Annotated in this window: 51 protein-coding genes (1 of these 51 only partly in view); 26 read left to right on the top strand and 25 right to left on the bottom strand. The window is 69.5% G+C overall.

Going from position 1 to position 56460, the window contains the following annotated elements:
* From Ato02nite_RS37585 to Ato02nite_RS37565, 5 genes are all read left to right on the top strand, one after another.
* On the top strand, window positions 1–319 hold the final stretch of the coding sequence (locus Ato02nite_RS37585; RefSeq protein ID WP_213011456.1) for an SDR family oxidoreductase. The gene continues 458 nt to the left of window position 1, outside the view; only the last 319 of its 777 coding nucleotides appear in the window; its start codon lies beyond the left edge, outside the window; the stop codon is at window positions 317–319.
* Window positions 316–1308: a phosphotransferase family protein gene (locus Ato02nite_RS37580; protein ID WP_213011455.1), complete on the top strand. Its 993-nt coding sequence runs from the start codon at window positions 316–318 to the stop codon at window positions 1306–1308. The genes Ato02nite_RS37585 and Ato02nite_RS37580 overlap by 4 nt, the downstream gene beginning before the upstream one ends.
* Window positions 1308–2510 (top strand): acyl-CoA dehydrogenase family protein, encoded by a 1203-nt coding sequence (locus Ato02nite_RS37575; RefSeq protein ID WP_213011454.1) that lies wholly within the window; start codon window positions 1308–1310, stop codon window positions 2508–2510. The genes Ato02nite_RS37580 and Ato02nite_RS37575 overlap by 1 nt, the downstream gene beginning before the upstream one ends.
* Window positions 2511–2527: 17 nt before the next feature.
* Entirely contained in the window at window positions 2528–3091 is a 564-nt protein-coding gene (locus Ato02nite_RS37570) for a TetR/AcrR family transcriptional regulator (protein WP_213011466.1), read from the top strand.
* Window positions 3092–3707: 616 nt separating this feature from the next.
* Window positions 3708–3938 (top strand): hypothetical protein, encoded by a 231-nt coding sequence (locus tag Ato02nite_RS37565; RefSeq protein ID WP_213011453.1) that lies wholly within the window; start codon window positions 3708–3710, stop codon window positions 3936–3938.
* A gap of 291 nt (window positions 3939–4229) precedes the next feature.
* On the opposite strand, the gene Ato02nite_RS37560 is transcribed toward Ato02nite_RS37565, so the two are convergent.
* The 7 genes from Ato02nite_RS37560 to Ato02nite_RS37530 form a co-directional block, all read right to left on the bottom strand.
* The gene (locus Ato02nite_RS37560; protein ID WP_213011452.1) at window positions 4230–4526 is read right to left on the bottom strand and encodes a barstar family protein; all 297 of its coding nucleotides are present in this window, start codon (window positions 4524–4526) and stop codon (window positions 4230–4232) included.
* Window position 4527: 1 nt separating this feature from the next.
* Window positions 4528–10986, bottom strand: coding sequence for an RHS repeat-associated core domain-containing protein (locus Ato02nite_RS37555; RefSeq protein ID WP_213011451.1), 6459 nt, complete (start codon window positions 10984–10986; stop codon window positions 4528–4530).
* A 37-nt stretch (window positions 10987–11023) separates the two neighbouring features.
* Window positions 11024–15649, bottom strand: coding sequence for an NIDO-like domain-containing protein (locus Ato02nite_RS37550; RefSeq protein ID WP_213011450.1), 4626 nt, complete (start codon window positions 15647–15649; stop codon window positions 11024–11026).
* Window positions 15650–15771: 122 nt separating this feature from the next.
* Entirely contained in the window at window positions 15772–16344 is a 573-nt protein-coding gene (locus Ato02nite_RS37545) for a DUF6886 family protein (protein ID WP_213011449.1), read from the bottom strand.
* Window positions 16344–17432, bottom strand: coding sequence for an alcohol dehydrogenase catalytic domain-containing protein (locus tag Ato02nite_RS37540; protein WP_213011448.1), 1089 nt, complete (start codon window positions 17430–17432; stop codon window positions 16344–16346). The genes Ato02nite_RS37545 and Ato02nite_RS37540 overlap by 1 nt, the downstream gene beginning before the upstream one ends.
* Entirely contained in the window at window positions 17429–18838 is a 1410-nt protein-coding gene (locus Ato02nite_RS37535) for an aldehyde dehydrogenase family protein (RefSeq protein ID WP_213011447.1), read from the bottom strand. Before Ato02nite_RS37535 ends, Ato02nite_RS37540 begins: the two co-directional genes overlap by 4 nt.
* The gene (locus tag Ato02nite_RS37530; RefSeq protein ID WP_213011446.1) at window positions 18835–19461 is read right to left on the bottom strand and encodes a TetR/AcrR family transcriptional regulator; all 627 of its coding nucleotides are present in this window, start codon (window positions 19459–19461) and stop codon (window positions 18835–18837) included. Before Ato02nite_RS37530 ends, Ato02nite_RS37535 begins: the two co-directional genes overlap by 4 nt.
* A gap of 59 nt (window positions 19462–19520) precedes the next feature.
* On the opposite strand from Ato02nite_RS37530, the gene Ato02nite_RS37525 reads away from it, so the two are divergent.
* Together Ato02nite_RS37525 and Ato02nite_RS37520 are read left to right on the top strand one after the other, a co-directional pair.
* Window positions 19521–20693: an acyl-CoA dehydrogenase family protein gene (locus Ato02nite_RS37525; protein WP_213011445.1), complete on the top strand. Its 1173-nt coding sequence runs from the start codon at window positions 19521–19523 to the stop codon at window positions 20691–20693.
* Window positions 20690–22222: a long-chain-fatty-acid--CoA ligase gene (locus Ato02nite_RS37520; protein ID WP_213011444.1), complete on the top strand. Its 1533-nt coding sequence runs from the start codon at window positions 20690–20692 to the stop codon at window positions 22220–22222. The genes Ato02nite_RS37525 and Ato02nite_RS37520 overlap by 4 nt, the downstream gene beginning before the upstream one ends.
* On the opposite strand, the gene Ato02nite_RS37515 is transcribed toward Ato02nite_RS37520, so the two are convergent.
* Window positions 22211–22633: a (deoxy)nucleoside triphosphate pyrophosphohydrolase gene (locus Ato02nite_RS37515; RefSeq protein ID WP_213011465.1), complete on the bottom strand. Its 423-nt coding sequence runs from the start codon at window positions 22631–22633 to the stop codon at window positions 22211–22213. The genes Ato02nite_RS37520 and Ato02nite_RS37515 overlap by 12 nt on opposite strands.
* A 182-nt stretch (window positions 22634–22815) precedes the next feature.
* Here Ato02nite_RS37515 and Ato02nite_RS37510 point away from each other — a divergent pair, with 182 nt between their 5' ends.
* Window positions 22816–23130, top strand: a complete 315-nt coding sequence (locus Ato02nite_RS37510; RefSeq protein ID WP_213011443.1) for a pterin dehydratase — start codon at window positions 22816–22818, stop codon at window positions 23128–23130.
* 15 nt (window positions 23131–23145) lie between these two features.
* Window positions 23146–23508, top strand: a complete 363-nt coding sequence (locus tag Ato02nite_RS37505) for a PH domain-containing protein (protein WP_203812376.1) — start codon at window positions 23146–23148, stop codon at window positions 23506–23508.
* Between the two features lie 7 nt (window positions 23509–23515).
* Here Ato02nite_RS37505 and Ato02nite_RS37500 read toward each other — a convergent pair whose 3' ends face one another.
* The 3 genes from Ato02nite_RS37500 to Ato02nite_RS37490 are packed head-to-tail and all read right to left on the bottom strand — an operon-like array spanning window position 23516 to window position 25966.
* Window positions 23516–24244 carry a Type 1 glutamine amidotransferase-like domain-containing protein gene (locus tag Ato02nite_RS37500; RefSeq protein ID WP_438873100.1) on the bottom strand — a complete coding sequence of 243 codons (729 nt, stop codon included), beginning with the start codon at window positions 24242–24244 and terminating at the stop codon, window positions 23516–23518.
* A gap of 2 nt (window positions 24245–24246) precedes the next feature.
* The gene (locus tag Ato02nite_RS37495; protein ID WP_213011441.1) at window positions 24247–25080 is read right to left on the bottom strand and encodes a nucleotidyltransferase domain-containing protein; all 834 of its coding nucleotides are present in this window, start codon (window positions 25078–25080) and stop codon (window positions 24247–24249) included.
* A gap of 49 nt (window positions 25081–25129) precedes the next feature.
* A complete protein-coding gene (locus Ato02nite_RS37490) occupies window positions 25130–25966 on the bottom strand; it encodes a G5 domain-containing protein (RefSeq protein ID WP_213011440.1) in 837 nt (278 codons plus the stop codon).
* 143 nt (window positions 25967–26109) lie between these two features.
* Here Ato02nite_RS37490 and Ato02nite_RS37485 point away from each other — a divergent pair, with 143 nt between their 5' ends.
* The 3 genes from Ato02nite_RS37485 to Ato02nite_RS37475 all read left to right on the top strand — a co-directional run bounded on the left by Ato02nite_RS37485 (window position 26110) and on the right by Ato02nite_RS37475 (window position 27472).
* On the top strand, window positions 26110–26577 hold the full coding sequence (locus Ato02nite_RS37485; protein ID WP_213011439.1) for a MarR family winged helix-turn-helix transcriptional regulator: 468 nt from the start codon (window positions 26110–26112) through the stop codon (window positions 26575–26577).
* Between the two features lie 69 nt (window positions 26578–26646).
* Window positions 26647–26994, top strand: coding sequence for an ArsR/SmtB family transcription factor (locus tag Ato02nite_RS37480; protein ID WP_213011438.1), 348 nt, complete (start codon window positions 26647–26649; stop codon window positions 26992–26994).
* Window positions 26981–27472, top strand: a complete 492-nt coding sequence (locus tag Ato02nite_RS37475; protein ID WP_213011437.1) for an SRPBCC family protein — start codon at window positions 26981–26983, stop codon at window positions 27470–27472. Before Ato02nite_RS37480 ends, Ato02nite_RS37475 begins: the two co-directional genes overlap by 14 nt.
* A 49-nt stretch (window positions 27473–27521) precedes the next feature.
* Here Ato02nite_RS37475 and Ato02nite_RS37470 read toward each other — a convergent pair whose 3' ends face one another.
* Window positions 27522–28112 carry a TetR/AcrR family transcriptional regulator gene (locus tag Ato02nite_RS37470; RefSeq protein WP_246607914.1) on the bottom strand — a complete coding sequence of 197 codons (591 nt, stop codon included), beginning with the start codon at window positions 28110–28112 and terminating at the stop codon, window positions 27522–27524.
* Between the two features lie 64 nt (window positions 28113–28176).
* Between Ato02nite_RS37470 and Ato02nite_RS37465 the strand changes: the two genes are divergently transcribed.
* Window positions 28177–28632, top strand: a complete 456-nt coding sequence (locus Ato02nite_RS37465) for a GNAT family N-acetyltransferase (protein ID WP_213011436.1) — start codon at window positions 28177–28179, stop codon at window positions 28630–28632.
* Here Ato02nite_RS37465 and Ato02nite_RS37460 read toward each other — a convergent pair.
* From Ato02nite_RS37460 to Ato02nite_RS37425, 5 genes are read right to left on the bottom strand one after another with little or no spacing between them, the layout of a single operon-like run.
* Window positions 28629–29645 (bottom strand): hypothetical protein, encoded by a 1017-nt coding sequence (locus tag Ato02nite_RS37460; protein ID WP_213011435.1) that lies wholly within the window; start codon window positions 29643–29645, stop codon window positions 28629–28631. The genes Ato02nite_RS37465 and Ato02nite_RS37460 overlap by 4 nt on opposite strands.
* A gap of 11 nt (window positions 29646–29656) precedes the next feature.
* On the bottom strand, window positions 29657–30286 hold the full coding sequence (locus tag Ato02nite_RS37455; protein ID WP_213011434.1) for a hypothetical protein: 630 nt from the start codon (window positions 30284–30286) through the stop codon (window positions 29657–29659).
* Complete coding sequence (locus Ato02nite_RS52095; RefSeq protein ID WP_246607913.1) at window positions 30283–36201, bottom strand: toxin glutamine deamidase domain-containing protein; 5919 nt, start codon at window positions 36199–36201, stop codon at window positions 30283–30285. Before Ato02nite_RS52095 ends, Ato02nite_RS37455 begins: the two co-directional genes overlap by 4 nt.
* Window positions 36202–36208: 7 nt before the next feature.
* A complete protein-coding gene (locus Ato02nite_RS37430) occupies window positions 36209–36538 on the bottom strand; it encodes a hypothetical protein (protein ID WP_213011429.1) in 330 nt (109 codons plus the stop codon).
* Entirely contained in the window at window positions 36528–36956 is a 429-nt protein-coding gene (locus Ato02nite_RS37425; protein WP_213011428.1) for a YbaB/EbfC family nucleoid-associated protein, read from the bottom strand. The genes Ato02nite_RS37430 and Ato02nite_RS37425 overlap by 11 nt, the downstream gene beginning before the upstream one ends.
* 111 nt (window positions 36957–37067) lie before the next feature.
* On the opposite strand from Ato02nite_RS37425, the gene Ato02nite_RS37420 reads away from it, so the two are divergent.
* Window positions 37068–38294 carry an SUKH-3 domain-containing protein gene (locus tag Ato02nite_RS37420; RefSeq protein WP_213011427.1) on the top strand — a complete coding sequence of 409 codons (1227 nt, stop codon included), beginning with the start codon at window positions 37068–37070 and terminating at the stop codon, window positions 38292–38294.
* Complete coding sequence (locus tag Ato02nite_RS37415) at window positions 38291–39541, top strand: SUKH-3 domain-containing protein (RefSeq protein ID WP_213011426.1); 1251 nt, start codon at window positions 38291–38293, stop codon at window positions 39539–39541. Before Ato02nite_RS37420 ends, Ato02nite_RS37415 begins: the two co-directional genes overlap by 4 nt.
* Here the strand turns inward: Ato02nite_RS37415 and ychF are convergent, their stop codons facing one another.
* Window positions 39542–40627: a redox-regulated ATPase YchF gene (gene ychF / locus Ato02nite_RS37410; protein ID WP_213011425.1), complete on the bottom strand. Its 1086-nt coding sequence runs from the start codon at window positions 40625–40627 to the stop codon at window positions 39542–39544.
* Between the two features lie 102 nt (window positions 40628–40729).
* On the opposite strand from ychF, the gene Ato02nite_RS37405 reads away from it, so the two are divergent.
* The 4 genes from Ato02nite_RS37405 (at window position 40730) to Ato02nite_RS37390 (ending at window position 45969) form a co-directional block, all read left to right on the top strand.
* Window positions 40730–42154, top strand: coding sequence for a DNA-3-methyladenine glycosylase 2 family protein (locus Ato02nite_RS37405; protein WP_213011424.1), 1425 nt, complete (start codon window positions 40730–40732; stop codon window positions 42152–42154).
* 83 nt (window positions 42155–42237) lie between these two features.
* On the top strand, window positions 42238–42732 hold the full coding sequence (locus Ato02nite_RS37400) for a methylated-DNA--[protein]-cysteine S-methyltransferase (RefSeq protein WP_213011423.1): 495 nt from the start codon (window positions 42238–42240) through the stop codon (window positions 42730–42732).
* 52 nt (window positions 42733–42784) lie between these two features.
* The gene (gene valS / locus Ato02nite_RS37395; protein ID WP_213011422.1) at window positions 42785–45343 is read left to right on the top strand and encodes a valine--tRNA ligase; all 2559 of its coding nucleotides are present in this window, start codon (window positions 42785–42787) and stop codon (window positions 45341–45343) included.
* 74 nt (window positions 45344–45417) lie between these two features.
* Window positions 45418–45969, top strand: a complete 552-nt coding sequence (locus Ato02nite_RS37390) for a hypothetical protein (protein ID WP_213011421.1) — start codon at window positions 45418–45420, stop codon at window positions 45967–45969.
* Window positions 45970–46016: 47 nt separating this feature from the next.
* On the opposite strand, the gene Ato02nite_RS37385 is transcribed toward Ato02nite_RS37390, so the two are convergent.
* Complete coding sequence (locus Ato02nite_RS37385; protein ID WP_213011420.1) at window positions 46017–46763, bottom strand: hypothetical protein; 747 nt, start codon at window positions 46761–46763, stop codon at window positions 46017–46019.
* Window positions 46764–46813: 50 nt separating this feature from the next.
* On the opposite strand from Ato02nite_RS37385, the gene Ato02nite_RS37380 reads away from it, so the two are divergent.
* Window positions 46814–47965, top strand: coding sequence for a DNA recombination protein RmuC (locus Ato02nite_RS37380; RefSeq protein ID WP_213011419.1), 1152 nt, complete (start codon window positions 46814–46816; stop codon window positions 47963–47965).
* On the opposite strand, the gene Ato02nite_RS37375 is transcribed toward Ato02nite_RS37380, so the two are convergent.
* Entirely contained in the window at window positions 47955–48926 is a 972-nt protein-coding gene (locus tag Ato02nite_RS37375) for a 4-hydroxy-3-methylbut-2-enyl diphosphate reductase (RefSeq protein ID WP_213011418.1), read from the bottom strand. The two genes, Ato02nite_RS37380 and Ato02nite_RS37375, sit on opposite strands and share 11 nt — an antisense overlap.
* Before the next feature lie 112 nt (window positions 48927–49038).
* Here Ato02nite_RS37375 and Ato02nite_RS37370 point away from each other — a divergent pair, with 112 nt between their 5' ends.
* Genes Ato02nite_RS37370 through Ato02nite_RS37355 form a run of 4 tightly spaced genes read left to right on the top strand, consistent with a single transcriptional unit; the run spans window position 49039 to window position 51660 of the window.
* Window positions 49039–49566: a hypothetical protein gene (locus Ato02nite_RS37370; RefSeq protein WP_213011417.1), complete on the top strand. Its 528-nt coding sequence runs from the start codon at window positions 49039–49041 to the stop codon at window positions 49564–49566.
* Window positions 49567–49624: 58 nt separating this feature from the next.
* Window positions 49625–50218: a hypothetical protein gene (locus Ato02nite_RS37365; RefSeq protein WP_213011416.1), complete on the top strand. Its 594-nt coding sequence runs from the start codon at window positions 49625–49627 to the stop codon at window positions 50216–50218.
* Between the two features lie 9 nt (window positions 50219–50227).
* Window positions 50228–51457 carry an exodeoxyribonuclease VII large subunit gene (gene xseA / locus Ato02nite_RS37360; RefSeq protein WP_213011415.1) on the top strand — a complete coding sequence of 410 codons (1230 nt, stop codon included), beginning with the start codon at window positions 50228–50230 and terminating at the stop codon, window positions 51455–51457.
* Entirely contained in the window at window positions 51454–51660 is a 207-nt protein-coding gene (locus Ato02nite_RS37355) for an exodeoxyribonuclease VII small subunit (RefSeq protein WP_213011414.1), read from the top strand. Before xseA ends, Ato02nite_RS37355 begins: the two co-directional genes overlap by 4 nt.
* Here Ato02nite_RS37355 and Ato02nite_RS37350 read toward each other — a convergent pair.
* Together Ato02nite_RS37350 and Ato02nite_RS37345 are read right to left on the bottom strand one after the other, a co-directional pair.
* Window positions 51657–52466, bottom strand: a complete 810-nt coding sequence (locus Ato02nite_RS37350; RefSeq protein WP_213011413.1) for a hypothetical protein — start codon at window positions 52464–52466, stop codon at window positions 51657–51659. The genes Ato02nite_RS37355 and Ato02nite_RS37350 overlap by 4 nt on opposite strands.
* 23 nt (window positions 52467–52489) lie before the next feature.
* Window positions 52490–53053: a DUF4245 domain-containing protein gene (locus Ato02nite_RS37345; RefSeq protein ID WP_246607912.1), complete on the bottom strand. Its 564-nt coding sequence runs from the start codon at window positions 53051–53053 to the stop codon at window positions 52490–52492.
* Between the two features lie 101 nt (window positions 53054–53154).
* On the opposite strand from Ato02nite_RS37345, the gene glpX reads away from it, so the two are divergent.
* Entirely contained in the window at window positions 53155–54192 is a 1038-nt protein-coding gene (gene glpX, locus Ato02nite_RS37340; RefSeq protein WP_213011411.1) for a class II fructose-bisphosphatase, read from the top strand.
* A 46-nt stretch (window positions 54193–54238) separates the two neighbouring features.
* On the opposite strand, the gene Ato02nite_RS37335 is transcribed toward glpX, so the two are convergent.
* Window positions 54239–54649 (bottom strand): MarR family winged helix-turn-helix transcriptional regulator, encoded by a 411-nt coding sequence (locus Ato02nite_RS37335; RefSeq protein WP_213011410.1) that lies wholly within the window; start codon window positions 54647–54649, stop codon window positions 54239–54241.
* A gap of 62 nt (window positions 54650–54711) precedes the next feature.
* Between Ato02nite_RS37335 and Ato02nite_RS37330 the strand changes: the two genes are divergently transcribed.
* On the top strand, window positions 54712–55551 hold the full coding sequence (locus Ato02nite_RS37330; protein WP_213011409.1) for an LLM class flavin-dependent oxidoreductase: 840 nt from the start codon (window positions 54712–54714) through the stop codon (window positions 55549–55551).
* A 6-nt stretch (window positions 55552–55557) separates the two neighbouring features.
* On the opposite strand, the gene Ato02nite_RS37325 is transcribed toward Ato02nite_RS37330, so the two are convergent.
* Both Ato02nite_RS37325 and Ato02nite_RS37320 read right to left on the bottom strand, forming a co-directional pair.
* Window positions 55558–56238 carry a rhomboid family intramembrane serine protease gene (locus Ato02nite_RS37325; protein ID WP_246607911.1) on the bottom strand — a complete coding sequence of 227 codons (681 nt, stop codon included), beginning with the start codon at window positions 56236–56238 and terminating at the stop codon, window positions 55558–55560.
* A gap of 38 nt (window positions 56239–56276) precedes the next feature.
* Window positions 56277–56460, bottom strand: a 184-nt coding sequence (locus tag Ato02nite_RS37320) for a trypsin-like serine protease (RefSeq protein ID WP_213011408.1), incomplete at its 5' end; no start/stop codon positions are given.

The raw sequence follows: 56460 nt of genomic DNA, 5'->3' as shown, positions 1-56460 counted from the left end.
CGCGTACGCCGAATGGCTTCGTGCGACGTACGCCCATCGGGGTTTGATCGTTCAGGCCTTGTGCCCGCAGGGCGTGCGCACCGACATGCTGACTCGCGGCAACGAAGGCGGCAGTGCGGCCGCCGCGTTGCTGGCCGAGGGCGCCCTCGAACCGGCCGAGGTCGCCGAGGTCGCCGCCAAGGCGCTCGAGGGCGAGAGCTTCCTGATCCTGCCGCACCCCGAGGTGGCCGATTACTACAAGTTGCGGGCCACGGACACGGATCGGTGGCTCGGCGGGATGAACAAACTGCAGCGGGCGTACGAGGGGAGCGCTCGATGAAAGGACTCGACCTCGCGGCGCTGCAGCAATATCTCGGGTCCGCGCGGGAACTGACCGGCACCATGTTCGCCGGCGGGCGATCCAACCTCACCTATGCCATCACCGACGGTGAGCAGCGGTGGGTGCTGCGGCGGCCGCCGCTCGGGCATGTGCTGCCGACCGCGCACGACATGGTTCGGGAGCATCGCGTCCTGGAGGCGCTCTCCAAGGCCGGCTTCCCCGCTCCCCGGCCGGTGCTGTTGTGCACCGATGTCGACGTGATCGGGGCGCCCTTTTACCTGATGGAGTACGTCGACGGGCGGATCTACCGCGATTCCTCGGACCTGGAAGCGCTCGGCGATTCCGGTCTGCATTCGCTGGTTCTGTCACTTGTGGACACCCTCGCCGACCTGCACTCCCTTGACCCGGCCGCGATCGGGCTCGCCGACTTCGGCCGGCCGGAAGGCTTCAACCAGCGGCAGGTTTCCCGGTGGAAGAAGCAGCTCGACGCCTCCCACAGCCGCGACGTGCCCGGCATCGCCGAGCTGCACGCGCGGCTGGCCGTGGACATTCCGGCCGGCGGGCCCGGCACGGTCGTGCACGGCGACTTCCGGCTCGACAACGTGCTGATCGGGGACGACCTCGACGTGCGGGCGGTGCTCGACTGGGAGATGTCCACGCTCGGCGATCCACTCAGCGACGTCGCCCTGATGCTCGTCTATGCGGGGCTTCCCCTGCAGGTCAGTGACGGGCGGGCCACCGTACCGCTGAAAGTGCCCGGACATCCCGGCCTGCGCGAGATGAGCGACCGCTACGCGCAGCGGAGCGGTCGCGATGTCAGCGACCTGCACTGGTACGTGGCGTTCGCCGCATTCAAGCTCGCCGTGATCCTCGAAGGCGTGCATTACCGGTACGTTCACGGACAAACGGTCGGTGAAGGTTTCGATTCGATCGGCAACCTGGTGGGCCCGCTGGTGATGCGCGGCCACGAGGCGCTGGAGGGAAACTGATGGACTTCGACTTCGACGCCAAGACCGAGGACTACCGCAAGCGGCTGCTCGCCTTCATGGACGAGCATGTCTACCCGGCGGAGCCGTCCCTCGCCTCGCACGACGGCTGGGAACCCCCGGCGGTCCTGGGTGGTTTGCAGACCGCGGCTCGCGCGGCCGGCCTGTGGAATCTCTTCCTACCGGGTGCCAACGGCGCCGGGCTGACCAACCTCCAGTACGCGCCGCTCGCCGAGATCACCGGTCGCAGCCCGTCGCTGGCGCCGGCCGCGCTGAACTGCGCCGCGCCCGACACCGGGAACATGGAGGTGCTCAACGAGTTCGGTTCCGCCGAGCAGAAACAGCAGTGGCTGGAGCCGTTGCTGAATGGCTCGATCCGGTCCGCGTTCGCGATGACCGAACCCGGCGTCGCCTCGTCGGACGCCACCAACATCGGCACCCGCATCGTGCGCGACGGCGATTCCTATGTGATCAACGGCCACAAGTTCTACATCAGCGGCGCGATGAACCCGAACTGCAAGATCTTCATCGTGATGGGCAAGACCGATCCGGCCGCCGCCCGCCACGTGCAGCAGAGCATGATCCTCGTGCCGCGCGACACGCCCGGCGTACGCGTCGAACGTGGCATGCGGGTCTTCGGCTACACCGACGGCGACCACGGCGGCCACGCCGAGGTCTTCTTCGACGACGTACGGGTGCCGGCCTCGAGTTTGATCGGCGAGGAGGGCAGCGGCTTCGCGATCTCGCAGGCCCGCCTCGGCCCCGGCCGCATCCACCACTGCATGCGCCTGATCGGGATGGCCGAACGCGCCCTCGAACTGATGTGCACGCGGGCCCTGGCCCGCACCCCCTTCGGCAAGCCGCTCGCCGAGCAGGGCGTCGTGCAGGACTGGATCGCCGAATCCCGGGTGCGCATCGAACAGGCCCGGCTCCTGGTGCTCAAAGCCGCCTGGCTGATGGACACCGTCGGCAACAAAGGCGCGCACACCGAGATCCAATCCATCAAAATCATCGTGCCCAGCACCACCGAATGGATCATCGACAAGGCGATTCAGGCCCACGGCGCCGCCGGCGTCGGCCAGGACACCCCACTGGCCGCGCTGTGGGCCGGAGCCCGCACCCTGCGCCTCGCCGACGGTCCCGACGAGGTGCACAAACGCTCCCTCGCCCGACGGGAGTTGAACCGCTACCGGAGCGAGAAGTGACCTCTTCGCCACAAAAGATGGACGGCCGCACCGCCCGTTCCGAACGCACCCGCAACGCGATCGTCGACGCCCACCTGCAGTTGATCCGCGAAGGCGACCTCCGCCCCACCGCCGACCGGATCGCCAAGCAGGCCGGGGTGTCGCTGCGCGCGCTGTGGAGCCACTTCGCGGACATGGAGGCGCTGTTCGCCGAGAGCGGGCAGCGCGTCCTCGAACTGCGCGACGCCGCTCATCGCCCGGTATCGCCGAAGATGCCGCTGCCGGACCGGATCGACGCGTTCTGTCGGCAGCGGGCCCGCCTGCTGGAGCAGATCGGCCCGAACGCCAAGGCGTCGGCTGTTAAGGAGCCGTTCTCCGAGGCTCTGCAGAAATACCGCAAGCTGCACATGGCCCGGGTGCGCGAGGAACTGGCGACGCTCTTCGCCGCCGAGATCAACGGCGATGAGGAACTGCTGAACGCCCTGACCGGGGTCAGCATGTGGGCGACGTGGTCGAGCTGGCGCGAGGTGCTGGGCCTGTCGGTGCCGGCAGCGCGGGCCGCGATGGCCCGGACCATCACGGCTCTGCTGACTACGACGTGAGCCTACTTGGGGGCGAGCGCCTGAGGCGCTCGCCCCCAAGGGCCTACGGCACCTGATGTTCGCGGCGAAAGGCCGCCAACCGGTCCTTGTCATCATCAACGGCTTCAAGGATGTCGAGCACGAATTCCGCATTCGACCCTCGAAGAATTCCGTAGAGCGTCCAGACACCATCGCGAGCCCTCGCGACGCACCGCTCGGCGAGGTCGTCATTCCCGAGTTCGTACTCGGTCGGTGCGGCTCGCCGTAGACGATGGTATGCAGGATTGTCAGGAACTCATCCTCGACCCAATCCTCGAGCCGGCCGCCCGGCAGCGCCGCCAAAATCACGCGGGTCGCCGACAGCGCGATCTCATAGAGCATGGATTGCGTCTCAAGGCGACCGTAAAGGCTGTATCCAGCCGCATCGGACTGGCGACCGCCATCCAACAGGCGCGCGAAAACCTCCGGCACCGACGGCCCACCCGCCAGCGGTGCCCGATAGGAACGCCAGTCGTGGCGTCCGGGCTCGGTCCTCGCCGCGCGAAACGAGACGGCCATGGGCTACAACCACCATTTCACTAATGGCCGAAGAGCGTGCCCGGCACAAAGTTACTTTCCGGATCCGGTCCGTTCCAGAATGTTGGTCTCCGCGCAGTTCGGCGACGAGGAACCGCTGAACGCCCTGACCGGGGTCAGCATGTGGGCGACGTGGTCGAGCTGGCGCGAGGTGCGGGGCCTGTCGGTGTCGGCAGCGTGGGCCGCCATGGCCCCGCACGATCACTACTGCTCTACTGATCGCCACCTGAGTTTGTCGAAAGGAGCCGTCCGGCGGGCGCTTGCGGCACCCGCCGAGCGGACCGAACGCTAAATCGAATCAATAGAGTGCCGGTTGGCCGCGGCGGCCGCGGTCTTCACCACCAGAACCTCGGAGAAGCTGCCTCATTCTGCCCGGGCGACCACGCCTGCTCCTTGCCGGCGAGCACAGTGATAGTGCAGCACGCGCCTGCGCAGCGATCCCCCCAACTCGTCGAACAGGCCAAGAGTTCGCGAGTTGCGCGGCGTTCCCTTCATTGGTCGGCTGTCGCCTTCGCACCGTTTCCACCGCCTTCCATGCCAGCCAATGCAGTAGCGGCGTGCGACACCATCCTGGCCGACCGGGCTACTCCCGGATCTCTACGTTGAACCGATCCTTGTAGCCCGCTTCGACATCTTTCGCCGCCACCTTCCGGAGGAGGTCGACAATCTTGTCGAACAGATCCTCCCCCATGCCCTCCCGGCTCTTTGCGGCATCGACCCAAACCAGGTAGACGGGGCGCTCGACATCCGTCGTGAGCCGGTCCCACAACGCGTCCAGGTTCTTACCGTAATAAGGACCGAGGTCCAGCTCTCGGGCGAGGAACCGGTGGAGTTCAAGCTCAGAAACGATGCGATTCCCCGGAATTGTAACCGAAACCATTTTATTTCCAATTGGGCAGCTGAAAAACGGACTCGTAGTGGTCATTTGTGACGTAGGCAAGGCCGTCATTGGAGTACAGCAGGCGAGTTCCCGGCTGCTTGGACCGCTTCATGCTACCGACCAGACCCACATCGGCTTCAGACCAGCTTCGTCCGGCAGCAGCAGGCACCACACCCGTGCTGTTCTCGAAGACATCCCCACCAATTTGGCCACCGGGTACGTGGTTCCAAATTGCCTTGCCAGGCTCCCAACCCGCTGCTCCCGCCTGCGCCTTGGTGACATAGTTCGAGGGAAGCTTCCCGGTGCTTCGCAAGGACTCGACGAGCGGATTCGCGGCTTGGGCCGTCTTTAAGTCGTTCGTGAGTCCGACACCAGCGTTTACACTGGCTGCTCCACCGCTGACGCCGCCATCAGCCGCGCCCGCAGCAGCGTTGGAGGCCGATCTCGTAAAGGCGCCTCGGCTGAGGCCGCCGACGATGTTGCCGGCTTCCTTCTTTGCGGCGGCGTTCCCGGCGGCTACCGCCAGCTTGGCGCCACCCCCGGAAGCGAGCGTCGACACGCCGGCTTTGATGCCGGCGCCGCCTATCGAGCCCAAGCCGCCCGTCGCTCCGCCGATGACGCCGCCTATCGCGCCCTGGATAAGCATTCCGCCGAGGCTGAAGTTGCCCTTGTGCTCGACCTTCGTCTCGATCGCGTACTGGACCATGCTGCCGACCGCGCCGGCCAAGGCCCCGCAGGCGACCGCACCCACCCCAGTCCAGCCGATGGCGAAGCCGCAGCCGACACCGACCGCCACGCCAACCACGGCGCCCGCGATGGCGGCCTTGTGCTCGTCTACGAAGTTGACGGTGGCGGTGGCGGCCTTCTTGGTGTGGCACCAGGCGTTCCAGCCACAGCCCTTCTTCTTCTCCTTCTTCTTGGCCGGCTTGTCGTCGCCATCCGACTGGGAGCCGTGGTTGAAGTACTTGTCCGGTGTGGTGGTGTGGTCGCCTGGGTCCTTGGCGACCATCAGGCCGGACGGGTCGGCGTGGACGATCGGGTTGTTCAGGGCGTACGCGTAGCCCTCCATCGACTGCGGGTCACCACTGTTGAGCACCGGGTCGACCGAGATGAAACGGCCCAGCGCCGGGTCGTACTCGCGAGCACCGAGATGGGTCAGACCGGTCGGGTCGGCGGTGCCCCCGACGAAACCCTTCGTGTTGATCCAGGAGACCGCCTGGCCCCGCGCCGTACCGAAGGGCGTCTGCCGGCGGATTGTCGACGTCTGGGTCTGCTCGTCGATGCTGACATTCTGGGTGCCCTGATGGTCGGCGGCCAGCCAGTCCAGACCCGCCGAAGTGCGTTGGGCTACCGTGCCGCCGCCGAACGAGTAGTAACGCGTGCAGCTCGTCGCGCCCGTGCTGTTGGTGTAGCGCAGTTCCTCGCCCGGCAGGTAGAGGGTCTTGCCGGTGGTGTCCCGGCTGATCAGGCGGTTGCCGTCGGCGTCGTACACATAACTGGAGCTGCCGGCGGTGTCGGTGACGCTCTGCAGGTTGCCCTCGGCGTCCCAAACCAGGGTCTGAGTGCCGTTCGGGCCGGGGCGGGTCTTGGTGTTGCCGGCCTTGTCGTAGGTGTACGCGGCCGTACGCGAACCGGTGTTGTCGGTGGTCGTGGTGCCGCGCAGGGCATGCGGCTGGCCGGTGAGCGGGTCCGCCGGGGTGCTGTCGGTGAAGGTGTAGTCGGTAGTGACGTCGCCGTTCGGGGTGCCGTGGTCCACCAGCTTGGCGCGGGCGCCGCCCAACGTGTAGCTGTAGCTCTGCCAGTACGGGGCCGGTCCGCCCAGGCTCGCGGTGGCCGGGGTGGCCGCGCAGTCCCCGCCGCCCGGAGTCCAGGCCTCGGCCAACCGCTGGTAACGGTCGTAGCTGAAGCACTGGTTGTCGGCGGTGGCGGTGTCGGCCATCTTGGTGACGTTGCCGGCGTCGTCGTAGGTGTATTCCAGGTTGCTGACCGTGTTCGGCGAGGCGCTGTCGCGGCGCACGCTGATCTGGTTGAGCCGGCCGGTGGTCAGGTCGTTCTGGAAGTTGAGGTAGGCGCGACCGCCTTGACCGGAGAAGAAGCCGGTGTAAAGGGTGTACTGGGTGGCATGACCCAGGGCGTCGTACTGGCTGTCGGAGACGATGCTCGTCTCAACCTCGTAATAGAGGTTCATCAATGTTTTTGGCTGGTCATAGGCGTTGTAGCCGTACAGGAGGGTCTCCGACGGCAGGTCGCCGGTTGCCGGATAGGTGCTGGCGCGCACGCTCCCGTCGGGGTTGTAGCCCGTGGTGAACTGATAGGTGCCGTTCAGCCCGGACTCCGAGGTCGGGATGGTCACGGCCGACACGAGTGGCTGGTAATGCTCGTCGTACTGCTTCACCGCGGTGACGTACCGGTTGATCCCGTCGATCCGGTTGGACTGGAAGAGCTGGCCCTTTACCGGGGTCGTCCCGTCGGCGAAGGTCGCTTGGTCGTAGTCCCACTGGGCGAGCTGGCCGGACGACGAGACGCCGGTGCCCTTGTACAGGCCTGTTTTCCGGTCGAGCGCGTCGTAGGTGTAGGTCAGCGCGACGTTGTTGCCGTCCTGCGTCGCGGTGAGGCGGCCCGCGTTGTCGTACTTGCTCAGGGTCTTCCCGGCGTCCGGGTCGGTGCTGCTGGTGGTGCGGCCACGCAGGTCGTACGCGTAGGTCCACTTGCTGCCGTCCGGCGTGGTGACCGATTCGAGCAGGCCCTTGCGGTTGTAGGCGTAGTCGGTGTGGTCGTAGTCGGTGCCGGTGGCGCTGCGGGTCGGGTACTGCCGCAGCTGGATGGTGCGTTCGCGGGCGTCGGTCCAGGTCGACGAGGCGGTCGCGCCGGCCGGCGGTTGGACGTCGACATGGTCACCGCCGTACACCGTGGTGGTGCGCCAGCGTTCGACCGTCTTCGGCTGGAAGACCGAGCTGACCGGGCGCCCGGCACCGTCGTACACCGTCTTGGTCTGGTTGGGAATGTCTTCCTGGGCGATCGGCTGCACCAGGGTGGCGCCGGGGGTGCCGGTCTTATCGTAGTAGGCGCCGTTGCTCAGGTAGGCCCGCCCGGCCGCGTCGTAGAACGTGTCGGTGAGGATCCGGCCGCCGGCCGGCGAGGCCGTCTGGGTCTGCCGGGTGCGCAGCAGGCCGTCGTAGAGGGTGTACGACTTGGTGACCCCGCCGCCGGGATTGAGGTGGCTGGTGGTCACCGCGTTCACGCCGTCGGTGCGGACCAGGTAGTCGTACGCCACGTCGGGGGTGTCGGAGGTGTAGTCCCGGCCGGGCGACCACATGGCTTTCAGCCGGCCGAGCCCGTCGTACTTGAGCGTGGTCCGCAGTTGGTTGACATCGACGGTCGAGGTGGCCAGGCCCCAGGCCGGTTCGATGGTGCTGACCGCGGTCCAGCCCATCGGGTTGGTGTCGACGGTCTGGGTGACCGGGCCGGTGGTGGCCGGCGTGTAGGCGGTCGCCGAGCGCCGGTCGAGCGCGTCCCAGGACTCGACGACACGACCGAGCGTGTCGTAGGCGGAGCGGGTGACCTGCACGTACGTCGGGCTGGTGGTGCTGTAGACGCTCATTTGCTCGGTCTTGGTGACGTCGCCCTTGGTCGGCGCGACCCCGTAGTCATGACCGTCGTAGTACGTGCGGGCATCGCCGATGACATCGGCCTCGGCAACGGTGCCGGCGATGTTGGCGCAGCTCAACGCGTACGTCTGGACGCGTTGTGGCAGCGACATCAGCCACAGCGTGCCGTTGCGCGGTTCGTAGGTGGTGGCGGTGCACTGTTCGTCGCCGGTGACCACCTCGTCGCCGAAGTCGTCGGTGCGCACGGCCATGCCGTACGCATCGAAGGTGGATTTGGTGTAGGTCGTACGGGTCCACGGCGCGTGGTCCAGCGTGGTGCGCGAGTGGGTGCCCTCGGTGTTGATGAAGCGGGCCTCTACGGTGGCACCGCCGATGGTGCGGGTGGCGGTGGCGGCCGACTTCCACGGGTCGTTGATCTCGCCGGACACCTCGGCCCCGCCGGGCCCATTGAAGACCCGGCTCTCCCGGACCATTCCGGTGAAGGCGTCGTCGTCCGGCAACGAACCACCGAGCGAGTCGGGCACGGTGGCCGACCGCGTCGATGTGGCGGACAGGAAGTCGCCGTTCAGGCCGCGGAAATACGTGGACTCGGTGTACGTCTGGCCGCCCGGGTCACCGGTGGTGACGCCGACCTTCTGGTAGCCGCGCCACTGCGACCAGGTCTTCGCGTCGTCCGAGATGATCCCGTCGTCGTCGGTGTAGTGCCAGGCCGGCGAGCCGATGTAGGTGTAGTGGTGCAACACCCTGGTGGCCCCGCCGGTGCGGTCGGTCTCGGTGACCTCGTTGACGACGTACCGGTTGAAGTAGTCGGTCTGCTGCGGGTAACCGGGCGGCGACCAGCGAACCGGGTAACAGCGTTTGGTATTCGTCGACGGGTTGGTCGGCTTGGTGGTGGGCGTGCAGTCGCTCTCGAGGTAGTCGACGTGGACGATCGCGCCGGTCTCGCTGTTGATGTCGGTGAGGCGCGGCCAGTTCATCGCCGGGGCGTTGTCGACCGCGTCGACCCGGTTGGGCAGGGCCCGGCCGGTGAACGTGACGTCCGGCATGGTGGTGGTGCCGCCGACCAGGCCGGCGTGCCCGATCTTGGCAAGCCACAGGCCGGCCCGGGTGCCGTCGCCCGGGTCGGGGAAGGAATGGGTCAGAGTCCACCGTTCGACCGGCCGGAAGTTGCCGGTGAGTACCTCGTACGTGCTCGTGGTGACGCTGGCGAGCCGGCGGGTGCTGTAGAACGAGGGCATCAGCAGGTCGCACGTGGTGGTGCTGGTGCAAGCCAGGTCCCACGGGGTGTCCGGCCAGTGGGCGGCGTCGTGGGTGGTGCAGGCGCTCAGGCAACGGTCGCCGTAGGCGAAGTCGATCTGCGCCGCGGCATGCCCGTTGAAGACCGTGTCGGTGCCGGTGGCCGAGTCGGGTTCGACTCGGGTGCCATAGCTGACGTGGTCGAGGTAACCGGCCCGGACGTACGACTTCACGCTGCCGGTGCCGGACTTGTAGTTGTTCGAGTCGGTGTCGTACCAATACGACGTCGTGTTGTTGTGCGGGTCGACGACGTAGTCGAGGTTCCATCGCCAGGCCTGCACGCAGGATGACGCGGCGAAGGTGCTCTGATGGCAGCGTTCGTTGGTGTTGTTACCGAAGACCGGCACCGTCCAGGCCGACCTGGTGGTGGCACCGGTCGTGCCGGGCAACTTGTTACGGCCGAACCAGTACTGGGTGCCGTTGACCGTGGTGACGACCCACCACTCGCCGTTATAGGTGCCGTTGTCCGCGTCGAACCGGCGCTCGACCTTGGAACCGTCGTCGTTGCGAAGATGCCACAGGTTGGCGTTCGCGGCATCGCGAATCAGGTCGCCGCCGCTGCCCCCCAGGGTCATCGACGCGTTGTCGGTGACCCAGCACTGGTCGTCGGCGTACTTGTCAGCGTCACCCGCGTTGTTTCCGCCAGAGGTGTCCGCGCTGCAGTTCTTGTAACGCCGTTCGATGAAACCGCTGGTGCCGAGTTCGAAGCCCTCGCCGACCTCGGACGGCTGATTGTTCGACGACACCATCCGCCCGTCGACCGACTGGGACGAGTAGCCGAGTTCCAGCGTCGGCGACGGCCCGTTCAGACCGGGCGGCACCCGCATCGGGAACGACCAGGAGAAGTTGCCCGAGGAACTGCCCGCCGACCAGGTGCCGGAGGCGTTGAGGCTGGTCGCGCCGTAGTTGCCGGACGGCCCGGACGGTGCCGCGGCGAGCGCCATGAGCGTCGTCGCCCCAACGGCGACGTCCGCGGTCGCCCGCTTCGCGGCGACATCATTCCGGGTGGGTACCTCGGCCCCGGCGCAGTCTTTGCGCTCCGGAGTGGTCAGGGCACATTCCGGCAGCCGTACGAGTCTGAGCCGGGTCGCCCAGTCACCGCCGTACGCCGTCGCGAACTTGCTGTAGTCGACGGTGACCCCGACCGGAGCGGCAGCGTTCGAACCGTCGGCCCGCCCTACCCGGAAGAGCAGGCCGGCGACGTCGGCGCGATCCGCGGTGGCCCGGTCGAGCACGTCCACGTGCATCTTGGACGGCCGCGCCTTGCCGGTGCCGGCGGCGTGGAAGCTGATCGGCGCGCTGTCGGTCGCGGCGACCGCCACGTCCGCGCTGGTCGCCTTCGGCCAGACCGGGGCGGGCTGGGCGGAGGCGAGCTTGGCGAAGCCGGGCGGGGCCGGCTTCGCCGCAACGCCCCGCACGGCGATGCTGGGCTGAGCGGCCGGAGTCGGCGGGGTGTACGGCTTGGGCTTGGCCGCCCATGCCGGCTGCTGCTGCAGGGTGACGACGAGAACGGCCGACAGGGCCAGTGCCACCGCCGTGATGAGACGGGACTTCACCGAAGACCTCCGGGTGCGCATGGGGGTGTGATCCGGCTCAGCCGGCGACGGGCTGGGAGAAGGTGACAGCCTGTCCGGCACGAAGCGCGCGCATGACCGTCTCGTAGTAATTGATGCCCTGGCGATCCGGGCCCCACGTCCAAATCTCGATGTGGTTGTCGATAGCCGCCATGTCCGGCAGGTCCTTGAACACCACGGTCTGGTCACCGTTCTCGGCGAAGACGACCTCGAACGTGAATCGGACGTCGGGATGATCGGTGAGCACCACGTTCCGCCATTCGAGGACGGTCTTCCGGCTCGGCGCCGCACCGGTGTGGCCGGTCAGCAGCTGCGACTGGCCGTCGAGAACCACGTAGCTGGCCGGCCAGACCCACAGGCCGCCGCCCAACTCGGCGCCGGCGGCATCGGTGTTGAACTGGATCTGCGCCGTCTCCACCACGCCCACGCTCGAGACCTGACGACCGAAGAACGGCATTTCAAATCCCAGCGGTACGGGCACCGGGTCCTCGCCGGCGAGAGTTACCGGGGTCGTACCCGGGATGAAGGCGGTCGTGGTCGCCGCACAGCTGGCGTCCCAGTCATCGGTCCACGCCAGCAGGTTCAGGTCTACGTTCACGTCCTGATCGGCGACCACGTTCGGCTGGTTGGTGCGCACGCAACCGCCCAGCCCCCACAGGTCGTACGTTCCCTCCTCGACGTCGGGCAACTGGAACCGGGCGTCGCCGTCGGTCCACTGCTCGTGGCCCTCCATGTAGACGTAGGTGTTCGGCGCGATCTGGCCGTTGTAGTAGGCCGTCCCGGAGACCGTGTAGGTCGGGATCGGCCACGCGTCCTCGGGGTAGTCGAACGTCACGGCCAGGTTGCTGTTCAGGTCGGGCGTCTCGAACGAGTGCTGCACCGCGTACGCCCCGCCCGGGCTGGTGATGCCGACCGCGGCGACCCCGCCCATCGACTGGTCGTCGTAGAGACCGGAGTAGTTGAAAGTGATGTCGCCGTTGGCGATGAGCACGACCTCGAAGCTGAAGCGGGTGGCGGCCGCCGGGTCGTCCCACCAGAAGCGGATGTTGCGCCACTCGATCACGAATCGCTGGGTGGTTCCGCTTCCCTCGGCCTTGGTGTAGACGCCGGCCTGATCGTCGAGGTACAGGTCGGCCCAGAACGGGATGAGCCCGGCTACCGGCGCGTAGTCGCGGGCCGGCAGGCTGACAGGCGAGTAGCCGATATCGCCGTGCGGGTCCACCAAGGTCATCGCGCCGTTCGACGAGACCCACCCCTGGTCGTACGACTTGCCGAAGTAGGGCATCGAGAATGGCAGCGCGATCGCGTCACTGACCACGTCATCGCCCGTCAGGTTCAGCTTCGTGGTGCCCGCGATGAAGGGTGTGTTCGCGGCCAGATCACACCGGTAGCCGAAGCGGTCGATCGTCGACGGTGCGGGCGCCAGGTTCACGGTGGTCGCGGCGCTGGTCCGAACCGCGGAGGTGGCGATCCGGTTCGAGCAGCCCGAGCCACCGAAGGCCGCAGTCACGACGTAGTCCTGATCCGCCAGCCCGGTGAACGAGTAGGCGCCGGCCGCATCCGTGGTTCGCGTCAGATCACCGGGCGTCAACGAGACCGTGACACCGCTCAGGGGGTTCCCGGTTTTCCAGTCGGTCACCTGGCCGTTCAGGGCCGGTGCCTCAGCGAACTCCAGGTCGACCCACACGGCCGGTGATTCGTTGCCGGCCGAGTCGATGGCCCAGGCGGAGAACCTCGGCTTGTCGACGAAGGACGACGTGGCGGTCACGGTGGCCCACTCGCCCGGGTTCGGCAGTGTCACGGTGACCGGCGGGGTCGAACCGAGCTGGTACTTCACCTTCGTGACGGCGGGGTCGCCAGCAGCGCTGATCACCAGTTGCAGGTTCTGTCCGACATACGCCTTGGTGCCGCCGTTGTATGACAAGCTCGGCGGGTTCGGGAAGCCGATCAGCTTGAACTCGCTCTCGGCGCTGTTCAGCGCCCGCCCGTAAATCCGGACGTCGTCGATGGCCCCGGGGAAGTAGCCGCCCGAGCCCATCCGGCCGATCGTCACCGTTCCGGTGGCGTCGAACGTGGTCGAGGTCGCGGTGGCCGTCTGGGCGATGCCGTTCACGTAGAGACGCAGGGCATGCGTGGTGCCGTCATAGGTGGCCAGCAGCCTGGTCCAGGCGGTGGTGGACGCGACGTCGTTGGACACGACCGCCACGGTGGTCGGCGAGCCCACATCGGACTGCGCGACCGCGAACCGCCACTTCTGGTCGGCGACCGAGTAGCTGAGCAGATAGGCGGAGGTGTTCGCGCCGTTCTGGGCGACCACCACCCGCTGCCCCGAACCGGCCAGGGAATCCAGCTTCACGGTGGCGGCCACCGTGAAGCTGCCGTTGGAGTGCACGGTGGTGGCGGCGCCGGTGTTCGGGTCCCGGGTGACGATCGGCCCGGTGGTGACGGCGGACTGGGAGGTGCCGTTCAGCTGCAGAGCAAAGCCGTAGCCACCACGCCCCGTCGCCCAGGTCCCGGTGGGGGTGACCGGGTTGCCATGCCCGCTGACGTCAGTGCCGTCCGACCGATCGAAGGTCCAGCGGGCGTCCGGCCCGGTGCCGGCCCGGACGCTGAAGGTGTAGTCGAATGGGGCCGAGAAGTTGCCGGCTTTGTCCCGCGACCACACCCGCAGGGTGTACTGCTGGTCGACCGTGGGCGTGATCGAGATCGTTGCGGTGGGGCTCGCCTGGGTGGCCGCGACCTGGTTGGCCGCCGCCGCGCTGATGGCCGGGTCCAGCGTCCACGCGTACCCGGCGAAGTCGGTCGGAACACCGCTTGGCGGTTGCAGCACGAAACTACCCGCGGTGCCGACGCCGCCGTGCAGCTGGCCGTCGTTCGGGTAGGTCGTCGAGATCACCCCGCTGGGCGCACCCGGCGCCGATATGTCGACGGTGAACTCGCAGTTCGCCGAGTACTGGCCGTAGTCGATGCCGTCGTGGGTGATGGCCTGCACGATGTACTTGCCACCGTCGGCCAGCTTCCCGGCCGGGATGGTGGCGTTCGCGTACTGCCCGGAGACGATCGACGCTTGCGAGACCGTCTGGGTCCCGGTCCGGGCGCCGCCCTGGTTGTACCAGTAGAACCAGCCCTTGAGCAGGCGCGCCGTGCCATCGGGGTCGGTCTGCCGGGCCTTCAGCGCCGGCGTCAGGGTTCGGATGTACGGCTGACCGGCCCCGCGCGTGCAAGGCTGACCGCCGACCGTGATGGTGTCGGGCACGTTCGGGTACGAGTTGTAGATGACGGCGAGCAGCGCCGTACCGGCGTCGAACTTCTTCCACTGGTTGACGGTCGTCTCGTCGACCGCCCGGAGCCCGAAGGTGAGGGTGTTGCTGGTGCCACCGGCCGCGGTCGACACCGCGGAGGTGACGCCCCACTCGGTGCGCCGCCGCACCTTGTCGTGGGCGTGGCTGTTCGCGGTCGCGACCACCCCGCCCCAGCTGCCCGAGTTGTTCGACCAGGTGGTGCTGGAGCTGATCGCGCCGGCGACCCGGACCTGGGTGCCGTAGTCGTTGTTCGTCCAGGAGTAGACGGTGTCCATCGACAGCTTGGCGTCCTGGATGTGCTTGCTCCGCAGGCTGGAGATCCCGAAGGAGAACAGCGACCGGTAGATCATGCCGGTCGGGTCGTTGGTGTAGCCGACCTTCGCGCACTGGATCGCCCCGTACGGATCCGGGCAGTCGGACCGGTCGTAGCTCCAGTAGGACTGGGACGGGTACTTGCTGTTGATCATCGTCCAGGCCGTGCGGCCGAGCGCCGGGTCGATGTAGACCGGGAACTTCGTGGCCGGGTCCCGCAGCATCGCGGTGTCCGGCTGGATGACCAGTTCATCGCCGGTCAGCCGGAGCGGCATCGCGCGCCGGTTGGCACCCGGGGTGACCACCCGGGCGGGCCGCCGGTCACCGGACTTGGCCGAGTCCCACATGACCGGGTTACCCGAGCCGAAGAGCGTGGCGCCGGCGCCGTCGACCGCGGTCAGCGAGCCGGTCGTGTCCTGGCGGAGCCGCAGCTTGGTGGTGGTCGTCCGGAACCGGACCGCGGACAGCGCCGGGTTGGCCGCGGCGGTGGTGTTCTTGACCACTAGGACCTCGGAGAACCCTTCGGCCCGGGCGGTAAGTACCAGGTCGACGCCGGGCAGGACCTCGGCGTACGTGGCGTTGGCGCCGGCCAGGGTCGGGACCGGAAGCGCGGCGGGCCAGTGCAGGCCCAGCTCGGACTCGCCCTTGCCGATCGTCGCGGCCGCGCCGGTGCCGCCACCGGAGAACGAGATCCGCATCGAGGTCGCGGCCGGCGCGATCCGCCCGTCGGCGTCGCGGTGCAGGGTCGGATCGGGCTTGACCCAGCGGCCGGTCGAGTTCTTGACCCGCTGTACGGTCGCGGCGCTCTCGGCAGTGAAGGAGCCGTTCTGGTTGGCGAAGACCCGGGTCCGCTCGCCGAGTTCGGAGAGCACCTCGACCCGGCCTCGGCAACTCGCCGCGGCCCGCGCCGCCGCCGTCGCGTCGGCGGCGCTGTCGGGACAGCTTGCCTTCGGCGCCGCGGTCGCCGAGGGCGCCGCGCCGACCACCGCTATCGAGCTGGAAGACAGTAGAAATGCGACGAAAATGGACATGCAGGAACGCGCCCGCTCACGCACCAACGCCACCGTCTTCCCCGTGAAGCCACAATGGATGGGTTGGCGTTCCGCCCCAGCCGAACGCTTGATCGGGACAGTAGGCACGGGATGACGCATCGTCAAGTAGTTGAATATCTCGATTGGTCTGGCTCTGGGCGTGGCGCCGCATTGCGCAGGCGGATGCCGCTGTGACCTAGGGTGCCGGCGGTGACCGCGTCCCAGAACGGCCATAAGTTGGGCAGCAGGCGTAGCTGGATGCCGGCGGCGGCGTGGCAGTCGATCAGGTTGCCGACCGGCTCGGGCGGCCCGAGCGGAACCACCGGCTCGGTCGACACCATGGCGTGCGGTTCGGCGGCGGGTGAGGCGAGCGGCTCGAACGCCTCCGCCGCGAAGCGGTACGCGTACAGCCTGGTGGTGCGCATCGCGTCCCACCAGGTGTACTCGATGGCGTGCACCCGCTCGCCGCCACCGGGACCGATGATCCGGTCCCGATCGGCGTCGGTCGTGCCCTCCCGCACCCAGGCCATCGCGCGCGGGCACTGACGCGGAAACCAATAGCTCGGCGCGCTGCGCGCATCCACCGCCCAGACGTACGGCGTGGTCTCCGCCGAGGTCGGCGCCACGTGCGGCGCGAAGCGCTCGATCGTCGGATCCTCCGAGAAGTGGAGCACCTCGCCCGGCGCCGGTCGCATCAGAGCTGGACCACCGAGCGGGCGCCCTCCCCACGGGACATCCGGTCGAAGGCTTCGGGCACGTCGGCCAGGGTGATCCGGTCGGAGATCAGGTGGTCCACCGACAGCTCGCCGGAGAGGACGTCGGCGGCCAGCCGGGGAATCTCGGTGTCGAAGTCGGCGGCACCGTACACCGACGAGCGCAGCGTGCGGGACGAGGAGAAGATGTCCAGCGCGGAGAGCTGGACCAGGTCGTCGTTGCTGCCCATGCCGACCACCGTGACCCGGCCGCCGCGGCGGGTCGCCCGCCAGGCCGCGCGGATCGTGGCGGATCGGCCGACGCACTCGATGGCGTGGTCGGCGCCGCGGCCCGAGGTGCGGACCCGGATCTCCTTGGACAGCGCGTCCGAGGACACCACGAAGTCGGTCGCACCGGCCGCCTCGGCCAGGCCCTTCTTGGCCTCGGACACGTCCACCGCGATCACGTCGGCGGCGCCGGCGGCGCGGGCCGCGGCGACCACCGAGAGGCCGACGCCGCCGAGGCCGATGACGACCACCGACTCGCCCGGGGCCACCTGGGCGGTGTTGCGGACCGCGCCGGTTCCGGTGAGCACGCCGCAGCCGAGCAGGGCGGCCTTTTCGAAGGGCAGCTCGGACGGCACCCGGATCACCGCGTTGGCGGGAGCCACCACGTAGTCGGCGAAGGCGCCCAGGCCGAGCGAGACATGCACCGGGGCGCCGTCCAGGGTGATGCCGTTCTCCAGGGCGGCCACGCCGGACGAAGTGGCGCACAGCCACGGTTCGCCGCGCTCGCAGAACCAGCACTCGCGGCAGGGCGGCTGCCAGTTGAGCACGACGTGGTCACCGACCGCGGCCCGGGTGACGTGCTCGCCGGCCTCGACCACCTCGCCGGCCGCCTCGTGGCCGATGACCAGCGGGTACGGGGATCGGACGGTGCCGTTCACCATGGACAGATCGGAGTGGCAGACGCCGGCCGCCCGGATGCGCACCCGCACCTGGCCGGGGCCGATCTCGGGCAGCCGCAACTCCTCGACGGCCGGCCGCTCCCCGGCCGATCGCACGACCACCCCGTTGAAGTAAGCGCTCATCGTTGAATCGCCTTCGTTTGCTGGAACTCGGCCAGACCGTACTCGCCCAACTCCCGTCCGACACCGGACTGCTTGTATCCGCCGAACGGGGCAAACGGGTTGAAGGCGCCACCGTTGACGTCGACAGCACCCGTGCGCATCCGGCGGGCGACCGCCAGCGCACGCGCGTCCGATCCCCACACGCCGCCGGCCAGGCCGTAGCGCGAGTTGTTGGCGATCGCCACGGCGTGGTCGTCGTCGTCGAACGGGATGATCGACAGAACCGGCCCGAAGATCTCCTCCTGGGCCAGCTCACCGGCGGGATCGACGTCGGCGAACACGGTCGGCGCCACGAAGTAACCCTTGCCGGGGACCGGCGCGTCCAGGCCACCGGCGACCAGGCGGGCGGTGGCGCGCTCGATGAATCCACGCACCCGGTCCTGTTGCCCCTTCGACACCAGCGGCCCGAGCCGGGTGCCCTCGTCGAAGGGGTCGCCGACGGTGTAACCCGCGGCGGTCTTGGCGGCCAGCTCGACCGCCTCGTCGTAGTGCGAGCGGTGCACCAGCATCCGGGTCCAGGCCGTGCAGGTCTGCCCGGAGTTGAGGAAGGCGTTGCCGACCCCGACCTTCACCGCCTTCACCACGTCGGCGTCCTCGAGAATGACGTTGGCCGACTTGCCGCCCAACTCCAGGGCGACCCGCGCGATCCGGTCGGCGGCCGCGTGCGTGATGGCCCGGCCGGTCGCCGTCGAGCCGGTGAACGACACCATGTCGACGCCGGGGTGACCGGCAATGGCCGCGCCCACCTCGGCGCCGGTGCCGGTGACCAGGTTGAGCACGCCGGCCGGCACGCCCGCCTCCTCGGCCGCGTCGAACAGCAGGTAGGCCACCAGCGGCGTCAGCTCGCTGGGCTTGAGCACGACCGGGCAGCCGGCCGCCAGGGCCGCCGCCACCTTCGCCACCACCTGGTGCAGCGGGTAGTTCCACGGGGTGATCGCACCGACCACGCCGACCGGCTCGTGGACGATCAGGGAGTTGCCGATCGTCTCGTCCGGCACCGGGCGTACGGCCAGGTCGGCGTACCCACGGAGGACCGTGAGCGGAAGTCCGGCCTGGACCGCTTTCGCGACCTTGAGCGGCGTGCCCAGCTCGAGCCCGACGGTTTTCGCGATGTCGCCGGCCCGGGCGGCGAGGGCGGTGTGCAGGCGGTCCAGAACCTCGCCGCGCTCGGCCATCGAACGGCCGGCCCAGCCGTCGAAGGCGGCCTGCGCGGCGGTCACGGCCCGGTCGACGTCCTCGGCCGATCCGGCCGGCACCTGGGCGATGGTTTCCTCGGTGGCCGGGTTATCCACAGGGATGGTTTTCGAGGTGGACGGCGGCACCCACTCTCCGCCAATGTAGAGGAGCGGACGGTCGAGCGAGGTCATCGGCGGGTCCCTTCGAACTGAGCCAGCAGGCCGTTGATGAGCAGGTCGAGGCCGAGGGTGAAGGCGCCTTCGTCCACGGCTTCATGATGCGCCGCCAGACGGGGCGCGTTGTGCAGATGGGGGTAACGGTCGTAGAGCTCGGGGTCGATGTCGAAGCCCAGGGCGAACGAACCGAGGGCGGAACCGGTCACCAGGTAACGCATGAGCGCGCCGATGTGGGTGGCGCGCGCGGGTGGCCAGCCGGCGTCGACCAGCGCGCCGAAAACCGCCTCGGCCATGGCGAGGCCGGCGGGGCGACGGCCGGGCCCCTGCGCCAGGACGGGCACGACGTTCGGGTGCGCGGCCAGCACCGCGTGATATTCCAGGGCCCAGCTCCGGAGGGCCTCGGGCCAGGGCTTCTCGCCGAAGACCGAGAGGTCGACCTGTTCGACGACGGCGTCGGCGACCGCATCGACGATGTCGGCCTTGGTCGGGAAGTGGTTGTAGAGCGACGGGCCCTGCACGCCGAGCTCGGTGGCGAGCCGGCGCACCGACAGCGCGTCCAGGCCTTCGGCGTCGACCAGGGCGCCCGCGGCCGCCACGATGCGCTCGCGGGTGAGCAACGCCTGCCTCGGTCGGGCCACAGGATTCTCCAAGGAATTCGCACTGGACGTGTTAAAACTTACACCGCTAGTTTAAGCACATGGACTTCTCGCTCACCGACGAGGAACGTGCGATTCGCGATACGGCTCGTCAGTTCATCACCAAAGAGGTCATGCCGCTGGAGCAGGAGGCGCTGCTCCGCGAGCGCCGCCATCAACCCGGCCTGGAGCTCAGCGAGCTTCGCGAGCTGCAACAGAAGGCGAAGAAGTTCGGCTTCTGGGGCCTGAGCACCCCGGAGGAGTACGGCGGGATGGATCTCCCCGCCCTCCTCCAGTCGCTGATCTGGACCGAGGTGGGCCGCACCTTCGTGCAGTTCAAGTTCGGCGGCGAGGCCGACAACATCCTGTATTACGCCAACGAGGACCAGAAGCGCGAGTTCCTGCTGCCCACCATCGAGGGTGAGCGCATCTCCTGCTTCGCGATCACCGAGCCGGGCGCCGGCTCCGACGCCGCCAACATCAAGCTGCGGGCCGTCCGCGACGGCGACGACTGGGTGCTGAACGGGGAGAAGACGTTCATCACCAACGGCAACGACGCCGACTTCACGATCGTCGTGGCCGTCACCGACCCCTCGAAAAAGGCCAGCAAGGGCGGCGCGACCGCGTTCCTGGTCGACAAGTCGATGGGCTGGCGGTCGGAGTTCATCCAGACCATGGGCGAGGGCGGGCCCGCCTCGCTGATCTTCGAAGATGTGCGGGTTCCGCACCGCAACATCCTCGGCGAGATCGGGCAGGGCTTCGAGCTGGGCATGAAGTGGATCGGCAAGGGCCGCTACCTCATCCCCTCCAACGCCCTGGGCATTGCCGAGCGGGCGCTGGGCATGGCGATCGACTATGCGAACACGCGCGAGACGTTCGGCGCGAAGATCGGCACAAACCAGGCACTTCAGTGGATGATCGCCGACTCCGAGGTGGAGATCGAGGCCGCCCGCTGGCTGATCCTGCGCGCGGCTTGGACTGTTGACCAGGGCTGGGACCCGAGGCACGCTTCATCGATGGCCAAGCTGTACGGCGCGGGCATGGTCAACCGCGTCGTCGACCGGGTCATGCAGATCCACGGCGGCATGGGTTACACCCGCGAACTCCCGATCGAGCGCTGGTACCGGCAGGTCCGCCTGATGCGGATCTACGAGGGCACCGACGAGATGCAGCGGCTGATCATCTCCCGCGACCTGCTCCGCGGGTACACGAAGATCGGAGGGCACCTGGCATGACACAGTTGTCGCTGGCCACCGTCCTGGCCGAGGCGGCCCGGAAATATCCCTCCCAGCTGGCGGTGATCGACAGCGCCACCGGCGAGCGGGTCACTTACCGCGATTTGTGGTCCCAGACCCTTGCCTACGCCGCAGGCCTTAATGAACTCGGCGTCGGGCCCGGCGACACCGTTGCCATCCAGATCCCCAACCTCGCCGACTTCCCCCGGGTCTACTACGCCGTGCTCGCGGCCGGCGCCACGATAGTCCCGATGCACCTGCTGCTCACGCCGGAGGAGAACGCGTACGTCCTGCGGGACAGCGGCGCCACGCTGCTTGTCGCGCACTCCTCGCAACTCGCCAACGCCACCGCAGCGGCCGCGCTGACCGGCACGAAGATCGTCTCGGTCGGGCCGGCCGTGCCGGGGGTGGAACGCCTCGAGGACGCCGCCGAGCAGGGCGTGCCGCTCCGGAGCTACGTGAGCCGTGAGGCCGAGGACGTGGCGGTCGTGTTCTACACGAGCGGCACCACCGGCAAGCCCAAGGGTGCCCTGCTCACCCACCTCAACCTGGTGATGAACACCATGGTGAACGTCTTCGACATCCATGACCTCAAGCAGGGCGACGTGGTGATGGGCTGCCTGCCGCTGTTCCACACGTTCGGGCAGACGGTCGGGATGAACGGGACCTTCCGGCTCGGCGGCACGCTCGTGCTGCAGGCGCGCTTCTCCGGTGAGGCCGCGATCGATCTGATGGTCAAGGAGAACGTGACCATCTTCCACGGCGTCCCGACGATGTATATCGGGCTGCTCGAGGCCGCCCCCAAGGCCGACCGTCTTCCGCAGTTGCGGCTGTGCGTGTCGGGTGGCGCCTCGCTGCCGGTAGCCGTACTCGAAAAGTTTGATGAGGTTTTTCAGGCGAAGATCTTCGAGGGGTACGGCCTCTCCGAGACCTCGCCCACCGCGACCACCAACCAACCGGCGTTCGGCACCAGGGCCGGCACCGTCGGCCACCCGATCTGGGGTGTCGAGGTGGAGATCGCCCGGGCCGAGATCGACGAGCGGATCGAGCTGCTGGACGCCGGTGAGCTCGGCGAGATCGTGATCCGCGGGCACAACGTCTTCGCCGGTTACCTCAACAACGACGAGGCGACCGCGCAGGCCGTGGTGGACGGCTGGTTCCGCACCGGCGACCTGGGCACCAAGGACGCGGACGGCTTCATCTCGATCGTCGACCGCAAGAAGGACCTGGTGATCCGGGGCGGCTTCAACGTCTACCCGCGCGAGGTCGAGGAGGCGCTCGCCCGGCACCCGGCCGTCGTGCAGGTCGCGGTGATCGGCGTGCCCGACTCGGTGCACGGCGAGGAGATCTGCGCGGTGGTGGTGCCCGACCCGGGCGGCGTCACGGCCGAGGAGCTCATCGAGTGGTCGAAGGAGAAGCTCGGCCGCCACAAGTACCCGCGGCAGGTGCGCTTCGTCGAGTCGCTGCCGCTCGGCCCGAGCATGAAGGTGCTGAAGCGGGAGCTCCGGAAGACGTACTCAGAGCAGTAACGGCGGTAGCGCGGCGACGATCGGCTTGTCCGCGGGGAGCCAGGGCACACTGTCCAGCTCGTCCGCGGACAGCCAGCGCATGGCGGTGTGCTCGAGCGCCTGCGGCTGGTCGTCACCGAGCAGGGTAACGGCGAAGACCCGCAGGACCGCCCGGCCGTGCGCGAGCGAGACGTCCGGGCCGATGCGCTCGCCGACCTCGACGCGGACGCCGAGCTCCTCGACGCACTCGCGGGCCAGGGCCTGCTCGTCGGTCTCGCCGGGCTCGACCTTGCCGCCGGGGAACTCCCAGCGGCCGGCCACCTCGGGTGGTGCGGACCGTTCGCAGGCGAGGACGCGACCCTCGGTGATGATCGCCGCCGCCACGATTACTTTCCGTGACTTCACGGCGCTGACGTGCTGTTCCCCCGGCATGAGATCAAAGCTTCCCATAAAAGTTCACCGTTCAGGTTGTCCGAGGCGTCCCGATCGTCACGCAAACACGTATATGTGGGCGTGGACATGATTGTCGTGGAAGGCAAGACTGTGGGCACCGACCATGACGACACGGCGACAGTTTGGCCACAAGCCGGCAACGACGCCTAGGGGGTGCGGCGATGCGGGCCAGAAAACGACGGGGTACCCGCTCCGACTATCTGACCGACGCGATAGGCCTACTGAACGGGTGGACGCGTGACGGCGTTCAGCTGAAGCGCGAGCTGGCGTGCGACGAAAGTCAGCATGCCGCATTGACGGAACGAATCAAGGTGGCGGCGGACACACTGCACATACGCCCCAGCATCCGGCGCCTCGACGGTCACACTCAGATCTGTTTGGGCGATCGAGACGGCGACGCCATCACCGACGGTGAGGTGACCCTGGCCGCGCGGATCGAGGATTTCTACCGCACGGTGATCGCCAGCACGCCGTAGCTACGCTCATGCCCCATGAGCGACGTCATCTATGACAACAAGGGCCAACTCCAGCAGATCCAGAGCGGCCTGCTCGAGGGCGAGCAGATCATCGCCGTCTACGACGCGATCGGGGCCGGCACCGGCTTCATCGGGCTGACCAACCGGCGGATCATCATCCAGGACAAGTCATTCGTCGGTAAGCGGTTCGCGATCACCAGCATCCCGTACAGCAAGGTGAGCAGCGTCAGCGTGGTCAGCAACAAGAGCTGGGCCGGCGAGTTCTTCTCCTCCGGCACCATCGTGATCACCGTCGGCACGCACCAGCACGAGGTCGAGTTCCGCGGCGTGGAGAAGACCCAGCACGTACACAACGTGATCTTGCACTACGCCGCGTGATCCTGCTTTACGCGGCACACCGGAGCACCCGGGTGGGCAGCGGCGTCTCCACTACCGAGCCGTCCGCTGTCCTGGTCACCTCGTACCCCTTCGGCCCCTCCCGGTCCGCGACCACCTCGGCCAGGGTGGTGCCCCGGTAGAGCAGGCCGGCGCCGTCGTCGGTGGCGTACCCGTCGCCCAGCGTGCCGTTGCCGATCAGCTCGTGCATCTTCGGCCGCCGCTGCGCCTCGGCGTCGTAGTGCACCCCGTTGCTGTACGGCAGCCAGCCCAGCCCGTCGGTGAAGCCGCGCAGCTCGGGACCGTAGCTGTCGGTGCTGCCGCCCTGGTGCCAGCAGATCGATCCGGCCGAGACGCCGCCCAGCACGACGCCCTCCTGCCAGGCCTCGTGCAGGATCTCGTCGAGCCCGTGCGCCCGCCAGACCGCGCACAGGTTGGCGACGCTACCGCCCTCGACCCAGATGACGTCCTGGTTCAGCAGATGTCCGCGAATGTCCGCGATGTTGGGCATCGGGAACAACTGCAGGTGGGACGGGCGAAACGCGGTGCCGGCGAACGCCGCGTAACAGGCTCCGATCAACGTTTGCGGGTCACCGGTGGCCTGGGTCAGGAAGCAGATCTTGGGTTCCGGCGAACCGGAAAGTTTACCGGCAAAGCGGTGGATCAGGCCCGGACGAAGGTCATAGGGGCCACGCGGTCCCCGGATGAATCCGGCACTTCCGGCGAGGATCGTAGGCAGCGTCACCGCATCATGATCGCGCACGCGTCGGCGGTCTCCAGCACGAGATCCGCGGCCACGTCGATCGCCTCGGACAAACGCAACGGGTCGCCGTCGATCCCGGCGAAGGCGGCGTCGACCCGCTGCCGGAACCGCTCCGGCGCGCCCGGCAGCGCGGCCGCCGCGGCCACCGCGCCCTTCTCGTTGATCAGCCAGCGGCCGGCCGCACCGTGCAGGGCGTGCGCGCACACCCCGACCATCCGGAAGAGGCACCCGGCCACGTAGGCGGTGTCCCGCCTGGAGACCGCCTTGCGGGCCAGCGCGACCAGGAAGTCTGCCTCCCAGAGGCCGTTCACCAGCGCCTCGGCCAGTTTGGGCGGGAAGACGAGCAGTTTCTCCCGCAGCGCGGTCAGCTCCCCGGTGGGGTCCACCAGGATCCGGCTGAGCGCCAGCTCGCCCGCGTACGTGTGGTCGGGGAAGCCGAGCGGGTGCCCGGTCTGCTGATGGAACCCGTACCGCCCCTGTTCGGCGTCGGCCCAGACGCCGAGCACCCGGTCGAGGTCGCGGTAGATCCAGTCGACCGGGTTCCCGTCGATCTTGAGCCAGCCGCCGCCGTCCACCCACGGACCCCAGCCGCCCGGCGCGGTGACCACGGCCGACGGCCCGGCGACCGACTTGGCCAGCCGGTCCAGCCGGTCGACGTCGAGCGGATGGCGGTAGTAGAGACCGACGTCGGTGTCGGAGTCGTCGGCGTGCGAGCCGCGCGCCCGGCTGCCACCCAGCACGATGCCGACCGCGCCGGGCACCTCGGCCACCCGGCGGGCCAGCTCGATCAGACGTTCATCGCTCAGCGGCACGAGATCCAGTCTTCCCCTGGTCCCCCGTTCGTGCCCAGCGGATTCTCGCTCAGCAGGCCAACTCCGGGATTTCGGCGAGGAGCGCCACGTCGGAATCGAGAACGGTGACCGACCCGCCGAGACCGACCACACCGGTCTCGGCCGACTCCGGGCACCCCGCGTCGCGGCCCAGCGGCACACAGACGTGCAGCCCGCGCCCGCACTCGGGATCGCGGTCCGCGAAGCGCTGCGTGCCGAACGCCACGATCCGGTGCTGCGGCTGCTGGGTGACGGTCGCGTCGATCAGATCGCGCGCGACGGTCCGGCCGTCGGTCACGGTGACCTGGTAGCGCAGGGTCTCCACGCCGGGCACGCCGGGCGCCTCGATCCGCTTCTCACCGCGCGGCAGGCCGGGGTCGCGGACCAGCCGGGTCTCGAACGGGATCTCCCGGGTCTCCACCTCGGTCCGGATGGTGGTCACCGGGGCCGCGACCGTCCCGGGACGTGCGGCGGGCGGGGCCACCGCGGCCCGCGGGGCTGCCGCCGCCGGCGGCGGGTCGATCAGCGTTCCGGTCGCCGACCTCGGCGGTGGACGGTATCCCCCGGGATCGCGGGTGGCGGTCCGGTCGGCCGGCTTCGCGCCCCGGGCATCGGCGTCGACGGGTGCCGCATGCCGGCCGAAGACGGGCGGCCGGACCGCCGCCGCCCCGCCGCCGGTCTGCGGCATGGCCGGTGCGGCCACCGCCGCCTGCCCGGCCTCGGTCACGATCCGGGAGTTCTGGTCACCGCCCATGGTGAAGGCGGCAACGCCGGCGGCACCACCGCCGACCACGATCAGCAGCGCACTGGCGCCGACCGCCATCCGTACCCCGAACGGCAGCCTGGCCCACCAAGACTTTCGTGGCATTTCGAGCAGTTGCCGCCATGAGTCACTAGTTGTCTGGTTTTGCACCAGAGCATTGTGCATTGCGTAGCTTGGAGAGCAAGCATCCCCCAGGCCACACTGGCGAGCCGATCAAGCGCGTGCGCCCCGGTCGTAGGATCGAATTCATGTCCGCCCCAGCACTCCCACCAGGGATCACTCCGCTCACCGCGGAGGAGGAAGCGGTCATGCGTGCGCTGGGCCGCCTCATGCTCGTGCTGCCGAGAGCCCTGACCACCGACCTCGAGCGCGATCAGCGAATGTCCGCGAGTGAGTACAGCGTGTTGCGCAACCTCTCCGAGTCGCGGTGCGGTTCCATGCGGATGACCGAGTTGGCCCTGGCCTGCGACATGTCCCTCAGCGGGATGACCCGGCTGGCCGCCAAGCTCGAGGCGCAGGGCTTCCTGAAACGCACCAAGTGCGACTCGGACGCCCGCGGCTGGAACGCCGTACTGACCGAGCAGGGTCTGGCCCGCCTCGAGGAGGCCTGGCCCACCCACCTGGCCAGCGTCCGCCGGCACATCTTCGACCACCTGGCCGACCTCGACCTCCCCACGCTGGCGAAGGCGCTCAACGCCATGGCCGGAGACGACTGAAAGATCAAGACCTTTCCTTCCGTACGCATGACGGCTTGACGTATTCCGTTATGGGTATATGGTTTGGGCATGGCACGAGCGGCAACCACGACGGACGCGTTCAATGCGGTGGCCGAGCCCCGCCGCCGGCAGATCCTCGACCTGCTGGCCCAGGGCGAGCGCCCGGTCAACGACCTGGTCGTGGCACTCGGCCTCGCCCAGCCGCAGGTCTCCAAACACCTGCGGGTGCTGCGCGAGGTCGACCTGGTGCGGGTCCGCGACGAGGGCCGGCACCGGCTCTACCGGCTGAACGCCGGGCCGCTGCGCTCGATCCACGACTGGCTGCGCAAATACGAGCAGCAGTGGAACGCCCGTTTCGACCTGCTGGACACCGTCCTGGCGGATCTCAAAGAGGAGGAAGCAGATGGCACCGACTAGTGGCTCGGCCAAGGTGACACTCCCGGCCGACAACCAGATCCTGATCACCCGCGAGTTCGACGCGCCGAGGCACCTGGTGTGGCGCGCCTACACCGAGCCCGAGCTGATCAAACGCTGGTGGTCCGGCGAGCGCGGCTCGGTCACCAGCGTCGAGGTCGACCTGCGGGTCGGCGGCAGCTGGCGCTACGTGATGACCGCCAACGGCGGGTTCGAGGTCGCCTTCCACGGCGAGTTCCGCGAGATCGCCGCCCCGGAACGGCTGGTCAACACCGAGGCCTTCGAGGGCATCCCCGACCCCGACGGCAACGCCGCGCTGGTCACCGTGACACTGACCGAGAAGGACGGGCGCACCTACCTCGAGTCGCTCACCGAGATGCGCGACAAGGCGGGCCGCGACGCGATCCTCGAGTCCGGCATGGAGAGCGGCATGCAGGAGTCGTACGACGCGCTTGAGCGGGTAGCGATTTCGCTGTCCTGACGGCCGACGACAGGGGCGGCGGATCCGCCGCCCCTCGCCGCCTCTGTTCTCAATCCGCCAGCCCGTACGCCGTCAAGGTCGCGCCCAGCAGCTCTTCCTGCAGGTCCGCCGGGTAGGCGGCGGGGTCGGCGGCGGCGAACGCCGCCGCGCCCTCGACCATGGCGCCCAGCGCGACCGCCACGGTCGCCGCCCGCGCCGCCGGCCACTCCGGCGCGGCCGCCCGGACCAGGCGTTCCAGCCGCTGCCGCCACAGCCCGTTGTTGCGGCGGTGAATCTCGATCAGCTCGTCATCGGCGAACGCGGCGGCCAGGAACCCGATCCACACCACGCTGCCGTTGATCGATTCGGCGTCGATCGCCATCCCCTGGCGCAGCACCGCGCGCAACGCCTCGCGGGGTGAACCAGCCGCGGCCTCGAGCGCTTCGACCCGGCGGCGGCTGGTCTCGTGCAGCAGCTCGCGCGCGTGCCGCAGCAGCGCCCGCCGATTGGGGAAGCGGTGCATGACCAGCCCGGTCGTACAGCCGGCCGCGGTCGCGACGGCCCGCACCGTCAACCGCTCCAGCCCCTGCTGGGCGAGCACGTCCCACACCGCGCGGGACAGCGCTTCCTCCTGGGCGGGCCGATCCGCCGTACGTGACACGGGTCTCGCCTCCTCTTTCCGTAACGAATGTTACCGTAACGCTTGTTACGAGGAGGGATGCGCGATGACCTGGACCATCGAGCAGCGAGACTGGGACGACCCGGCCGGAGCGGCCCTGCGCGAGGCCCAGCGCATCGAGCTGGACGCTCGCTACGGCAGCGACGACCACGAGCCCGGCGCCATCCCCACGGCCCACGACATCGACGTCTTCCTGGTGGCGGTATCCCCCGACGGCCAGGCGATCGGCTGCGGCGCCCTGCGCCGGCTCGACCAGGCGTCGGCCGAGGTAAAACGGATGTACGTGACACCCGCGGGCCGCGGCTCGGGCGTAGCCACCGCCATCCTGCGAAGCCTGGAGTCCGAGGCGCGAACCCGAGGCTGGACCACGCTGCGCCTGGAGACCGGCACAGCCCAGCCCGACGCGATCCGCTTCTACGAACGCGAGGGGTACCACCCCATCCCGCGGTACGGCGCGTACGTCAACTCGGACATCTCGGTCTGCTACGAGAGGGCGCTCTAGGAGCCCTGGAAGCGGTCCCGCACGGACGGGATCGGCGTGCCCGCCAGCTGCGGCGGAAGCGCGAAGCCGTCGGCGTAGAAGTCCGGCTCGGGCAGCGCCCGGATGACCTCGTCGAAACGCAGGGTGTCGCCCTCCTCCAGATCGCCGACGACCACGTTCTTGCCGTCCGCGCCGTACTCGAACAACATGCCCGCCTCGTCCGGCATCTCGTCCCAGAACTTCGTGATGACCCGAAGCTCCCCGTCCCCGTCGTACTCCAGCATCATGACCGCCTCGTCATCCGGATCGACGAGTTCGGTCGAGTACGCGATCGGGTGCCCGTCCGCGGCATACCGAGCCATGAACCCCCACCGAAACCCGGCCGGTGCAGGCTCCTCGCGGAGAACGGCGAACTCGATCCCGGGATGATCACGGGCGTGCTCAGCACGGATCGATCCGAGCTCGCCGGCGAAGTACCGGATCTGAATCAGTTCGCCCTCGCGATACCACTCCTGGCGCACCAGGTGTCCCGACGAATCGGACAGTGCTCGCGAATACGAACCCGAGGCGCGGGCTTCATCCTCGGTCACTTCCTCGTCCAAACCGGAGTCTCCGGCCCGGAACCACACGGTTCGCGACGGCGACGGAGCGGTCTCCGCGACCCCGCCTTCGCGCAGAAGCCGGTCCTCGTAATCGCATGCCGCCACGGCCGGAAGTCCGCGCCGCCACAGATCCTCCAGAACCGCGGAGACGAAACCGACACGCCGGTCCAGATCGACCCCCGGCGCGAAATAGATCTCCGCCACGTTGTCGAAAAACAGAAACCCGCCCCGGCGGACCGTCTTGTCCCCGCCGCCGGCGTCATCGTTGTCGTCGACGAGGATCTCAAGGCCATCGGCAACGACGCCGTCCTCGGAGACCTCGCCACCGACCGCGCCCGCGATCCAACCGCTCAACTCATGCCGGCCGGCCGCCCCGTCCACGAAGACCTTGCAGTCCAACTCGGAGAGGTCGACCTCGTCGTGCGCCACCATTGACCCGTTTCCTACTCGGGTTCGAAATGGTCGCGCACCGACGGGATCGAGGTGCCCGCGAGCTGCGGCGGAAGCGCGAAGCCGTCGGCGTAGAAGTCCGGGTCGGGCAGCGCTCGGAGCACTGCTCCGAAGGGCACGCTCTCGCCTTCCTCAAGGTTGGTGACGTCGACGTTCTTGCCGTCCGGCTGGTACTCGAAGACCAGGCCGATCGAATCCACCGACTCGTACCAAAACTTGGTGATGGCGCGGAGGTCACCGGTACGGACGTAGTCCAGATTCATGATCTCCAGATCAGCCGGATCGAACAGATGAATCATGAACAGGCGCAGGCTGCCGTCGGCGGCATAGCGGGTGGTGAACTCCCAACGGAAGCCGCCCGGGGCGGCCTCGGTGCGAACGATGGCGAAGGTGCTTCCGGGATAGTCACGGACATGGTCCGCGATGATCGATTCGCTCTCGCCGCTGTAGTAGTAGACCTCGTGCAGCCCGTCACGGCCGTACAGCTCGAGTCGCACAAGAGCGCCGGACGGGCCGAGAAGCCTTCGCGAATACCTCTCCGCGCCCTGGACCTGGTCCGCCGTTGCCTCGACCGGCGAAGTCGGATCCCACCCCAGAAACAGTTTGCTCTGCAAGCCGCTCACGCCCGCCCCACCGTCACGTCCATCCACGGATACATCATCATCACGCTGGATTCTTTCATCACCGAAAAATCGATGGCCGGGACCGAGAACTCCCGGGCGAGTGAGATGACCTGCTGCGAGAACGTCGGCGCTGTCGGGTCCGGGCGGTCGGCATAGTACTTCGACACGAAGCCACTGCTGACGTTGCCGGCCAATGCGGAAAGCAGCCCGTCCACTGCCCTCGGATTCGCGCGCGCCTCGATGCCGCGCCCACACCGTGCGGCGTACGCATCGAAATCTTCATCCGAGACGATTACCGCGAAATCGACATCCCCGGCATTCGGAGTCCGGAGCGACGACCCCTGGACCACCACCCGGCCGTTCGGAATACCGAACGCTTCGGTCAGTCCGTGGAGCCGGTCGACAAACTCCAGAAATTGATCACGACTTTGGAAATGATGTGGATAGCCCCGCGGCTCTACATCACCCGTCCAGTTGTCCATCTGTTGTTTCACTTCGTCAGGGGTGAGCGCCGCCTTTCCGTCCGGGCGCTTCGGCGGGTTGGGGTCCTTCTCGATCGAGCCGGCGGTGATGAAATCGTCGATCTGCTCGGGAGCCAGGCCCAGTTGCTCACCGTGCCGGTGCATGTCCGCGCGCTGCGCGCCGTCGTAAACGTCGGGGTTCGGGCCGCCGGCCGGCTCCGCGGTGACGAACGGGCCCTCGCTGGTCGTCAGCGGACGCGGCCGGGCCTGGCCGTCGACGACCAGGGCGTCCATACGGACGACGTCGGACGGGTAACCCTGGCCGGTGTTCGTGCGTAGCGGGGACGTCGCGCTGATGGTTCGGTTTTGGGCGTCCAGGTAGAGGATCGTGCCGTTCTGGTTTATCGCGGCTATCGCGTGGGTTCGGCCGGCCTGGTCCTGCGTGGTGACGAAGGCGAACGAACCGTGGCCCAGGCCCAGCAGGTGGTTGTGCAGTCGGCTCTCGGCCAGCCGTACCTCTGCTCGCTGGTCCTGCGGGTCCAGCGAGCTCACGTCGGTCAAGCCCTCGAAGCGGGCGCCGGTCGTGTTCTCGATGCGGGCCGTTACGCCTCGCTCGGCGTCCATCGGGCGGCTCGGGTCGCCGTTGTGGTAACCGTCGAATGTGCGTGGCGCGGACACCCGGGGGCGGCCGTGCATGTAGCTGTCGTACAGCGAAAGTACCGTGTCGCCGCAGTTGATCGAGCGGGTCGGGTCGGCCTCCGGGCCGCCGTCGTTGACCAGGTCGAACCATTCGCCGGTGCGCGGGTCGGCGTGCCGGATCGGGTTGCCGTCGGTGTCGCGCGGCATGGCGCGTTCCAGGTCGGTCTGATGGATCCGCAGCGGCGGCCGCAGTCCGCCGCGCTGGTTGTAGCGGCGAGTCGTGTCGATCGAGCGCGGTCCGATGTCGCCGGTCAGCGCGGAGCGGTCGCCGGTCTCCACCGGGCCGGGCGCCAGGTCGCTCCCGCCGTGATTCTCGTTGACCTGCTCCCAGTCGTTTCCGGTCAGCTCGACGTCGCCGATCTCGCCGCCGCGCTCGACGCCGGACGCCCGGTCCTCGAGGTCCCGCCCCTCCTCCGCCATCCGGTCGCGGTCCGCCGCGTGCCGGTCGGCCTCGGCGTAGTCACCGCGCTGGTCGGCGTCCCGGACCCGCTTGTTCAGGTTGCGCGCCTGATCGTTCACGGTCGCGGCCTGGATGCGCAGATCCTCGGCCAACTGCTGCCGGTGGGACTCGTCGAACTCCCGCCGGGCACGGTCGGTCGCGAAGTGATAGTCGGCCTTCGCCTGATGCTCCGCCGCCTGCCGCGCATCCGCGTCCGGCGTCGGCTCGGTGGTCAGCTCGATCCGGGAGTCGGCCGCCGTGTCCCGCGGCGCCGGATCCAGCGCCGACAGCGGATCACGGTTCGCCGAACCGCTCGTCGAGTCGGGATCCAACACCGACAACAGGTCGAAATCCGGGCGCTTCGGCGTCGGCTGCGTCGTGGTCGGGCTCGCCGATTCGTCCGTACGGGTGGGGAAGCCGTCCCGCGACACCGGCGGATCGATCTCCGTAGCGTGCGGCCGAACCGTGGCCTCCGCCTGGGTGTCAACCGTCGGCTGCCGGGTCGTGGGCGTCTCCGGCTGTCGGCTGTCCACCGGCGGATCCGGCGGCGGCGGGTTCACCGGCGGGGCTGGTGGCTGCGGATTCACCGGCGGGGCCGGCGACGGTGTGACGACCGGCGGGGCCGGCGGCTGCAGGTTCACCGGCGGGGCCGGCGGGGCCGGCGGCTGCGGAGGTGTGGCCTGCTGGTTCGCCTGCTGCTGGAGCAGCGCTTGCTGTTGCTGGTAGGCGAGCGGCGGCGGGGGCGGTGTGGTCCGTCCGCTGTACGGCGACGGCGCAGTGTTCGGAACCGCCATCGGGTTGCCCTGGCCGTCGACCATGAGCGCGTGGATCCCGACGGCGTTGGCGCCGTTCGGCGCGCCGGTGTGGCCGTAGAGCGTGCGATGACCGGGGCCGCCGGTGAAGTTCGTCGCGTCCCGGCACTCGCCGGACTGCGGGTCGAGGAAGAGCACCGCGCCGTTGTGGTTGACGGCGTTCCACGCGTGGGCGCTGCCGTTCTCCCACTCGGTGACGATGACCGCGGTGGAACCGTGGCCGCCCTGCAGGAGGGTGCGGGCCAACGCCTCGAAACCGCGGTCGATGTCGGCCTTGACGTCGGCGTGCGGCTTGGTCGGGTCGGACGGCGTGACGTAGGTGAAGCCGCTGCCGGTCGCCACCTCGGCCCGGTTGGTGCCGCTCGTCTCGCCCGCGTGCACGTCGGCGCCGTACCGGTAGTTGTCGACGGTGCGGGGCGCGGAGACCGTCGGCCGGCCGTGGAAGTAGGTCTCGAAGAACGACAGCGCGCAGTCGAGGCAGTTGAAGCCGCGGGTCGGGTCCGCGACGGAACCGCCGTCGTTGAGGAGCTTCAGCAGCGGCCCGCGCGGATCCGGGGTGCGCACCGGTGCGCCGTTCTGATCGCGGGGCACCACCTGTTCCAGGTCGGCCTGGTGCATGGCGAGCGGCCGGCGCAGACCACCCGGGCTGTTGTAGTTCCGCAGGGTGCGCGAGTTGGGCGGGTTGGGGCCGCCGGTCAAGGCGGAATGGTCGTTGCTCCAGATCGGAGCGCCCGAGAGGTAGCCGCGGTCGGTGTTCGCGGTGGCGAAGTCCACCGGGTCGAAGTACGGCTTGGTGGTGTCGACGAGCGAGAACTGCTGCCCGGCCAGGTAGGCCTTGACCTGGTCGCGACGCCGTACGGCATCGGTTTCCTGCTGTTGGTAGGCGGCCTCCAGAGCCCGGAAGCGGTCCGCCTTCCGGAACTGGAAGGTGAACTTGGCCTTGCGCGCCTCTCGCCTCGCATCGGCCTGCGCCCGCTCCAGTGCGGCGATCGCCCTCTCGTGACGCCTCAGCGCGCTGGTGGAGATCCTGCTCAGAACGATCTGCTTGTTCTGCGCCTGCTGGTCGAAATAGGCCTGTTCGAACCGCGCCTGCTCCGGCGTCCTGGACGTCAGGTGAGGATTGGCATGCCCCGACCTGGCGACGAACACTGCCGGGTCGGTGCGGTCACCGTCCGATCGCGGCCGATCCGGCGAAGGCGTGTCCGGCCGGCCCGGCTGCGCGGGAGCCGACGTGGACGGGCCGGTGGCCGCGTCCGGGGTGACCGGACCCGGCCGGCCCGGATCCGCCGGGCCCGGTGCCGGCCTGGTGGGCGACGTTGTCTCCGGCGCGGTGGTGGTGCCCGCCGCGGCCACCGGCGCCTCGTTGCGCGGCCGGCTCGGATCGTTGCCGCTCGGGCCGTTCGCGTTCGGGCTGCTCGGGCCAGGCCCGCTCGGACTGGGGCTGCCGTCGACGTTCGGTCCGGCGCCGCTCGGGCTCGTGACGTTGGGCCCGGCAACGCTCGGGTTGGAGACGCTCGGGCTGGTCACATTCGGCCCGGCAACACTCGGGCTCGTGACACTCGGGCTGGTCACGCTCGGTCCGGTGATGCTCGGGCTGGTCACGCTCGACCCGGTGATGTTCGGGCCGGGCGCGCTGGAGCCGGCGATGTTTGGGCTGGTCGCGCTCGGCGCGGACACTGTCGGGCCCGAGGTGCTCACGCCGGTTGTCGAGCTGATGGTCGAGCCGCCGGAGCGGGTGCCGCCGGTGTCCAGGCTCTGCGGCGAGGTCGCGGTCGGTGACGGGCTGCTGGTCGTCGAGACGCTCGGTGACGGGCTGCTGGTCGCCGAGACGCTCGTCGCCGGGCCGGTGACGGCGGGGCTGCTCGTCGAGGTGCTGAGGCTGGACGGGCTCGGGCTGCCGCCGGCCAGTGACACATTGGAGCTCGGTGAACCGCCGGTGGTCACCGAGGCGCCGGTCGAGACCGGGCCGGCGGCCACGCCGGGACCGGCATTCTGGGCGAAAGCCACCGGTCCGCTCGTCTGCGTGCTTGCGGAGGTGGAGACCGGGGTGGAGGCCGACACGCTGGTGTGCGCGGTGGCGTCGACCGCCGGGGCGGCCGCTGCGAGCGTGGCGCTGCCGGCGGAGTTCGACGAGGTGAAGTCCGCCGCGGGCGCGCTCGCCGAGGCCGAGGTCTGGGCATGACTCACGGACGGTGACGTCACCGACGAGGCCGTGCTCGTCCCGGAGCCGTCGGCGGCCAAGGACGGCGCCGAAACCGAGGCCGACGCCGACGCCGACGCAGGCGCGGAAACCGAGGCTGGCGTGGAAACCGAGGCCGACGTCGAAACCGAGGCCGGTGTGGATACCGAGGCCGATGTCGCGACCGCCGGCGACGAGGTGGGCGAACTGCTCGTCGAGGTCACTGTCGATCCGGAGGACAGGTCGGAGATCGCGGTGCTGACATCCGTACCGGAAGAATTTGAAACGGCGGACGGAGCCGACGGCAAGTCGCTCAGCGTGAGGTCGCCGGCGCCGACCAGGCTGGCACTCATGCCTTTGAAATCGTGGTGGGTGTTGCCGACTGCCGTACCGGAGACGCCGGAAGTGGCGGATTTGGCAAGGCTCTCGAAGTCCGACAGATTGCCGGTGGCGGCCGAGCCGCCCAGGTCGCCGAGGACCTCGGCCGCGGCGCCCCGGAAGATGCCGCTGCGGTGGCCCGCGCCGATGTTGGCGCCGTGGGCCGCGGCGCCGCCGGCCGCGCCCGCGCCGGTCGACCAGGCGAGGTCGGAGAGGCTGATGCCGTCGGCCCGGCCGGTCATGTTCTGGTAGGTCTGGACGCCGAGGTTGGTGAGGAACTCCTCGCGGGCCTCCTCCCGGCCTTCCTTGAGGGCCTTCTTGCCGAGCTGCTTGAGGCCCTTCTTGGTGAGGATGTCCTTGGCGACGCGCTTACCCATGTCCTTCAGGCCCTGCTTGATGGCCTTCTTGGCGAGCTGCGCGATCAGCTTCTTGAAGATCTGCTGGATCGCCATCCGGGTCGCGGCGATGAGGCCGCCGGCGGCCGGCGAGGCGGCGCCCAGGGTCAGCGCGACGGTGACCGCCATGCCGATCAGCTCGATGACGAAGATGCCCAGCTCGATCCACGCCTCGAGCTTGGCGCCCTCGATGTCGCGGCCGCAGCCCTCGACCATCTTGGCCATCTCGTTGGCGAACTCGATCAGCGCGTTGAGCGGGGCCTCGTCACCGTCGGCGACTTTCTGCCAGGCGGCGATGAACGCCTCGATCGTGGTGCCCGAGCCGCCGTAGGCGTCGATGATCCGCTGGGCCGCCTCGGCGGCGTCGTCGCGTGGCGCGGCCATCGCGCTGACCAGGTCGTACCACTGGTCGGCGATGTCCCAGGTGACCTTCTCGTTGCCCTCCGGCCAGTCGAAGCCGACCACCCATTCGAGAGCGTCGTACGCCCAGCCAGGAAGATCCCACGGAGAGTAGTCGAGCGGGTGCGGAATCGGGCTCGGCAGGATGGTCATCGCAGCATCAGGCCTTGTAGGACTTGATGATCGTCTCGCCCGCCCGGTCGTCGGCGGCCACGTTGTCCTCGACCGACTTCATCGCGGCGTCGCCGAGCGCCTCGACGTAGCCGGCGATCTGGCCGAACGCCTCGGTGAACTGCTGGAGCAGCGGCCCGTAGTTTTTCTGGAAGGCGGCACCGATGTCGTCGCGGCCCCACGGCTGGCCCTGGCTCGCCGCGGCGATCTCGGCGACGGTGCTGTTGTCCAGGCTGACCAGCTGCGAGCCGGCCAGGGAAAGGTCGCGGCCGCCGGCGGTGGCGCGCTGCGGGTCGAGGTTGAGCTGCTCACCGGTCATCGTCGCCGGCCACCTCTCGCATGATCCGGTCCTGGCGGCCGAGCAGGGTGCCGAAGTCGCCGTCCTGCAGGAATCGGGCCGCCCCGGAGTCGGCCGGCAGGTATTCGCCGACCATCTCCTGCACCTGGTCGGTCGTCTTGGCGACGGCCCGCTCGACGGTGCGCAGGATGGTGCGGGCCAACTCGTCCTGGTCGCCGCGACGGTAGATCTCGCGGTCCAGCTTGAGGTCGATGAGCTGGCCGCGTGGGCCGACCGTCGCGCGGACCAGGCCGTCCGGCGATTCGGCCGTGACGGCCAGGGCGGCCAGCCGCTCCTGGAGATCGTCCAGTCCGGAGCGCAGGCGTTGGTACTGCGAGACCACGTCGTCGAAACGGGCGCGCAGTGCGTGGTTGGCGTCGCGATCGGACTGTCGTGTCACGGCCGTCTCCCCCGAGGACTCGCGATTTGCCTGAAAAACTATCAGCTCGGGACAACGCCGAGAATCGACGTTGTCCGATCGTTCTAAGCTCATCCCCATGGGGGCACCTCGATGATCTCGCTGGAAGAGGCGGAATTCATCGCCGAGGGCTGGGCGCACAAGCAGTCGATCCGGCGCGGTTACACCTGCACGCCGCACGTCGATGAGCTGGCGCTCGGTTACGCGGTGTGGATGCAACTGCCGCCCGAGATCCGCACCGAGCCGGGCGCGGACGTCACCACCGTCATCGATCGAGAGACCGGCCGGCTGTCGCACTGGCCGCCCGCGTCCATCGCGGAGCTCGACGAGCGCTACCGCGAGCGGCGCGACGCCGCCGTCGGGCAGCACCGGACCGCCGACCCCACGGCCGAGCTGAAGCGCGAGGCGCACCGCCGGGTCAGCCCCGCGGTCGCCGCGCACATCACGCTCGGCGACCGGCTGTTCCGGGCCCGCGGCGCCAAGGGCGACCAGCAGATCCGCCATCACCCGCTGGTCGCGCAGCTGCTCGCCGCGATCCCGCCGGAGAACACGATTCGCGGCGCCGAGCGGCATGCCGAGCTGCTGGTCGTCTCGGATGTGCTCTACGAGGCCGACAAGGCCCGCGGCACTCCGCTCGGCCTCGGTGACGCCCGTGTTCTCCTCCAGCAGGGACTGTTCGAGACGTTCCACATCCGGGAGAGCGGCGACCCGCTCGGCGGCGAGCCCGCCAGATCGTGCTTCACCTGCGAATCCGTACTCATCGAACTTGCTCTTAGGCCCGAGTCTCACCGGGTCGACCGGCGGCAGACCGCCGGCACCGACCCGGAGCCCGGCCGTTTCCCTCCCGAGGTGGCCTGGGAGCTCGCCCATCGGGGCTGGCGGCCGGAGTCGCGGGAGCGGCGAGCCCGGATCGGCTCCGACGAGGTGGCCCGGATCGTGGCCGACAAGGGCGCCGAATTCGAGCTCGAGGGATTCCCGGCCGCCCACGACGCGTTCGTCGAGTTCCACGGCGTCCTGACCAGCCGGAGCGGCCCGGGCGTCGCCCAGCGGATCCGGTCGTTCGACATCGGCGGAGTTACACACCTGGCCGACCCCCTGTGCGAGCTCGGCATCATCGTCGGCGCCAGGATGTTCCCGCTGGGCACCGAGGGTTTCGACGAGGCGGTTCTCGCGATCGACGAGCGGGGCCGCGTCTTCGCCCTCGATCAGGGCGGTGAATGGTTCATCGGGGAGACTCTCGACCAGGCGCTCGTCGCCCTGCTGATGGGTCACGCGGCCGTCCGGCTGCACGACGACGGCACCTGGAGGACGCAGCAATGATCACCCGAGCGGACGCCGACGCGAGCGCGGCGGCCTGGGCGCGCGCCGAGTCCCTGGTCCGGGGTGCGGACTACCGCGCCACGGTCGACGAGTTCGATCTGGGGTTCATCGTCACGACCGCCCCGGTCCGCAAGACGTTCGCGCCCGCCGAGATCGGCACCGGCTCGACCGTCATCGATCGGGCGACCGGCCGGGTCTCGACCTGGCCGAACTGGCCCGCCGACATGCTCCAGCAGAAATACCGCGAGCAGCGGGACGCGGTGGTCGACCCGCCCCGGACCGCCGACCCCGAGGTCCAACTGCGCCGGGAGGCCCGGCGGAAGATCGCCCCCGGGGTCGCCGCGCACGCCACCGTCGAGGGCCGCGTCTTCATCGCCCGCGGCGCCAAGGGCGACCAGAAACTCAACCACCACCCCCTCGTCCTGGAACGGCTGGCCGAGCAGACGCCGCAGCAGACCGTGCGCGGCTGCGAGCGGCACGCCGAGATGATCGTCTGCTCCGACGTGCTGCACGAGGCGGACCGTAAGCGGGCGCTGACGGGTTCGGCCCCGCTGACCCTCGACGAGGCCCGCCAGTTGCTCCTGGCGTCGGAGTTCGAGACGTTCCAGATCCGGGAACCGGGCGATCCGCTCGGCGGCACCCCGAACGACCCGTGCGAGTCCTGCGTCTACGTGCTCACCCAGCTGGCCCTCATGCCGTGGGAGTCGATCTCCGCGCTCTACGAGAACCCGGCCCCGCCCGAGCCCAACCCGGACCCGGAGCGGTTCTCCGACGTGCTCGCCTCGGAACTGCTCCGCGGCTCGTACCTGCCGGAGATCACGCCGGACGTGCGGGCCGCGATGGCCGAGTTCGAGGTGGAACGTGTCCTCCCGGTGGCCGGCCGGGAACACCGCCACCAGGCCTTTCCGGCGATGATCGACGCGTTGGCCCAGACCGGCTCGCTGGTCATTCATCGCCACGCGTCCGGCCTGGAGCAGCGTTCCCGGGTCGTCTACCTGGGCCCGGAGTGGGCGAAGCACAGCGCCGACGTGCTCCACGAGTTCGGCCAGGTCATCGGGGCGCGGCTCTTCCCGATCGGCAGCGTCAACAACGAGTCGATCCTCGCGATCGACGAGCGTGGCCGCGTGTTCGACCTCGACCAGGCCGGCGAGTGGTTCATCGCCGACACCTATCTCGAGGCCCTGGAAACTCTCGTCGTCGGCTGGCGCACCCACCGAGTCCGAGACGACGGCACGTGGGGCGAGTGACTACACGTTGAAGCGGAACTCGACGACGTCGCCGTCCTTCATGATGTAGTCCTTGCCCTCCATGCGGACCTTGCCGGCCGCCTTCGCGGCGGACATCGAGCCCGCGGCCATCAGGTCGTCGAAGCTGACGATCTCGGCCTTGATGAAGCCGCGCTGGAAGTCGCTATGGATGACGCCGGCCGCCTCGGGGGCGGTCGCGCCGACCGGGATCACCCAGGCGCGGGCCTCCTTCGGGCCGGCGGTCAGGTAGGTCTGCAGGCCCAGCGTCTCGAAGCCGACCTTGATCAGGCGGTTGAGGCCCGGCTCGGTCTGGCCGGTGGACTGCAGCAGTTCCAGCGCGTCGTCGTCGTCCAGGTCGATCAGCTCGGACTCGATCTTCGCGTCCATGAAGACGGCCTCGGCCGGGGCGACCAGCGCGCGCAGCTCGTCGAGGAACGCGGCGTTGCCCAGCTCGGCCTCGTCGACGTTGAACACGTAGAGGAACGGCTTCGTGGTGAGCAGGTGCAGCTCGGCCAGCAGCTCGACGTCGAGGTCGGCGGCGGCCGCCCCCGAATACAGCGTGATGCCGTCGTTGAGCAGCTTGAACGCGGTTTCCGCGGCGGCCACGGCGGGCGCGCGGTCCTTCTTGAGCTTCGCTTCCTTCTGCAGGCGGGGCAGCGCCTTCTCGACCGTCTGCAGGTCGGCCAGGATGAGCTCGGTGTTGATCGTCTCGATGTCGTCGGCCGGCGAGATCTTGCCGTCGACGTGCAACACGTTCGGGTCGCTGAACGCGCGCACGACCTGGCAGATCGCGGACGCGTCGCGGATGTTCGCGAGGAACGCGTTGCCGCGGCCCTGGCCCTTGGACGCGCCGCGCACGAGGCCCGCGATGTCGACGAAGCTCACCGGCGCCGGCAGGATCTTCTCGCTGTTGAACAGCTCGGCAAGCCGGCCCAGCCGCTCGTCGGGCAGCCCGACCACGCCGACGTTCGGCTCGATCGTGGCGAACGGGTAGTTCGCCGCGAGCACGTCGTTCTTGGTCAGGGCATTGAACAGGGTGCTCTTGCCGACGTTCGGCAGGCCGACGATTCCGATGGTGAGGCTCACGGAAACCCAGTTTACGCAGGGTTGCGGGCGGCCCGGCGGGCGCAAGGGCCATGTCCGAATCCCGCCAGCCTTTCCCCGGTCTCAAGGGGCAGACTCGACGGCATGGAACTGGACTTCGAACGGTGCTACCGGGCCGTGGACAGCCGGGACCAGCGCTTCGACGGCTGGTTCTACACCGCCGTGAGCAGCACCGGCATCTACTGCCGGCCGTCCTGCCCGGCCATCACACCCAAACCGGAGAACGTCACGTTCTTCCCGACCGCGGCCGCGGCCCAGCGCGCCGGTTACCGTGCGTGCAAGCGCTGCCGGCCGGACGCCGCGCCCGGCTCCCCCGAGTGGGACGTGCGGGCCGACCTGGTCGGCCGGGCGATGCGGCTGATCGGCGACGGCGTGGTCGACCGGGAGGGCGTGCCGGGCCTGGCGACCCGGCTCGGCTACACCGAGCGGCATCTCAACCGGATGCTCACGGCGGAGCTGGGGGCCGGGCCGCTCGCGCTGGCCCGCGCGCAGCGCGCACAGACCGCTCGAATCCTCATCGAGACCACCGATCTCGGCCTCGCCGAGATCGCGTTCGCGGCGGGTTTCGGCAGCGTGCGGCAATTCAACGACACGATCCAGGAGGTGTACGCGCAGGCGCCGGGCCGGCTGCGCGAACGTCGCCCGGTGGCCCGGGCCGAGGCGGGCACGATCAATCTGCGGCTCGCCTACCGGTCGCCGCTGCACGTCCCGGCGCTGCTCGACTTCCTCGAGCTGCGGGCGCTGCCCGGGGTGGAGGAACGGTCCGGTGACACGTACCGTCGCGGTCTGTCTCTGCCGCACGGCAGCGCGACGGTCGCGCTGACCCCGGCCGACCGCTGGGTTTCCGCGCAGCTGCGGCTGAGCGATGTGCGTGATCTCGCGCCGGCGGTGGCCCGTTGCCGGCGGCTCTTCGATCTGGATGCGGACCCCGACGCCGTCGATGCCACGCTGGGCGCGGACGTCGCGCTGAGCGCGGCGATCAGGACCGAGCCGGGTGTACGGGTACCGCGCGCGGTCGACGGTTTCGAGATGGCCGTACGGGCGATCGTGGGCCAGCAGGTGAGCGTGGCGGGGGCGCGAACCACGGTGACCCGGATGATCCGGGCGGCCGGTGGTTTCGACGGTCCGGACCTGGCCGGTTTTCCCGCCGCCGCGGTGGTGGCCGAGTTGCCGGACACCGCGTTCGGGATGCCGGTGAGCCGGCGGCAGACGATCCGGCATCTCGCCGAGGCGGTCGCGGCCGGGAAGATCGACCTGGAGCCAGGCGCGGACCGGGAGGAATCGATCTCCCGGCTGCTCGAGGTGCCCGGCATCGGCGCGTGGACCGCCGGATATGTCGCGATGCGAGCGATCGGCGACCCGGACGTGTTCCTGCCGACCGACCTGGCGGTGCGGCGCGGGGCGGCCGCCCTGGGGCTGCCGTCCACCCCGAAGGCCCTGGAGAAGCACGCCGAGCGATGGCGGCCCTGGCGGTCCTACGCCCTCATCCGCCTGTGGCGAGCCTCGTGAGCCGGTTATCCACAGGCCCGCAAAAATCTTCCCGCCGCCGGTCCCGACCGGCCAGGCTTGTTCCGAACCCCCTGGAGGACACCATGTTGAAGCACCACACCATCGACACCCCGGCCGGCCCGCTCACGATCGTGGTGGGCCCCAGTGGCGGCGTGCGCGCGGCCGGCTTCACCGACGACGTCGGCGACCTGTTGCCGCTGATCCACCCGAAACTCCATGCCCAGGCGCAGCCCGACGACGACATCGGGCCGGTGATCGCGCACGTGCGGTCCTATTTCGAGGGTGACCTGGGCGCGCTCGACCGGGTGGTGGTGGAGCAGCACATCGCCGGCGAGTTCGTGGCGCACGCGTGGGTGGTGATGCGCGAGATCAAGCCGGGCAGCCCGGTGACCTACAGCGAGTTCGCCCGCCTCTCCGGGCGGCCTGCGGCGATCCGGGCGGCCGCGATGGCGTGCGCCCGCAACCCGGTCGCGCTGTTCACCCCGTGTCACCGGGTGCTGCGGCTCGACGGGTCGCTCGGCGGCTATCGGTGGGGACTGCCGGTAAAACGGCAGTTGCTCGCCCACGAGGCGGCCTGAGCGTGTTGATTATCGGAGGACCGGCGGGTGCACGGGCCCGTAGCATTCAGCCATGACTGATACGGGAACGACCGCGCGCGCCGGTCTCCCCGAGCGCCCGTCGCTGGACGGCCTCGAGGAAAAGTGGGCGCGCCGCTGGCAGGAGGAGGACACGTATGCATTCGACCGCTCGAAGGAGCGCGCGGATGTATATGCGATCGACACACCTCCGCCGACCGTATCCGGCGAGTTGCACATGGGCCACGTCTTCTCCTACACGCACACCGACACGATCGCGCGGTTCCAGCGGATGCGCGGCAAGACCGTCTTCTACCCGATGGGCTGGGACGACAACGGGCTGCCGACCGAGCGCCGGGTGCAGGTCGTCTACGGTGTCCGGTGCGATCCGGCGCTGCCCTACGACCCGCAGTGGCAACCGCCGACACTGAGCCCCTCGACGAGGTCTGGCAAGGAGACCATTTCGATCTCCCGGCGGAACTTCGTCGAGCTCTGCGACCGGCTGACCACCGAGGACGAGAAGGTCTTCGAAGCACTGTGGCGGCGGCTCGGGCTGTCCGTCGACTGGAAGATGAGCTACACGACGATCGGGACGAGGGCGCGGGCCGTCTCGCAGCGCGCGTTCCTCAACAATCTGGCGCGCGGTGAGGCCTACACGGCCGAGGCGCCGACGCTGTGGGACGTCGGGTTCCGCACCGCGGTCGCGCAGGCCGAGCTGGAGGACCGGGACCGCCAGGGTGCCTACCACCGGGTCCGCTTCCACGGGCCGGACGGGCCGGTCGAGATCGACACCACCCGGCCGGAACTGCTGCCGGCCTGTGTCGCGCTGGTCTTCCACCCGGGCGACGAGCGCTACCAGCACCTGCTCGGCAAGACCGTCCGCACGCCGTTCTTCGGGGTCGAGGTGCCGGTCTACGAGCACCCGCTGGCCGCTCCTGACAAGGGCACCGGCATCGTCATGGTCTGCACGTTCGGCGACCTGACCGACGTCGCCTGGTGGCGTGACCTGCAGCTGGAGACCCGGGTCGTGATCGGCCGGGACGGCCGCTTCCTGCCGGACCGCCCGGCCGGCGTCCCCGCCGCGGCATACGAACCGTTCGCCGGCCTGTCCGTCAACGCGGCCCGGCGGGAGATCGTCCGCATTCTCATCGAGGCCGGCGACCTGGTCGGAGAGCCGACGCCGATCACCCATCCGGTGAAGTTCTACGAGAAGGGCGACTCACCGCTCGAGATCGTCACGAGCCGGCAGTGGTTCATCCGCAACGGCGGCCGCGACCCCGAGATCCGCGAGCGCATGCTGGCCCGCGGGCGGGAGCTGCACTGGTTCCCGGAGCACATGCGGCACCGTTACGAGCACTGGGTGAACGGCCTGACCGGGGATTGGCTGATCAGCCGGCAGCGGTTCTTCGGCGTGCCCATCCCGGTTTGGTACCGGCTCGACAACGCTGGCGAACCGGACTACACCCAGCTTCTCATACCGGACGAATCGGCGTTGCCGGTTGACCCCTCCTCGGAGTGTCCGCCGGGCTACGACGAGTCGCAGCGGGGCGTTCCCGGCGGTTTCGCCGCCGATCCCGACGTCATGGACACCTGGGCCACCTCGTCGCTCACGCCGCAGATCGTCGGCGGCTGGCACGACGACGAGGACCTCTTCCGGCGGGTCTTCCCGATGGACCACCGCCCGCAGGCGCACGAGATCATCCGGACCTGGCTGTTCAGCACGGTCCTGCGCGCCGACATGGAGAGCGACGTGCTGCCCTGGCGCAACGCGATCCTCTCCGGCTGGATCCTCGACCCCGACCGGAAAAAGATGGCCAAGTCCAAGGGCAACGTCGTCACGCCGGAGGACCTGCTGGTGCAGAACGGCTCGGACGCGGTCCGCTACTGGGCCGCGAACGGCCGGCCCGGCGCCGACCTGGCGTTCGACCCGGCCCAGATCAAGGTCGGCCGGCGGCTGGCGACCAAGCTGCTCAACGCGTCGAAGTTCGCGCTCGGGCTGGGCGCGGCCGACGCGCTGCGGCAGCCGGTCACCGAGCCGCTCGACCAGGCGATGCTGACCCGGCTGGCCGGGGTGGTGACCGCGGCGACCGCGGCCTTCGAGCGGTACGACCACACCGAGGCGCTACAGGTCACCGAGGGATTCTTCTGGACCTTCTGCGACGACTACATCGAGCTGGTCAAGGAGCGGGCGTACGCCGAAGGCCCGGCGTCCGACTCGGCGCGGGCGGCCCTCGCCGCCGGCCTGTCGGTGCTGCTGCGCCTGTTCGCCCCGTTCCTGCCGTACGTCACCGAGGAGGTCTGGTCCTGGTGGCGGTACGGCTCGGTGCACACCGCGACCTGGCCGACGAAGTACGAACTGACCCGCGTCGCGCCCGAGGGCGACGCCGGCCTGCTCGATCTGGCCGGTGAGGCGCTGCGCCAGGTTCGGCGGGCCAAGTCGGACCGGAAACTGTCGATGAAGGCCGAGGTGCCGCTGGCCGAGGCGCTCGGCCCGGCGGAGATGCTCGACCGGCTCGCGCTGATCGAGGGCGACCTGCGCTCGGCCGGCCGGATCGGCAAGCTCGACCGCCTGCCCGACCGCACCCCGGAGCTGGTCATCGCCTGCGCGTTCTAGAAGCGGCCGGCCGAGGCTTCCGGTTTCCGGTAAACACCGGGACCCGGAAGCCACGCCGGGGCAGCATGAAAGGCATGTCGATCGCGCCCGAGCAGGTCGAGGCCCCGGCCACCGACGCTGTGCTCTTCCGGTCCTCACCGTGGCGGACGTTCATCGCCGTCTTCCTGCTGCTGATGGTGTCCTTCGGGGTGGTGTCACCGATCGTGGCGGTCGCGGTCGGCGGCACCGGGAACCCGTGGTGGCAGACCTTCGCGCAGGCCGGCTCGATCAGCGCGGTGGCCGCCGGCCTCTACGCGTGGTCGACCCGCGGCGCCCTGAGGACCTGGGTGCGGGTCTCCTCCGGCGGCCTGGAGTTGGCCGCGCAGGACAGCGACCCGATCCTGCTGGCCTGGGAGGACATCGAGACCGTCGTGGTGCGCCGGGTCGGCCTGCGCTCCGTGCTCGACGTGACGCCGATCGACCTGGACCGGGTGCACCCGGTCGACGACGAGGGCCCCGGTGGGCCGGCTATGACCGACACCGGCGACGGCCCGGCCTTCACGGCCGACCTCAGCGAGATCTGGCCGGGCCCGCGCGCACTCAAGCGCGAACTGGCCCGGCGCATGCCGGCCAAGCCGACGGCCTGACCACGCGGGCACCGGCCGCCGGCCTGGGAGCGGGCCGCCGGAACGCGCTAGAAGTCGCCGCCGAAATCGCCGCCGCCGTCGAAGCCACCGAAGTCGTTGCCGCCGCCGAAGTCGCCGGCGTTGTCGCCGCCGTCGAAATCGCCCGCGGCGTCCTGGAATCCGTCCTGGTAGCCGTCGCCGTAGCCCATGTCGCCGAAGCCGGGCGAGAACAGCGCGTCGAAGATCAGCATGCCGCCGAGCACACCGGCACCGGCACCGAGCGCGGTCTTCCAGACCGGCGTCGAATACCACCCCGCGGGCACCGGACGGCCCTGCACCCGGCCGCCTGGGTAGTAATAGGGCGTGTCGGCGCCGGGCTGCGGACCCGCCTTGTAGGAATGACCCTGCACGCTGACCTCACGCTCCTGGGTCAGCCGGCCGACGCCCTGGGCGCTGGCCAGCGGCGGCAGGTCGGGGCCGGGGTCGAGGCCCATCGCGACCCGGGCCGCGCGGACGTATTGCAGACCCTCCAGCGCCGACTCCCGGGCCAGCTCGAACTGCCTGATCGTGTTGGCCTGCTGGAGCTGACCGCCGGCCGCGTTGTATCGCTCGCCGGCGTCGGCCAGCGCCTGCCGGGCGGCCGGATCGTCGCCGTGCAGGTTCATCACCTGACCGCCGAGCCTTTCGTACCACCTCTGGGCGTCGGCCCGGGCGTCCTCGAGCCGGGTGGCCTGCGAGGCGGCGCCGTTGCGGCGAGCCAGCAGAACCACCAGCAGCACCACGATGACGATGCCCAGGATCAGCAACACACTCATGTTTCAAAGGTACCTGCACGAATCCTGTCGTACCCGTCTGGCAGTCTTCGATGGTGACCGTCGCAACGCTGGCCGTAATCGTCCTCTGTCTGGCGGCCGGTGCCGCCCTGGGCTGGCTGGCGGCACGCTCGCGGGCGGCGGCCGACATCGCCCGGCTCGAGGCCACCGTGCAGGCCCACCGTGACGGTGAGGAGCGGTTGGAGCAGTCGATGCGGGCGCTGTCCTACGAGTCGGCCGCCCAGTCGCAGGAGTCGGTGGCGCTCGCCGTGGCCCCGCTGCACGAGACGCTGCGGCGCTACGAGCGCCGGGTCGCCGACCTGGAGCGCGACCGGGTGGACGCCTACGCCGAGCTTCGTGAGCAGGTGCGGGCCATGGGTCAGGTGTCCGGCGAGCTGCGCACCGAGACGAAACAGCTGGTGGCCGCGTTGCGCACACCGCAGGTGCGGGGCCGGTGGGGTGAGCACCAGCTGCGCCGGGTGGTCGAGGCGGCCGGGCTGCTGGAGCACTGCGATTTCGCCGAGCAGGTCACCGCGTCCACCGACCAGCAGGGTGTGCGCCCCGACCTGGTGGTCAAGCTGCACGGCGGCCGCAGCGTGGTGGTCGATGCCAAGGCGCCGCTGGATGCCTATCTGGCGGCGGCCGAGGCGCGCGACGAGCGCACCCGGGACGACCATCTCGGCCGGCACGCCCGCCACCTGCGCGGGCACGTCGATGCCCTGTCGGCCAAGGAGTATTGGACGGCCTTCGAGCCGTCCCCCGACTTCGTGGTGCTGTTCGTGCCGGCCGACCCGTTCCTCGACGCCGCGCTGCAGCACGACCCGTCGCTGATGGAGCACGCGTTCCGGCGCAACGTCGTGCTGGCCACGCCGGCCACCCTGGTGGCGATGCTGCGCACGGTGGCCTATTCGTGGCGTCAGGAGGAGCTGGCCCGCAACGCCATCGAGGTGCACAACGTGGCCCGGGAGATGTATGGGCGGATCACCACGCTCGGCGACCACGTCGGCAAGCTGGGCGCGGCTCTCGGCAGCGCGGTGACGGCGTACAACCGAGCGGTCGGCTCGCTGGAGTCGCGGGTGCTGGTCAGCGCCCGCAAGCTGGCCGAGATGGGCGTCTCCCGGCAGGAGCTGCCCACCCCGCCACAGGTGGAGACGGCACCGCGGCAGCCGCAGTCACCGGAGCTGTTCGAGGAGATCAAGCCTTAGCGGCCGCGGCTGCCTTCATGTCGCGGCGCAGCTCCTGCGGCAGCGAGAAGGTGAGCCGCTCCTCGGCGGTGGTGTACTCGGTGACCTCGCCGAAACCCCGCGCCGCGAGGTGCTGGAGCACGTCCATGACCAGGTCTTCCGGCACGCTCGCGCCGGAGGAGACGCCGACCGTGGTCGCGCCGGTCAGCCACTCGTCCTGGATCTCGGAGGCGTAGTCGACCAGGTGGCCGGCCCGTGCACCGGCGTCGACCGCCACCTCGACCAGCCGCACCGAGTTCGACGAGTTCTTCGAGCCGACCACGATGACCACGTCGCAGTCCGGAGCGATCTCCTTGACCACGTGCTGGCGGTTCTGGGTGGCATAGCAGATGTCGTCGCTGGGCGGCGACTGGAGCAGGGGCAGCTTGGTCTTGAGCCGGGCCACCGTCTCCATGGTCTCGTCGACCGAGAGCGTGGTCTGCGACAGCCAGACGACCTTGGCCGGGTCGCGCACCACGACCTTGTCGACCGAGTCGGGGCCGTCGACCAGCTGGATGTGCGCGGGGGCCTCGCCGGAGGTGCCGACGACCTCCTCGTGGCCTTCGTGACCGATGAGCAGGATGTCGTAGTCGTCGGCGGCGAACCGCTTGGCCTCGTTGTGGACCTTGGTGACCAGCGGGCAGGTCGCGTCGATCGCCTTGAGATTGCGCACCCGGGCCTGCTCGTGCACCTCGGGCGCGACGCCGTGCGCCGAGAAGACGACGGTGGACCCCTCGGGGACCTCCTCGTTCTCCTCCACGAAGATCGCGCCGGCCGCCTCGAGCGTGCTGACCACGTGTTTGTTGTGCACGATCTGCTTACGCACGTAGACCGGCGCACCGTACAGCTTCAGCGCCTCCTCGACGGTCTGGACCGCCCGGTCGACGCCGGCGCAATAGCCGCGCGGCTTGGCCAGCAACACACGCTTACGAGCTTCGGTCACCCGGCCATGGTACGTGGGCCCGCCAGGTTGCGACCGACGTGCGACCGGCGCCACAGCACGGGGGCAGATCGCGGTGAGGGGCGATCGTCGATATCGCGGGCATACTCGTCGGGTGGCGAACGACGTGTCGATCGATGAGAAGACCAGCCGGTGGACGGCGGCCGGGCGCCTCGTGCGCTGGCTGGCGGGTGCGCTCTCCCTGGTGGGCGGCCTCACCTGGATCCTGGTCAGCACGCACGAATGGGTCGACCTGGGGGCCGGCCTGGTGCTGGCGGCGGCCGGCCTGGTGCTGCTCATGCCGCACCGCATCCGGCTTCCGCGCCGGCTCACGGCGCTGGTGATGGCCGGGTTCGCGCTGGTCGGCACGGCCGCGGGCCTGGTCGCGCTGACCGAGCGCACCTGCTGCTCGTACGCCGTCATCGCCGATCGGGGCTGGCCGTTCACCTGGATGCAGAAAGGTGCGATCGCCGACGACCCGGCCACGGCGCAGCGGCTCGCCGACTCGTCGAACTGGAACGTCGACCTGGTCTCGCTCACCGCGAACGTGGTCCTGTGGGCGTACGCCGGCCTGTTGCTCGTGGTGATCGGTGTGCTGGTGCGGCGCGCCCGGGGTGACCACCGGGTACCGCAGGCCGGATAAGGCGGTATTCCGCCGAATACGGCGGCTTTTGCGGTGATACGCGGTGATACTCGGTCGCATGCGCGACGCCGGGCCGCAGGCCGAGGACGAGGAGACCGGCCTGTCGTCCGTCCTGAGCATGGCCCGGTTGCTGACCGGCTGGGGCTGCCTGGGGATCGGCGTCCTGAACCTCGCGATGGGCATCACCGACGTCCCCTACCTGCTGTTCCACGCGGTCCTGGCGATCGGCGGCGGAGCGTTGCTGTCGGCCGGCATCCTGCGCGGGCAGCCCGGCCGGATCGCCTGGCTGGCCGGCGGCGCGGTCACCCTGCTCGGCTTCGTGATCAGCGCGCTGCCGCGGACCTCGACGGCGATCTGCTGCCTGAGCGATTACGACAAGCGGCACGGCTTCCCGTTCACCCTGCTGGCGGAAAGGTCCGGACACTGGCACTCCGACGGCGGTCGTGCCGTGGCCGACCTCGTCTTCTGGGCCTGCATCGGGATGTTCGTGCTGCTCGCGGTCACCGCCGCGACCCCGGCCCCGGTCGCGGTGCCGACCGCGGTGCCGACCGCGGTGCCGACCGCGGTGCCGGCACCACCGGTCTCCACCGGGCGGCACGCCGAACCCCGGGCCGAAGCGGTGGACGAGGAGAATGTCAGAGGTGTTCCGTAGTCTGGCCGGGTGAGTGAGCCCGGGCCGGCACCGAAGAGCACCGCCGACGAGCCGTGGCCGGTTCGCGTCGTCAGTCAGAAGGTCGGTGCCTGGATCGCCAAGCTCGGCTGGGTGTGGGTCGACGGCCAGGTCGCCCAGATCAGCCGGCGCCCCGGCTCGGCCGTGGTGTTCCTGACCCTGCGCGACCCGTCGGCCGACCTCAGCCTCACCGTCACCGCCCACCGCGACGTGCTCGACGCGGGCGCACCCGAGCTGGCCGAGGGGGCCCGGGTCACCCTGCACGCCAAGCCGGAGTTCTACCCGGCCCGCGGCACGCTCAGCCTCCGCGCCGACGAGATCCGCCAGGTCGGTCTGGGCGAGTTGCTGGCCCGCCTCGAGCGGTTGAAGAAACTGCTCGCCGCCGAGGGCCTGTTCGCCCGCGAGCGCAAGCGACGGTTGCCGTTCCTGCCGCAGCGCATCGGCCTGATCACCGGCCGGGCCAGCGCCGCCGAGCGCGACGTTCTGATGAACACCCGGCGCCGCTGGCCGGCCGTCGACTTCCGGGTGATCAACGTCCCGGTCCAGGGCCCGACCGCGGTTCCGCAGATCATCGACGCGCTCAAGGTCCTCGACAACGACGAGACGGTCGACGTCATCGTGATCGCTCGCGGCGGCGGCAGCGTGGAAGATCTATTGCCGTTCTCCGACGAGGCGCTGTGCCGCGCGGTCTTCGGCACCCGCACCCCGGTGGTCAGCGCGATCGGCCACGAGACCGACGCGCCCCTGGTCGACTACGTCGCCGACCTGCGCGCCTCGACCCCGACCGACGCGGCCAAGCGGATCGTCCCCGACCTGGGCGAGGAGCGGCAGCTCATCGAGTCGGCCCGGCGCCGGCTCGACCGGGCGGTGCTGACCCGGATAGACCGAGAGCGTCAGGGGATCGAGGCGTGGCTGTCCCGGCCGTCGCTGGCCCGGCCGGAGCTGCTGATCGACCAGCGGGCGGCCGACGTGACCGCGCTGCGCGAGCGCTCGGTCCGCAGCCTCGATCACCGGCTGCGCCGCGCCGACGACGACCTGCGGCACACGGTGGCCCGGCTGCGCGGCCTGTCGCCGGCCGCCACCCTGCAGCGGGGTTACGCGATCGTGCAGCGCGCCGACGGGCACGTGGTCCGCGCGGCCGACGAGGTCAAGACCGACGACATCCTGCGGGTCCGGCTGGCCGAGGGCGAGCTGCGAGCAGAGGTACGGGAGAGCGAATGAGCGACGACACCCTGAGCTACGAGCAGGCGCGCACCGAGCTTGCCGGCGTGGTGGAGCGCCTCGAGCAGGGCGGCACCTCGCTGGAGGAGTCGCTGGCGCTGTGGGAGCGCGGCGAGAAACTGGCCGACGTCTGCCGGCGCTGGCTCGACGGGGCCCGGGAGCGCATCGACGCCGCCCGGGCCGCTCGTGTCGAGTCCGACTAGCTGTTCAGCATCTCGAGCTGCTTGGCCGACATCTCCTTGATGGCACCGGCCGGCTTCGTCTGAGCCTTCTGCTCGCCGTAACCGGAGATGGTGTAGGCCCACTTGCCGGCCGGCGTGTCGCCCGCCTTCGGCGCGTCGATCACCAGTTTGGTGAGCCGGCCCTGGCCGTCGAGGGTCGCGGTGAACGGAAGCGACGACGCTCCCGCGCCCATCGCCTTGATCGCGTCGTCGTCCAGGAAGCCGTCATCGGCGTTGACCTTGGTGGCGTCGATCGTGCCGGCGATGGTGCGGGCGTCACCCTTCACCGCGGTGACCCCCTGGAGCAGGGCCTCCACACCGAGTAGATCGGCGTTGGTCACGTCGATGTCGAGGCCGCCACCCTTCGCGACCTTGGACGTGTCGATGTGGCTCCACGTCTTGCCGTCGCTGCCGAGCAGCTGCTGGATGGCGGCGTCGGACGAGCTGATCCGGACCCAGCGGTCCGGAGCCGCCCCGACCAGCTCCATCGTGAAGCTGGAGCCATCGGACGTCACGTCCATCTTCAGCGCGCCGCTCTTGCTCGGCACGTGCACGCTGCCGGTCACCTTGGTTTCCGGCGAGTCGACGCGGAGGGCGTAGTTGCCCGTCTTCAGCTCTTTGAGGGAGGCGATGAGCGCCGTCTTCGGGTCGGCGGGGGCGGTGGTGGCGGCGGCGGTCGAGGTGCCGCCGGCCGTGTCGCTGTCGGTGGAGGTGCCGCAGCCGGTCAGGGCGAAGCCCAGCAGACCGGCCAGCGCGGCGGAGGTGATGGTTCCCCGTAGCGTATTCATGGCGGAGGAGCTTAGATGACTGTCTAACTCAACGCGGAGGCCAGGGCCTCCAGGTGCTCCATGTCGGTCTTGCCGACCACCACGATCGTCCGGGTCGGTGCGGCCAGGACCAGAGCTTTCTCGCCCGGCCGCGCTTCGTAGACGGTCCACACCCCGTCATCGGTGCGGAAGTTGCCCAGCGCCTTGGAGTCGCCACCCAGTTCGCCCGGGAGCAGCGAGGCGGTCGGCACGCTGCTCTCGACCAGCTGGACCGGGTCCTTGTCCGGGGCGACGTAGCCGAGCCGCAGGGTCGCCCCGTCGGCCTGCCGCCGGAAGGTGGCACTGGAGGTGTGCCAGTCGTCGCCGAGGGCCTGCGGCGTGATGACCGTGAAGGCGGCGGCCTTCTGCGCCTCCTGGATCGCGGAGCTCGGGTCGACCGTGATCGGCGCGTCGCCGCTGAGCAGCGTGCGGTAGATGACCAGCAACAGTGCGATCGGCACCAGCAGCACGCCCAGCGACATCAGCATGTCGCGCGGCGAGCGTTCCTCACGGCGTCCGAGGCGGGGAGCCGGTGCCGTGTTGCTCTCAACGTCCGAGGTGGGATCCACGCACCCATTGTTAACCATGTCGCTGGAACGGGACTTTGCGCGTCCGGGCATGTGAGGATCGGTTATCTACCAGCCCCGCAACGTCGCGAGGAGGCACCTTCATGCCTGCCCGGGTTCCCCAGGATCTCGACCGCAACATCGCCCTCGATCTGGTCCGCGTCACCGAGGCGGCCGCCATGGCGGCCGGCCGTTGGGTGGGCCGCGGCGACAAGAACGGCGGTGACGGCGCCGCCGTCGACGCCATGCGCAAACTGATCAACTCGATCCAGATGCGCGGCACCGTGGTGATCGGCGAGGGTGAGAAGGACGAAGCCCCGATGCTGTTCAACGGGGAGCTGGTGGGTGACGGCACCGGCCCCGAGGTCGACGTGGCCGTCGACCCGATCGACGGCACCACGCTGATGAGCAAGGGCATGCCCGGCTCGGTGGCGGTGCTCGCGGTCGCCGAGCGCGGCGCGATGTTCGACCCGAGCGCCGTCTTCTACATGGACAAGATCGCGGTCGGCCCGGACTGCGCCGACGTCGTCGACATCAACGCCGGCACCGCGGAGAACCTGCGGCGCATCGCCCGGGCGAAGAGGTCGAGCATCTCCGACGTGACGGTCTGCATCCTCGACCGGCCGCGGCACGCCACCCTGGTCGAGGAGGTGCGCCAGGCCGGCGCCAACATCAAGTTCATCTCGGACGGCGACATCGCGGGCGCGATCTCCGCGGCCCGGATGGAGTCCGACGTGGACGTACTGATGGGGGTCGGCGGCACGCCCGAGGGCATCACGGCGGCGTGTGCCCTGAAGTGCCTGGGCGGCATGATCCAGGCGAAGCTGTGGCCACGCGACGACGCCGAGCGGGAGAAGGCCCTCGCCGCCGGGCACGACCTCGACCGGGTGCTGACCACCGACGACCTGGTGACCGGCGACAACTGCTTCTTCGTCGCCACCGGGGTCACCTCGGGCGACCTGCTCAAGGGCGTTCGTTACCGAGCCGGCGGCGCGCACACCCAGTCGATCGTGATGCGCTCCAAGAGCGGGACGATCCGGGTGATCGACTCATACCACCGCCTGGAGAAGCTCGCGCTCTACTCCGCGGTCGACTTCGACGGTCACCTGCCGACCGTACCGATGGGCGACCCGGTCCTGTAAGACGGGAGAACCACGAGGGGGAGGGCGCCGCGGCGCCCTCCCTCTTTCATTCCTTGAGTACGCGCTGAAGCAGCGACTTGAGCTGCCGGATCTCGTCCTCGTCCAGTGCGGCGAGAAACTCCCGCTCCGCCCGCGCGTGCACCCGCGAGCCCTCCACGAGGACCTGCCGCCCCCGCTCGGTGAGGTGCACGAGGTTCCGCCGCCGGTCCGCCGGGTCGGGCCGCCGCTCCACCAGTTGCTTGCCCTGGAGCGCATCGACGAGATCAACCATCGTGGTCCGGTCGACGCCGAGCTTGGCCGCCGCCTGCTGCTGAGCCAGCGCTTCGGGTCCACCCAACACCGTCAGTACGGCCAGCTCTCGCCCCGTGACGTCGAGCGGTGCGAGCACCGCACCGGTCTGCTCGGTGAGCGATAGCTGGACATGTTTCAGCAGGTAGCCGAGCCGATCGTGAAGCACGCAGATACGATATCCCGTCGAGCAGATAGTCAGCACTACTGACGATCAGCTAGCCTGAGCATATGCAGAGACTCACCATCGGGTGGAAGGCCTCCCAGCAGCACTTCACGATCGACGAATACCGCGAGCTGTGGGCCCGGGTCGACGACAGCGGCCTCGACAGTTGCTGGGTCTTCGACCACCTCCGGCCGATGGGTCGGGACCGCACCGGTGACATCTTCGAGGCGTGGACGATCCTGGCGGCAATGGCTCAGGCCACCCGGCGGGTGCGACTCGGCACCCTGGTCACCGGCAACGGCTATCGGCACCCGGCGCTGCTGGCCAAGATGGCGTCGACCGTCGACCACCTCGCCGGAGGGCGGCTGGATGTGGGCCTCGGCGCCGGCGGCGATCCGGAGGCCGACACGATGGCCGGCCTGCCCGAGGTGCCGGCCCGCACCCGGGTCGATCGGCTCGACGAGGCGGCGCAGGTGCTGCGCCTGCTGTGGGACACGCCGGTGGCCCACTTCGACGGCACGCACTACCGGTTGACCGGCGCGGTCTCCGACCCGAAACCGGTGCAGCGACCGCTTCCGCTGTGGATGGCGAGCAACGGCGAACGGCGGGGCCTGCGAGCCGTCGCGCGACGGGCCGACGCCTGGCTCACCGCCACCTTCGACGACGAGCCCGGTGACCTGGTGCGCTTGATGACAATCCTGGATCGGAACTGCCGGGACGCCGGGCGCGATCCGGCGACCCTGCGCCGGGGCGTGCAGTTTCCGCTGGCCGCACAGCCGGACGACACACTGCGCGCGGCCGAGCGGTTCGTCGCGGCGGGGTTTACCGACCTGATCCTGATGCCGCGCGGTGCCGGGCTCGAGCAGGCGGTGGCTCTGCTGCCCCGGCTGCGCGAGCTGGCCTGACCGTCCTCAGAGGTCGGTCAGGGTGGTGGTCGTGCTCGGCGTGAACGGGGACGGCGAGATCTTGGCGCGTTTCGGCCGCTTGCGACGGAAGATGACCGCCGCCAGCACGCCGCCGAGCAGGCCGAGCAGGTGGCCCTGCCAGGAGATCGGCTGGTCGGTCGGCAGGATGTTGTAGAGCTGGTACCAATACAGCAGGCCGATGAACGCGGACACGCCCAGGTTCCACCAGCTGCGCTCGACCAGGCCGCGGGTCACCAGCAGGCCGAGGTAGCCGAAGATGACGCCGCTCGCGCCGACGACCACGCTGTTCGGGTCGCCGACGAACCAGACGCCGAGGCCGCTCACCAGCATGATGACCGCGGTCGACCAGATGAACCGACGCACCCCGCCGGCCAGGGCGAACGTGCCGACCAGGATCAGCGGCACCGCGTTGCCGTAGAGGTGGTCCCACCCGGAGTGCAGGAACGGGCTGAACAGGACGCCGTCCAGGCCGCTGAGGCGGTGCGGGATGATGCCGCCGGCCACGTCGAGCTGGCCGGCGCCGATGCCCCGGTCGATCGCCTCGATCAGGAACAGAACGGGAATGACGGCGCACATGGTCACGAAGGCCCGCCCCAGCGAGGCGTAGAACGCGTCGGTCCCGAACTTCGCCGCTTCTGACTGTGGGTCGGTGCCGCCGTAACTCATGGTTCGATGGTCCCAGGCGACGGCAAGGCTTGCCAGGTTCAGCTCAACTTGTGGGTGGCGTTACGGATGGCCGCGCGGAATGTCGAGATTTGCGTGTAGACGCCGGGGTAACCGTCCCGGGCGCAGCCCAGTCCCCAGCTGACGATGCCGACCTGCACCCAGTCGCCGTGCGCGTCTCGGCCGACCATCGGGCCGCCGGAGTCGCCCTGGCAGGTGTCGACG

Origin of the sequence: Paractinoplanes toevensis, assembly GCF_018332695.1 — a bacterium.
GTDB lineage: Bacteria > Actinomycetota > Actinomycetes > Mycobacteriales > Micromonosporaceae > Actinoplanes > Actinoplanes toevensis.
The sequence above is the reverse complement of the archived record's forward strand: the minus strand, read 5'-3'. Positions and strand labels throughout refer to the sequence as shown.

Excerpts from the sequence above, each read along its gene's own strand:
- Ato02nite_RS37385 (WP_213011420.1), bottom strand. The coding sequence starts at position 46,763 with ATGAGTGTGTTGCTGATCCTGGGCATCGTCATCGTGGTGCTGCTGGTG.
- Ato02nite_RS37475 (WP_213011437.1), top strand. The coding sequence starts at position 26,981 with ATGGCACCGACTAGTGGCTCGGCCAAGGTGACACTCCCGGCCGACAAC.
- Ato02nite_RS37430 (WP_213011429.1), bottom strand. The coding sequence starts at position 36,538 with ATGACCGGTGAGCAGCTCAACCTCGACCCGCAGCGCGCCACCGCCGGC.
- Ato02nite_RS37465 (WP_213011436.1), top strand. The coding sequence starts at position 28,177 with ATGACCTGGACCATCGAGCAGCGAGACTGGGACGACCCGGCCGGAGCG.
- Ato02nite_RS52095 (WP_246607913.1), bottom strand. The coding sequence starts at position 36,201 with ATGACCATCCTGCCGAGCCCGATTCCGCACCCGCTCGACTACTCTCCG.
- Ato02nite_RS37545 (WP_213011449.1), bottom strand. The coding sequence starts at position 16,344 with ATGCGACCGGCGCCGGGCGAGGTGCTCCACTTCTCGGAGGATCCGACG.
- Ato02nite_RS37535 (WP_213011447.1), bottom strand. The coding sequence starts at position 18,838 with ATGACCTCGCTCGACCGTCCGCTCCTCTACATTGGCGGAGAGTGGGTG.
- Ato02nite_RS37485 (WP_213011439.1), top strand. The coding sequence starts at position 26,110 with ATGTCCGCCCCAGCACTCCCACCAGGGATCACTCCGCTCACCGCGGAG.
- Ato02nite_RS37570 (WP_213011466.1), top strand. The coding sequence starts at position 2,528 with ATGGACGGCCGCACCGCCCGTTCCGAACGCACCCGCAACGCGATCGTC.
- Ato02nite_RS37550 (WP_213011450.1), bottom strand. The coding sequence starts at position 15,649 with ATGTCCATTTTCGTCGCATTTCTACTGTCTTCCAGCTCGATAGCGGTG.
- Ato02nite_RS37405 (WP_213011424.1), top strand. The coding sequence starts at position 40,730 with ATGGAACTGGACTTCGAACGGTGCTACCGGGCCGTGGACAGCCGGGAC.
- Ato02nite_RS37350 (WP_213011413.1), bottom strand. The coding sequence starts at position 52,466 with ATGAATACGCTACGGGGAACCATCACCTCCGCCGCGCTGGCCGGTCTG.
- Ato02nite_RS37575 (WP_213011454.1), top strand. The coding sequence starts at position 1,308 with ATGGACTTCGACTTCGACGCCAAGACCGAGGACTACCGCAAGCGGCTG.
- Ato02nite_RS37390 (WP_213011421.1), top strand. The coding sequence starts at position 45,418 with ATGTCGATCGCGCCCGAGCAGGTCGAGGCCCCGGCCACCGACGCTGTG.
- Ato02nite_RS37355 (WP_213011414.1), top strand. The coding sequence starts at position 51,454 with ATGAGCGACGACACCCTGAGCTACGAGCAGGCGCGCACCGAGCTTGCC.
- Ato02nite_RS37520 (WP_213011444.1), top strand. The coding sequence starts at position 20,690 with ATGACACAGTTGTCGCTGGCCACCGTCCTGGCCGAGGCGGCCCGGAAA.
- Ato02nite_RS37540 (WP_213011448.1), bottom strand. The coding sequence starts at position 17,432 with ATGAGCGCTTACTTCAACGGGGTGGTCGTGCGATCGGCCGGGGAGCGG.
- Ato02nite_RS37415 (WP_213011426.1), top strand. The coding sequence starts at position 38,291 with ATGATCACCCGAGCGGACGCCGACGCGAGCGCGGCGGCCTGGGCGCGC.
- Ato02nite_RS37325 (WP_246607911.1), bottom strand. The coding sequence starts at position 56,238 with ATGAGTTACGGCGGCACCGACCCACAGTCAGAAGCGGCGAAGTTCGGG.
- Ato02nite_RS37420 (WP_213011427.1), top strand. The coding sequence starts at position 37,068 with ATGATCTCGCTGGAAGAGGCGGAATTCATCGCCGAGGGCTGGGCGCAC.
- Ato02nite_RS37525 (WP_213011445.1), top strand. The coding sequence starts at position 19,521 with ATGGACTTCTCGCTCACCGACGAGGAACGTGCGATTCGCGATACGGCT.
- valS (WP_213011422.1), top strand. The coding sequence starts at position 42,785 with ATGACTGATACGGGAACGACCGCGCGCGCCGGTCTCCCCGAGCGCCCG.
- Ato02nite_RS37365 (WP_213011416.1), top strand. The coding sequence starts at position 49,625 with ATGCGCGACGCCGGGCCGCAGGCCGAGGACGAGGAGACCGGCCTGTCG.
- Ato02nite_RS37480 (WP_213011438.1), top strand. The coding sequence starts at position 26,647 with ATGGCACGAGCGGCAACCACGACGGACGCGTTCAATGCGGTGGCCGAG.
- Ato02nite_RS37580 (WP_213011455.1), top strand. The coding sequence starts at position 316 with ATGAAAGGACTCGACCTCGCGGCGCTGCAGCAATATCTCGGGTCCGCG.
- Ato02nite_RS37490 (WP_213011440.1), bottom strand. The coding sequence starts at position 25,966 with ATGCCACGAAAGTCTTGGTGGGCCAGGCTGCCGTTCGGGGTACGGATG.
- Ato02nite_RS37565 (WP_213011453.1), top strand. The coding sequence starts at position 3,708 with ATGTTGGTCTCCGCGCAGTTCGGCGACGAGGAACCGCTGAACGCCCTG.
- Ato02nite_RS37560 (WP_213011452.1), bottom strand. The coding sequence starts at position 4,526 with ATGGTTTCGGTTACAATTCCGGGGAATCGCATCGTTTCTGAGCTTGAA.
- Ato02nite_RS37505 (WP_203812376.1), top strand. The coding sequence starts at position 23,146 with ATGAGCGACGTCATCTATGACAACAAGGGCCAACTCCAGCAGATCCAG.
- Ato02nite_RS37510 (WP_213011443.1), top strand. The coding sequence starts at position 22,816 with ATGCGGGCCAGAAAACGACGGGGTACCCGCTCCGACTATCTGACCGAC.
- glpX (WP_213011411.1), top strand. The coding sequence starts at position 53,155 with ATGCCTGCCCGGGTTCCCCAGGATCTCGACCGCAACATCGCCCTCGAT.
- Ato02nite_RS37460 (WP_213011435.1), bottom strand. The coding sequence starts at position 29,645 with ATGGTGGCGCACGACGAGGTCGACCTCTCCGAGTTGGACTGCAAGGTC.
- Ato02nite_RS37400 (WP_213011423.1), top strand. The coding sequence starts at position 42,238 with ATGTTGAAGCACCACACCATCGACACCCCGGCCGGCCCGCTCACGATC.
- Ato02nite_RS37380 (WP_213011419.1), top strand. The coding sequence starts at position 46,814 with ATGGTGACCGTCGCAACGCTGGCCGTAATCGTCCTCTGTCTGGCGGCC.
- Ato02nite_RS37515 (WP_213011465.1), bottom strand. The coding sequence starts at position 22,633 with ATGCCGGGGGAACAGCACGTCAGCGCCGTGAAGTCACGGAAAGTAATC.
- Ato02nite_RS37330 (WP_213011409.1), top strand. The coding sequence starts at position 54,712 with ATGCAGAGACTCACCATCGGGTGGAAGGCCTCCCAGCAGCACTTCACG.